Here is a 55,347-nt window from a genome sequence, read left to right on the forward strand (position 1 = left end):
GAACCCGGCCTGGAACGAGATCGGGACGCGCACCGAGGTGCAGGAGTTCCAGCGGCAGGAGTCGATCGCGCTGCTGCGCTCCCGGCAGCCCGGCCTCGTGGACGCCGAAGCCGACCGGCTCGCCGACGAGCTCGGCGACCTGCCACTCGCGTTGGCGCAGGCAGGCGGCACTCTCGCTGAAACCGGCCTGTCGGTGCCGGAGTACCTCCGGCTGCTGGCGAGCCGCACGAACGACGTGCTCAACGAGAAGCCGCCTAGCTCCTACCCGACCTCGCTGGCGGCTGCGGTGCGCGTGTCGATGGAGCGGCTGGCGGCGGACGAACCTGCTGCGGTCGCGCTGCTCCAGGTGTGCGCGATGTTCGCGCCGGAGCCGATCCCGACCGACTGGCTGAGTAAACCCGAGGAGCTGCCGGACGAGCTGGCGGAGGTCGCCGGGGATCCGCTCGCGTTCGGCAAGCTGGTCGCGAGGATCGGCCGCATTGGGCTGGCCCGCGTCGGCAACGCGACCATCCGCCTGCACCGCCTGGTGCGGTCGGTGATCCGAGACCAGCTGTCGGACGAGCGGCGAGATGAGTTGCACACCAGTGCAGAAGCCTTGCTCGCGAACGTCGACCCGGGCAGCGCGGATGATCCGGCGGCGTGGCCGGAGTGGGCACGGCTGCTGCCGCACCTGGTTGAGGCGGATCCGGCGACCACCGATAACGAACGGCTGCGTTCCCTGGCCTGCGACGCCGCCCTGTACCTGTTGCGGCGCGGGGACATCGCGTCGGCCATGCCATTCGTGCGCCGCCTCTACGAGCATTGGCGCGATCGCATCGGCCCGGATGACATGCACACGCTGACCGCTGCGAACGAGGTCGCCCACAGCCACTACCTGCTCGGGGAATACCACAAGGCACATGCGCTGATCGAGGACACGTTGCCCAGGTGGCAGGAGAATTTCGGGGACCACGTCGGAACGCTGCGCTCAATGAACGATTTTAGTGTGATCCTCGACGAACTGGGCGATTATGCGTTGGCTTGCGAAGTGCAAGAGGCCGTGTGGGTGAAGCGTCGTCGGGTGCTGGGCGAGGATGACCCGGAAACTGTATACGCGATGATGAACTTGGCAGCCGTCCTGGTCCGAATCGGTGCGGCATCACGCGCGCGTGAACTGCAGGAGGTGGCATGGGAGAAGTTGCGGCACGTAGTCGGTGATGACCATCCCTATACCTTGCGGGCGATGACCAACTTGGCGGCGATTCTGACTGAGGACGGTGAGGTTCTGCGCGCTCGCGAGCTCTGCGAACAAGCTTGGGAGAAGCGCCGGGAGATGCTCGGTGAAGAGCACCCGGACGTCTTGAATTCGATATCCAGCTCTGCGTTCGTGTACGAGCAGCTCGGTGAGCACGAAAAGGCTTTCCATCTGAGGCAGGAGGCGCGGCAGAGGTATCGCCAAGCGTTGGGTGAGAACCATCCTTACGCACTGAGCGCTGCGGCGAACTTCGGCATTGCCCTGATCAAAATGAATCGAGCGCCGCAGGCCCGGCTGTTGTTGGCCGATGTGCATGAGCGGCAACGGGCGATTCTCGGCGCTGATCATCCAAACGTTCTGTGGACCTACTCTTCGCTGGCGGGCGCCCTCTTCAGGGTGGGAAAGGTTGCTCGGGCTCGGCACGTGGCCGATAGCGTCATGGCCGGATACCGACGCAGATACGACGAGGATTCGTACCAGGTACGTCGGGCCGAGGAGCGGCTGGAAGCCATTCTCCGGACTAAACCCCGCCCCTCGAAGCGGCGCTGACCCTCACGATCAGTGCGGCGCCAGTGCTCCCGCCACCCACAGCACGCCGAGGACGGACAGGACGAGCGTGAAACCTCCTGCGTAGTGGCGGAATCGCGCTCGCCACGGCATCTGGCGGAGCACGATCATCACCGCCACCAGGGCCGTCAGGCCGACCGGCAGCAGCGCCCGCGCCGCGCGGTCGAACGACGTCAACGGCAGGTACGTCTGGGCTCCGTAGAACGACAGGATCAGCGCCGGTAGCCCCAGCCCCGCAGCCGCCGCGGCCGCGAACAGGTTGAAGTTCTGCTGCGCTTCGGCGTCCTGCGCCACCGAGATCGTCGACATGCTGTCCTGCAACGAGTGCAGGCGCGCGGTTTCCTCCTCCAGCAGGCTGCTCATCGAACGGCAGTGCCGGATCGCGTTGTAGTGCATCCGGTCCGGGACCGGGGTTTCCGGGCCCGGCGGCTCGGTGGTCCCGCCGTGCTGGGGCGCCGATTCGTCGCGTCGCCAGAGGTCGTCGCGGATCGCCGCGCGCGCTTCGTCCCGGGCGCGGTTGAACGCGATCGACAGCTCGATGACCTCCGCCAGGAGCCGCCGCATCGGCTCCTGCTTGCGGTTGGCCAGCTGGTCGGCGAGTCGCCGTTCCAGCTCGTAGCGCAGCGCGCGGACCTTCGTGACCTCGTTGTGCGAGGACTCGGCCACCGCCTTGGCGAGGATGGCGGCCACGTCCCGCGCGTCGCCGTGCACCGGATGCGCAGGCTCGGCCAGCGAAGCGCCCAACGCGTCGTCCAGCTGCGACCGCACGTCCTGCACCTGCGTCCAGCGGTCGCGCTCCGACCACAGCGCCGTCACCAGGATCGTGACCGACGGCGCCGCGTCCGGCCGCACCGCGATGCGCACCCGGCCCGTGATCAGCTTGCGCGATCCGCGTTCGCCGATGAGTCGCAGCAGGGGAGCGGCGCGGTAGGCGGCCGTGTCCGCCTGGCGGAAGGCGTCTTCTTCGTTCGGGAAGCCGTGCTCTTCGGCGTGCTCGTAGCGGACTTTCGCCGACACGCCCAACTCCGACGCGCTCGCATCGCCCGTGAACAGGCGTAATTCCGCCTCCTGAGCACTCATGATCACATCCTAAGCGGCGCCTGCCCGCCGGTGTGGGGGACGGGCGACCCGGACGAGTCGGGAGCGAGCGGACCGCGGTTCGAGGCCGGATGATGGCCCGCGGGAGTCCGGACTGGGAGGCACCACATGTTCGACATCACCAGGCAGGTCACCTCCGTGCAGCGCGTGGTCAGCCAGCACTCGGTCGTCGGTGGCGCGCAGGTCAGCGTGCTGCTGCGCCGCAACTACGCCGCCCCGATCGAGGAACTCTGGCGCGCCCTCACCGAACCGGACCGGCTGCGACGCTGGTTCCTGCCGATCACCGGCGAACTCCGGGAAGGCGGCCGCTACCAGTTCGAGGGAAACGCCGGCGGCCAGATCCTGCGCTGCGCGGCACCGCGCCTGGTGAAGATCACGTTCGGCGACGGCGTTCTGGAGCTGCGGCTCGCCGAGACTGACGACGGCACCGGGCTCGAGATGATGCATTCGGTCCCGATGGAGCCGATCAGCAGCGGCGCGGGCGCGCTGTTCGTCGGACCGGGTTGGGACGTCGACCTGCTCGGCCTGGACCGGTACCTCCGGGGTGAGTACGTGCCGGGGTGGGAGAACTCCGCTGCGGTGCAGGAATTCTCCCGGCAGGCCATCAAGGCGTGGGCCGCCGCGACCGCGGATTCCGGCACGGCCGACGGCGACCAGATCGCCGACGGGGTGGCCGCGGCGAGCGCCCGGTTCACGCCCGATCTGGACCAGACGACCGCCTGATCGCGACCGCCATCAGCGCGGCCGCGGCGCACAGCGCGGCGGCCCCGATCCAGACCGCGTCGTAGGAACCGAGCAGGTCCCGCGCCACGGCGCCGAAGTAGGCGATCAGCCCGGCGCCCACCTGGTGCGCTGCGCTCACCCAGCCGAAGACGATCGCTCCGCCCGCCCCGAAGACCTGGCGGCACAGGGCGATCGTCGGCGGAACGGTCGCGACGTCGAGCAGCCCGAACAGGACGGCGAAGCCGATCATGGCCGGCTGCACCGTCGGCCCGAACAGCGCGGGCAGCGCCAGCAGGGAGAGGCCGCGCAGCGCGTAGTAAGCGGCCAGGAGCAGTTGTGGGCTGAACCGGTCGGTGAGCCAGCCGGAACCGATCGTGCCGGCCACGTTCACCACGCCGATGACCGCGAGCAGCGAGGCCGCCATCGTGGTCGGCATGCCGTGGTCGTGCGCGGCGGGGGCGAAGTGGGTCCACATGATCCCGTTGGTGGACGCCCCGCAGATCGCGAAAGTGCCCGCCAGCAACCAGAACGGGCCGGTCCGCGCCGCGTCGAACAGCAGTCGCACCGCGCGCCGGGCCGCGCCCGGCACCGGCTCCGGCTTCGCCTCGAAAACCGTTGCGCCGTAGGGGCGCAGGCCGAGATCGGCGGGGTGGTCGCGCAGCACCGACCACGCCAGCGGCGCCGTGGCCAGCGCGATCAGCGCGAGGCCCACGGTCGCCGAGCGCCACGTGAAGTGGTCGATGACCCACGACATCACCGGCAGGAACGCGAACTGGCCGAAGACGCTGGCCGCGGTCAGCAGGCCGGTCACCAGGCCGCGCCGGGCCACGAACCAGCGGTGCGTCACGGTCGCGGCGAACGCCATCGCCAGCGCGCCGCAACCGACGCCGACGAGCAGCCCCCATCCCACGACCAGCTGCCAGGAATCGGAAACGACGGTGGTCAGCCCGGCGCCGGCGGCGATCAGCAGCAGCGCGGCAACGGCCACCCGGCGGATGCCGAAGCGGTCCATCAACGCCGCGGAGAACGGCGCGGTCAGCCCGTAGAGCGCCATGTTCACCGAGACCGCGACGCCGATGGCGGCGCGCGACCAGCCGAATTCGTGGTGCAGCGGGGTGATGAGCAGGCCGGCGGTGGTGGCGCAGGCGCCCGCGCCGACCACCACCAGCGCGGTCACCGCGGCGACCCACCACGCGCGGTGGATGCCCGTCCGGGTGGCTGTTTCGATCGTCATGCCCCGACCCTGCGCTGCCGCGCGCCGCGAAACGAGTGGCCTGATGGCCAACATGTGCAAGAATCGGGCCATGACCGGTCGAGTAGCGGTGCTGGTCCGCGACGGCGTGATGCCGATGGAGCTGGGCCTGGTGCACCAACTGTTCGGGCGGGCCCTCTCGCCCGCCGGAGAACCCCTGTACGAGGTCGTGACCTGCGCACTCGTCCCCGGGATGGTGCGTACCGACGCGGACTTCCCGATCCACGTCGCGCACGGCCCCGAAGCGCTGGCGGAGGCGGACACCGTGATCGTCCCGGCGACGCACGAGCTCGACGAGACCGAGACCGAAGGCCGGCTCAGCGCGGAGCTCGCGGCGGCGTTCGCGCTGATCCGGCCGGGTACCCGCATCGCATCGATCTGCACCGGGGTGTTCGTGCTGGCCGCGGCCGGGCTGCTCGACGGCCGCCGGGCGACGACGCACTGGCGGTCCTGCGACCAGTTCCGGCGGCTCTACCCGGCGGTCCGGCTGGACCCCGACGTCCTCTACACCGACGACGGCGACGTGCTGACCTCGGCGGGCGAGGCGTCCGGGATCGACCTGTGCCTGCACATGATCCGGTGCGACCACGGCGCGGCGGTCGCCAACGAGGTGGCGCGGGCGACGGTGGTGCCGCCGCACCGCGACGGCGGCCAGGCCCAGTACATCCGGCGGCCGATGCCCGAGCCGCAGTCCGCCTCGACCGCGCAGGCCCGGGCGTGGGCGCTGGAACACCTGGACCGGCCGCTGACGCTGCGCGAACTGGCCGCGCGGGAGTCGATGAGCGTGCGGACGTTCACCCGCCGCTTCCGCGACGAGGTCGGCGTCTCGCCGCTGCAGTGGCTCACCCAGCAGCGCATCGAGCGTGCCCGCCAGCTGCTGGAGGAGACCGATCTGTCCGTCGACCGGATCGCGGCGGACGCGGGCTTCGGCACCGCGGCCTCGCTCCGGCAGCACCTGCAGGCGACGCTCGGCGTCTCACCCAGCGCCTACCGCGGCACCTTCCGGGGAACCCTTGCCGCCGCCCTCCCGCCTGGTTGAGGATCTGATGGTCAGACCACCGGTCCACCTCGCGGGAGGAAGCATCATGACGAATCGGCTCGCCAACCTCTTCCGGCTCGACGGGCGCAAGGCGGTCGTCGTCGGCGGTGGCAGCGGCCTCGGCCGGTCCAGCGCGGTGGCGCTGGCCGAGTTCGGCGCGCAGGTGATCGTCGCGGACGTGGATCCGGACGGTGCCGAGGGGACCGTGGAGGCGATCAAGAGCCTCGGCCACGAGGCGAGCCGGCGCGAGCTCGACGTGCGCGACGGTGCGCAGATCCAGCAGCTCGCAGAGGCCGAGGCGGACGCCGAGGTGCTCGTCGTTACGCCCGGCATCAACGTCCGCAAGCGCCTGCTCGACACCGTCGACGAGGAGTTCGACCGCGTCGTGGACGTCAACTTGAAGGGCACCTACCGGCTGGTGCGGGACTTCGGCGCGCGGATGGCCGAGCGCGGCCGCGGCAGCATCATCACCTTCGCCAGCTTCCGCGCCGAGGTGGTCGAACCGGGCCAGGGCATCTACGCCGCGACCAAGGCGGGCGTCGTGCAGCTCTCCCGCGCGCTGGCCGCGGAGCTGGGGCCGAAGGGCGTGCGGGTCAACGCGATCGCGCCCGGCCCGTTCGAGACGCCGCTGACCGAGCAGATCAAGTCCGACCAGACCTGGTACGGCGCGTACGCGGAGAAGACCGCGCTGAAGCGGTGGGCCAACGCCGACGAGATCGCCGGAGCCGTGGTGTACCTGGCCTCGGACGCCGCGTCGTACGTCACGGGCAGCCTCCAGCTGGTGGAAGGCGGCTGGACGGCGATCGACGGCCGCTTCGAGCCCAACGTCTGATCCGCCGGGCTCGCCTTGCGTCGCGAAATGGCGATTTCGCGCGAAATCGCCATTCGCCACGCCTGGCCGGCGACGATTTCGCGCGAAATCGCCCCGATCGGCAACTCTCAGACCTTCTCGACCTCGGCGACCAGGCCGCCGGTGATCCGCACCAGCTCGTCGAACGACGTCGGGAACATCGCGTGCTTCGCGCCCGCGCCCGCCCACACCTCCGGGAAGTCGGCCAGCATCCGGTCCACCACGGTCCGGATCGGCCGCGGGTGCCCGACCGGGCCGACGCCGCCGACCGGCTGCCCGGTCACCTCCAGCACGAACTCCGGGGTCGCGCGGCGGATCTTGCGCACCCCGAGAAGCCGCGCGACGTGCTTGGTGTCCACCCGGTGCGCGCCGCTGGCGATGATCAGCAGCGGCGCGTCGTCGGCGGTGAAGATCAGGCTGTTCGCGATCGCGCCGAGCTCGCAACCCAGCCGCTCCGCGGCCGCCGCCGCGGTCGGCAGCTCCGCTTCGAACTCGACGACGGAACCCGCGGCGCCGAGATCGCGCAGGCAGGCGGTGAAGGTGTCGGTGGCATTGCTCATGCCGCGCAGAATTCCCCAGTCCGCCCGGCCGGAACAAGTTGTTTTGCCCGGACGGGTGCCGGCGCCGGCACCCGTCCGGGCCTCCGTCAGCCCACCAGCAGCGGGAGCTTGCTGACGCCGGTCATGTTGGGGCTGGGCAGGAACTCCGGGCCCTCGGCCGGATCGGTGCGCAGGTTCGGGAACCGGTCCAGCATGATGTTCAGCGCGACCCGGCCCTCCAGGCGGGCCAGCGGCGCGCCCAGGCAGAAGTGGATGCCGCGGCCGAAGCCGATCTGCGGGTTCGGGTCCCGGCGGACGTCGAAGGCGTCCGGGTCGGTGAACTGCCGGGGGTCGCGGTTGGCGGCCGCGATCCACAGCAGCAGCAGCTGGTCGGCCGGGATCACCGTGCCGCCGAGCTCGACCTCACGGTTGGTCGCCCGGGACACCGCTGCGAACGGGCTGAAGTAGCGCAGCGACTCCTCGATCGCGGAGGGCACCAGCGACCGGTCCGCCCGCACCGCCGCGAGCTGGTCGGGGTGTGCGTCCAGGCACAGCACGGTGTTGCCCAGCAGCATCGTCGTGGTGATGTGCCCGGCGATCAGCAACACCAGCCCGAAGTTGACCACCTCGGTGTCGGTGAGCTGGACGCCGTCCACCTCGGCCGCGACGAGCTTGCCCAGGAGGTCCTCGCGGGGCGCGCGCCGCCGCTCCTGCACGTGCCCGAGCAGGTACTCGGACAGCTGCTCGACCTGCTCCATGGCCCTCGCCATGTACTCCTCCTGCTCCTTCGAGCGCTCCTTGAGGGAGAACTTGTTGGAGCTGGCGAGCATCGCGTCGACCCACTTCTTGAACAGGCCCCGGTCGCTGCTCGGCACGCCCAGCAGCTCCGCGATCACGGTGACCGGCAACGGGTAGGCCAGGTCCCGGACCAGCTCGGTCCGGTCGGACACGGCGTCGAGGAGCTCGTTGGTCAGCGCGGCGATCCGCGGCTCCAGGTCGGCGACGACCTTGGGCGTGAAGGCGTGGCTGACCAGCTTGCGGAGCTTGTGGTGCTCCGGCGGGTCCATCTGGACGAGGTTGCCCTCGTCGTTCCCGGCCAGCTCGGGCACCAGCCGCCGGGTGTCGGACGAGAAGGTTGCGGGGTCGCTGAGGGCTTGCAGGATTTCGGGGTATCCGTAGACGTTCCAGATCCCGGCCGCCGAATCATGTTCGACCGGCTGCTCCGGTCGGACGCCGCGCAGCCAGAACTGCGCTTCGTTGATCCCCCAGGTGTCGGCGAGGGTCGTCATGTGTTGCCCCTTCCTGATGGACGAGCGCCGCCGGTCAGGCGCGCTCGCTGGTTATCCCGGAGATGTAGATCCACTTCCGGTAGTTCGCGGTGATCTCGTCGAAGAGCGCACTGATCTCGGCCGCCGCCGCGGTCAGCGAGGAGCGGTCGGGTGCGTCGTCGGGTTCGAAGGCGCGGTGGATGGTCTGCGCCAGCGCCTCCGCCTTGGCCCGGTCGTCCAGTGCCGCCAGGTCCGGGTTGATGTTGTCCAGCAGGAAGAACCCGGTGATCGTGGCGTACAGCGAGAAGACGAGGTGCGGCACGTCGTCGCGGACCAGGCCGTACTTGGTGATCAGCTCGACGTAGCGGTCGGTGAACTCCTGGCCGCGGCTCTGCGCATCGCTCTGCTTGAGGTTGCCGAGCAGTTCCGCGTCCTGGGTGACCAGCGCTCGCATCAGCGGTCTGCGCTGGGTGGCCAGGAACGAGGTCTGCATGAACCGGTGCGGCCGGACCTCTTCGGGATCGCGGCGCACCCGGTCGATGAGCTCGGCCGTCAGGTCTGCGGATTCGCGCAGGAACAGCGACTCGAACAGCCGCTCCTTGGTGCGCCAGTGCAGGTAGACGGTGCCCTTGCCGATGCCGGCCTGCCTGGCGATGTCCTCGATGGTCACCTTCCGGTAGCCCAGCCGAATCATCAGTTCCCCGGCCGCGTCGAGGATGCGGTCGGCACGTTCGGTGGGCTGCGTCATGGGACTTCTCCTGCCTTCGATCTCGATCTGTTGACCAGATTTGAAATCTGGTCAACCAGTCATGGGTCACCATAGACCTCGCGGGGAAGATCGGGCAATGGCTCCCGGGGCTGCTTTGACGCGGTCTTGACGCATCACCCGGAAGCACCAACCCGCGCCTCCGCCGGGCGAACTCCGGCGCGCGCCGGAGCCGGGGTGGCTTTAGGTTCGGCGGGCAGCGCGCAGCCGAAAGGGCTTTTCCAGCCGCCCCGAAGGGAGCACCATGGGATTCGGAGAGTTCAAGGACCACCTGCAAGATCTGGGCAAGGAGCACGGCGACAAGATCGAGCAGGGCTTGGACAAGGCGGCCGAAGCGGCGAAGGAGAAGTTCGGCCACGAGGACCAGATCGACAACGCCGTCGAGAAGGGCAAGGAGTTCCTCGGCGGCAACGATCAGGGCCCCGGCGAACAGCGCTAACGGAACATCGCCGCCCGACCCAAGCTGCAGAGCGGGAAGAGGTGAGGGCCATCCCGCTCGCAGTGGTCGGAGCGGATCATGGAGAGGCCGCCCAACGCACAGGGCGGCCTCTCTTCGTGCCCGGCCCCGGAAGATCCGCCGGACCTGGGCGAACGGCCCGAAGTCGATCAGCAGTTTCAATTGAAACCGACGGGCAGTTGTCCACACCCCTCGGTATGTCGGGCCACGACACGCCGGATGCTGTGGATGAGTCCCGCAATTTCAATGGAAATCAGAGCTCTGATTTCCATTGAAATTGCGGGCGCACGACGCCGGGAGCGCGACGGCCGGGGCCGCTCGCGCGCGTACCGACCTGGCCGAGATCACCGCCCCTTGCTTCGAGGCGTCACGTCGGGGCGCAGCTTCGAGGCGTCACACCGGGATCTCTACCTCGGCGGTTGTCTCCGTGAGGGCCACGACTCGGCTGCCGCGCTCGCCGAGCTCTCGCAGGCGCTCCAGGGCCGTGTCGTTGAGTTGGACCGTCGCTCGTACTCGCTCGTTGATCGCGAGTTCGTCGAGCGTTCGGCGCGCTTCGTGGCCCGCATCCACTGTGGACTTCAGGCCTCCGGTGGAGGCGAGGGAGCCGCGGGCCGCTCCGAGCCTGCCGAGGGCGTCGTCAACGGCGTCGAGCAGCGCGATCCGGTTGCCTTCCGTCATCGCCCGCACCAGCTCGGGTTCGCTGCCCGCCACCCGGGTGCCGTCGCGGAACGAGCCGGCCGCCAGCGACAGCGCCAGTGGTCCGCCGTCGGCTCCGACCGCCGCGAGCACCGCCGCGAACACGTGCGGCAGGTGCGAGATGCGCGCGACCGCGAAGTCGTGCGAGGCCGCCGACGTCGGCACCACCTGCGCGCCGCAGTCGAGCGCGAGCCGGGCAGCCTCGCGCCACGCTTCGAGCGTGGTGCCTTCCTCGATGGTCACCGCCCAGGCCGCCCCGGCGAACAGCTCGCCGGAACCCGCCGACCAGCCGGAACTCGACACCCCGGCCATCGGGTGGCCGCCGGCGTAGCGGCCGGCGGGCAGCAGGCTGCGGACCTCGGCGTCGACCGGCTCCTTGACGCTCACCACGTCGGTCAGCCAGGCGCCGGGAGCGTGCTCGGCGACCTGCCGCAGCACCGCGCGCACGGCGGTCAGCGGCGTCGCGACGACCACGAGCGCCTCCTCCTCGGCGGCGCGGCGCAGGGCCGGTTCGACGTCGAGGACCTCGAAACCCTCGGCCCGGGCGCCGGCGGCGTCGGCTTCCGAGGTCGTGGTGCCCCAGGCGGGGCGTCCGGCGGTTTTGGCGGCTCGCAGCACCGAGCCGCCGATGAGTCCCAGTCCGATCAGGCACACGGCACGCATCGGTCCATCCTGCCCGAACTCTCCGTCGGCCACGTACCCGGTTGAGCGTGAATCGGTGCCCGGAAGGTTACGAGCGCGCAATAGTGCTTTCGGGTGGCGTTAGTACGCTCTACGGTGTCCTCATGACGGTGCAGGAGCCGGTCGCTGGCTTCGCCGTCGCCGTGGTGCGGGAGGACGGGCGGTGGCGGTGCAGCACGATGGACCAAACGGTGCTGACCGGCCTCGACGCCTCGATCACGGCGTTGCGCGAGCTGCGCTCCACCGGCGCGGTGTTCGGTATGTGCAATGTGGACGACGAGTTCTTCGTGCTGATCAGGCCGGTGCCCGGCGGCGTTGATCTGCTGCTGTCGGACGCGGCCGCGGCGCTGGACTACGACATCGCGGCGGACGTCCTCGACCTGCTGCGCATCGATCCGCCCGATGAGGACGACGAAGAGGTCTGGCCGGAGGGCAACCTCGCGATCCTCTCCGATCTCGGGCTGCCCGAGGGCGAGTTGCTGGTGATCATCGAAGAGGTCGACCTCTACCCGGACGAGCAGCTGGAGATGATCGCCCAGCGCTGCGGCTTCGGGGACGACTTCGCGAAGGTGCTGGAGAAGCTGGAGCAGTGAGCACATCCGGTGTCCGCGCCGGCGACGCCGAGCTGGTGCGCGACGCGCTGCGGGTCGCCGCCGAAGCACCATCCACAGGGGACGTTCCGATCGGCGCGGTCGTGGTCGACCAGGCCGGTCGGGTCCTCGCGCGGGCGCACAACCAGCGCGAGGCGCTGCAGGACCCCACGGCGCACGCGGAGATCCTCGCGTTGCGCGCCGCTGCCGCCGTGCACGGCGATGGCTGGCGGCTGGAGGGCTGCACGCTGGCGGTCACCGTCGAGCCCTGCACGATGTGCGCGGGCGCATTGGTGCTGGCCAGGGTGGCCAGAGTGGTGTTCGGCGTGTGGGAGCCGCGGACCGGCGCGGTCGGCTCGCTGTGGGACGTGGTGCGTGATCGCCGGCTCAACCACCGGCCGGAGGTCGTCGGCGGGGTGCTGGCGGACGAGTGCGCCGCGGTGCTCGAGGAGTTCTTCGCCTCGCATCGCGATTAGCAGCCGAGAGTTACAGCTTTCGTCATATTCCACCGATTCGGGTGACCCCGTCTTCGCCGTGATCGTCATCGCGGGCTGTGACGATTGGTCGGTCCGCCTTCAACTAGGGCGGACTGATCGCGTTGCAGAGGGGTGACGTGGAGCCGAATGATGCAGTTCTGGCCACGCGCATCGCGAATGGGGACACCGGTGCCTTCGAGCTGGTCGTGCGCCGGTACTCCGACGGGATATTCGGGATGTCGCTGCGGATGCTCGGAGACCGGGCCGAGGCCGAGGACGTGGTGCAAGACGTGTTCATGACGGCGTGGCGACGAGCCGGTGAGCTCCTGGAGCCCGCCGCGCTGCGGACCTGGCTGTTCCAGATCGCGCGCCGACATTGCTTGATCGTGCTGCGCCGCCGGCGGATACGCCGCACCGAGCCGGTCGATGCGTTACCAGAACACCGAGCCGCCGTGGGAGCCGCCACGGTGATCGCCGACCCGCAGCGAGCCGCGGAAGCGGGAGCGGGCGTGCTGGCGCTGCGGCACGCGCTCGCGGGCCTGCCGACCAAGCAGCGCGATGTCTGGGTCCTCGCGGAGGTCGACGGCCTGTCCTACTGCGAGATCGGCCAGCGCGTCGGCGCTGGTGAGCAGGCCGTTCGCGGCCGGCTGTCGCGGGCCCGGGCCAGCCTCGCCGACAGGATGCGCGCCTGGCGGTGACCCCCTGTGCCGGGTCGGATCGGGGACCGGTAGCCTAGTCGGCGGTAGCGTGTCCGAGCGGCCGAAGGAGCACGCCTCGAAAGCGTGTGAGGTTAACAGCCTCCGTGGGTTCGAATCCCACCGCTACCGCTCGACGAAGGGCCGGTCCTGCGATCCGCGGGACCGGCCCTTCGCTTCGTCCAGGGGCGGCCACCTGCGGCACCGATGTCTGGACCTGCACGGGTGGCTGCCGCGGCGGGCGAGGAGGGCTCGGAGGTTCCGCGACGCCGTCGCGTTCACCAGGTGGCACTCCATCCGGTCGCCGGAGAACAGCACGCCTGGGCTGCCCAGGACCTGGGGCAATGGCTCGAACAGGAAGCGGGACGCACCGCCCCGTCCGTCTCGCCAGCAGGCTCGGCACCAGCGTCGACTATCACCGCAGACCTGCGGGGGTCGGCCGACGCGGCCCGGGCCGAGGTCGCGTTCGGACAGGCCGGGCACGTGCCGATCGTCGTGCCCGGGATCGCCGTCAGCTCGACCCGCTCCGGCAGCACCTGCACGCCGCTGGTCAGGTCGGGGAGGAGCTCGTGGTCGCCCCTTCTCGCGCTGCGGCGTTCGGCCGGTCGCGCGGGTTCCGCTCGGCTTTGTTCACGTGATCGTGTGTCGCGCGTCGCTTCGGGCGGGTAACTTCTCGTCGATCATGTCGCTTGGCGAGGGGAAGCCGAAGTGCGCGTCACGTCACTGCTTGCCGCCACCGGGGTGCTGCTGTCCATCGCGCCCGCGGCGACCGCGGTAGCGCAGCAGCAGGTCCGGATCCACGACATCCAAGGCACCACGCGGGTTTCGCCGCTGGCCGGCCGGCAGGTGACCGGGGTGCCGGGCGTGGTCACCGGGGTGCGCGGCTTCGGCCAGGCCCGCGGTTTCTGGTTCCAGGACACCGCGCCCGACGCGGACCCGCGCACCAGCGAGGGGCTGTTCGTGTTCACCGGCGACCAGACGCCGCAGGTGGCTGTCGGCGACGTGGTCGCGGTCGACGGGCGGGTCGTGGAGTACTACCCGGTGGCCTCGGGCGAGACGCCGGAGACCACGCCGAACCAGTCGGTCACCGAGCTCACCGGCGCGACCTGGCAGGTCACCGGCAAGGGGAGCGTCCCGTCCGAGGCGGTCGGGCCGGAGACGGTCCCGGCGGAGTTCGCGCCGCAGGACGCCAACATCGACAAGCTGGACCTGGAGCCGCAGCGCTTCGCGCTGGACTACTACGAGTCGCGCGAGGGCATGGTGCTGCGCGTGGACGACGCGCGCGTGGTCGGCCCGACCGACGCGTACCGCGCGCTGTGGATCACCAGCAAGCCAGAGCAGAACGCGAACGGCCGCGGCGGCACCACCTACACCGGCTACGACGATGCGAACGCGGGCCGGCTCAAGGTCGAGTCCCTGACGGACGCGCCGTTGCCCACCGCGAACGTCGGCGACCGGCTGCGCGGCGGCACCGAAGGACCGCTGGACTACAGCCGGTTCGGCGGTTACGTGCTGGAGGCCGCGCGGCTCGGCGAGCACGTGCCGGGCGGCCTGAACCCGGAGACGACGCGGCCGCAGGGCCGCGGCGAGCTCGCGGTCGCTACGTACAACGTCGAGAACCTCGCCGCGGGCAGCGATCCGGCCAAGTTCGCCCGGCTCGCCGAAGGCGTCGTCGACCGGCTCGCGGCGCCGGACATCGTTGCGCTGGAAGAAGTCCAGGACAACTCCGGGCCGACCGACGACGGCGTGGTGGCCGCGGAGGAGACGCTGCGGGAGTTCACCGACGCGATCGAGGCGGCGGGCGGACCGCGCTACCTGTGGCGGCAGATCGACCCGCAGAACAACGCCGACGGCGGCCAGCCCGGCGGCAACATCCGGGTCGCCTTCCTGTACAACCCGGCTCGGGTGTCCTTTGTGGACCGACCGGGTGGCGATGCGACGACGCCGGTGCACCCCGTGGAGAACGGCTCGCGGCTAGCGCTGAGCGCCTCGCCGGGGCGCATCGCCCCGGCCGACGAGGCGTGGCGGGACAGCCGGAAGCCGCTGGTGGGCGAGTTCCTGTTCCGCGGTGAGCAGGTGTTCGTGGTGGCCAACCACTTCGCCTCCAAGGGCGGCGACCAGCCGCTGCACGGCCGGTTCCAGCCGCCGGCGCGGGTCTCGGAGGAGCAGCGGGTGAAGCAGGCGCAGGCGGTGCGCGGCTTCGTCGACGAGGTGCGGGCCATCGACGACGAGGCCCGGATCGTGGTGCTCGGCGACCTCAACGACTACGGCTTCTCCCCGGCCCTGGCGCCGCTGACCGGGGCGCTGGTACCGCTGGCCGACTCGCTGCCGCCGGCCGAGCGCTACAGCTACGTCTACGAGGGCAACTCCCAGCAGCTGGACCACATCCTGGTGAGCCCGGCGATCACGGCGGAGTACGACGTGGTCCACATCAACGCGGAGTTCGCCGACCAGGCCAGCGACCACGACCCCCAGGTGGCCCGCCTGCGGTTCTGAGCTTCCGGTGCTCGTGAGCGTTTTGTGCTGCCATAGCGACACAAACCGCTCACGATCTGTTCTTTCTTCTTTGAAGCGGCGCAGCCGCTCAGCCCACCCTCGCAGCTTGCGCCGCCACCTGCACCGCCACGCAAAACGAGCCCGGAAATACGCTTTTCAAGGCCGGATGTTCTGGTTCAGGTGGAAGAGGTTGTCCGGGTCGTAGGCCTTCTTCACCTGGACCAGCCGGTCGTAGTTCCCCCGGTAGTTCGCCCTGATCCGGTCCTGGTCGTCGCCGGCCATGAAGTTGACGTACCCGCCCGCCTCGGAGTGCGGTGAAGTCGCGGCGTAGTAGTCGCGCACCCAGGCGATGTTGGCCGGGTTGTCGGCCGGATCGGGCCACATCCCGGCGATCACCGTCGCGAAGTTCGCGTCCCGGTAGGCGAATGCGGTGGCATCCGGCGCGACCCGGTGGCAGGCGCCGTTGATCGGGTAGATGTGCACGGTCGAGTTCACCACCGGCACCCGCGGGCCGTGCTCGACGTGCGCGGCGATCATCTCGTCGGTCAGCTCGACGACGAAGTTCGCCTTCCAGTAGTGCTGCAGCCCGGGCGGGACGAGCACGTCGAAAGCCCCGTTGAGCAGGGGATATGGCATCGGTCCGAGGTGCTCGGCGACGATCGGGGCGATGTCGCGCAGCGGCTGGACGACGGCCGGCCCGGCATCGACGTGCCCGGCCCAGCACGCGACGATCGCGATCAGCGTGTCGCCGTGCCGCTCCTCCGGGATGAAGGGCAGCGGCGGGGCGATCTGGAAGGCGGGGAACGCGCTGAGCTGCTCCGGAGCGGCGGCGATGATCTCGCGGTAGGCCCGCAGCACGTTCGTGATCTGGTCCAGCTCGAAGAAGATCAGGCCGCCGTAGATGTCGCGCACCGGGGCGAGCCGGTACTCGAACGACGTCACGACGCCGAAGTTGCCGCCCCCACCGCGCAGCGCCCAGAACAGGTCGGCGTGCCGCTGCTCGTCGGCCACGACCAGCTCGCCGCCGGCGGTGACGACGTCGGCGGAGATCAGGTTGTCGCAGGTCAAACCCTGACCCCGGGCGAGGTGCCCGATGCCGCCGCCGAGCGTGAGCCCACCGATGCCGGTGCTGGAGATGATGCCGCCGGTGGTGGCGAGCCCGAACGCATGAGTCGCGGCATCGACGTCGCCCCAGGTCGCGCCGCCTTCGGCCCGCACGGTCCGCGCACCCGGAACGACGCGCACGCCCCGCATCGGCGCCAGGTCGATCACGACCCCGTCGTCGCAGGTCCCGAACCCGGGCACGCTGTGCCCGCCGCCGCGCACGGCGAGGTCGAGCCCGTTCTCCCGCGCGTAGTCGACGGCGGCGACGACGTCCCCGGCGTTGCGGCACCGCACAACGACCTGCGGGCGGCGGTCGATCATGGCGTTGTACACGCGGCGGGCCTCGTCGAACCCGGGATCGTCCCGGTCGATCACGGCCCCGCGAACCAGCTCCTGCAACTGCGTGACGGTCATACCCACAACCGCAACGGTGCGGCGAACTGACGAGAACGGACAGGGACGTACGACCTGTGGAACGCGAAAGAGCCCTGGCCGCGAAATCCGCGGCCAGGGCTCTGACCAGCGGAGGATACGGGATTCGAACCCGTGAGGGCTATTAACCCAACACGATTTCCAATCGTGCGCCTTAGGCCGCTCGGCCAATCCTCCGTGCGGAAGCCTAGCAGGGCGCTGTCGATCACCTGGTGCCGGGTTTGGGCAGGCGTTGCGGGCTCGCGGACCGGTCCAGGACGCAGTGCCGGGTCGATGAGGACAGGCGTGGAACCGTCGCCGGTGCTCGCCCAGATCTCCAGCCGGTAGCCGGTGGCTTCGGCGGGCTCGCCCGCGTTGGCCAGGACCTTCCGCGCTTCCTCGTCATCGACCGGTCGGGGGCGATCGCCCTGGTACGGGCCGGGTTGGGGGCGCTTTGCGACTCGCCCGAACCGTCGGGGTACACTGTCCGTGGACCTCGTGCGGCGTCCATCCTGTGAACTCCCCCAGGGCCGGAAGGCAGCAAGGGTAAGCGGGCTCTGGCGGGTGCACGGGGTCCCCTTATTTTTCCCGGTCGGCCTCCGGATCAGGCCGCGTTCGGGTTGTCGGGCTCACCGCGTAGGGTTTTGTCCGTGGCGCTCGCCCTTTACCGCAAGTACAGGCCGGCGACCTTCGCTGAGGTCGTCGGGCAGGACCACGTCACCGACCCGCTGCGGACCGCGCTGGCCGCCGGCCGTGTCAACCACGCCTACCTGTTCTCCGGGCCGCGCGGTTGCGGCAAGACCTCCAGCGCTCGCATCCTCGCCCGCTCGCTGAACTGCGCGCAGGGCCCGACCCCCGACCCGTGCGGGGAATGCGACTCGTGCGTCTCGCTCGCGCCCGAAGGCGGCGGCAGCGTCGACGTCGTCGAGCTCGACGCGGCCAGCCACGGTGGCGTCGACGACACCCGCGAACTGCGCGACCGCGCCTTCTTCGCGCCCGCCCAGTCGCGGTACCGGATCTTCATCATCGACGAGGCCCACATGGTCACCACGCAGGGCTTCAACGCCCTGCTGAAGATCGTCGAGGAACCGCCGGAACACCTGATCTTCGTCTTCGCCACGACCGAGCCGGACAAGGTGCTCACCACCATCCGGTCCCGGACCCACCACTACCCGTTCCGGCTGATGCCGCCGGGCGTGATGCGCGACCTGGTCGAGCGGATCTGCCGCGACGAGGGCGTGCAGGTCGAGCCCGCGGTGTTCCCGCTGGTGATCCGGGCCGGTGGCGGGTCCGCCCGCGACACGCTCAGCGTGCTCGACCAGCTGCTCGCCGGGGCGGGGCCCGAAGGCGTCACCTACGAGCGCGCGGTGGCGCTGCTCGGGGTCACCGACGTCGCGCTGATCGACGACATGGTCGACGCGCTCGCGGCCGGCGACGGCGCCGCCGTGTACGGCACGGTCGACCGGCTGGTCGAGGCCGGGCACGACCCGCGCCGGTTCGGCTCCGACCTGCTCGACCGGCTGCGCGACCTGGTGCTGCTCAACTCGGTGCCGGACGCCGCCCAGCGCGGACTGGTGGACGCCGCGGGCGACGAGCTCGCCCGGATGCAGACCCAGGCCGAACAGCTCGGCGCGGCAACGCTTTCCCGGTTCGCCGAGATCGTCCACACTGGACTTTCCGAGATGCGCGGAGCCACCGCGCCCCGGCTGCTGCTGGAACTGCTCTGCGCGCGGATGCTCCTGCCGACCGCATCGGACTCGGAAGTCGCGCTGCTGCAACGGCTTGAGCGCGTCGAGAGCCGCATGACCATCGCGCCGGGCGAGGGAGCCCCTGCCGCCCAGGCTGCTGCTCCTGCCGCCACCGCGCCGGTGGCGGACGGCGACGCGCGGCCGAAGCGCGTCTTCCAGCGGCCGCACGAGCGCGCAGCGCAGGAGGCAGCCGTAGCGCAGCAGCCGGAGGCGCCAGCGCGTCCGGCGCCCGCAGCGGCGGAGCAGCCCGTGTCGGCGGAGCGGCCGGTGACACCGCCGAAGGCGGCTGCCCCCGCGCCTGCGACGCCGCCTCCGGCGGCCGAGCAGGCTCCGCCACCAGCGGCGGAGCCGCGTCCGGCCGCGCCAGCGGCGGAGCCGCGTCCGGCCGCTGCGCCAGCGGCGGAGGCTGCCGCGCCGGCGCAGGCCGGGTTCGACGCGGCGAAGGTGCGGCAGGTGTGGGCCAAGGTGCTGCAGGCGGTCGCGACGCGGAATCGCCCGACGCAGGCGCTGCTGCTCAACGCCGTGGTTCAGGACCTCAGCGGCGACAACACGCTGGTGCTGTCGATGCCCACCTCCGGGCTGGTCAAGCAGCTCGCCCAGCAGCGACGGCTGGACTTCGTCCGGGACGCGCTGCGCGAGGTCGTCGGCGGCGAGTGGGAGATCCAGTGCGTCGAGGCCGGTGCCGCGCCGCCGCCTGCGGCTCGTCCCGCCGCGCCCAAGCAACCGGTGCAGCGCCGGTCGACCCAGCAGAGCGAGCCCGCCCCGACGAACGGCCAGTCGGCGAATCCTCAGGCCGGCCAGGCGGCCAACGGCCGGAATCCCGCTCGCCCGCAGGCGGGTTCGCCCGCGCGCCAGGGCTCGGTGCCGCGCCCGCCGGAACCGGACGACATCCCGCCGCCGCCCGAGCCGCCGGACGACGAGCCCCCGCCGCCGGACGACGTCCCGCCGCCTCCGGAGCCGCCCAGGCCGCCGGAGCCGGTCTCCGATGACGAGGAAGACCCGGAGAAGATGCTCGCCGAGTCCTCCCCGATGGACGCCAACGCCCAGGTGGGCCGCGACCCGGAAACGGCGGCGGTCGAGCTCTTCGAACGAGAACTCGGCGCCCGCCGGATCGACGACTGAACCACCCCGTCGAGCGGCCCCCGGCTTTCGGAGCCTTCGATTTCGCCTGAATTCGGGGGCTCCGCCCGGCTGATCCCGAAGGTTCCCGGTGCCGCTTTCGCGCGAAAACGGCGCCCTGCACACCGGACGGCCATGTCCCAGACGCGCCCGCGCACCGTTCTGAAAACGACCCCTTGGGCAAAGTCGGGAATGCGGCACACCAGCGAAGACGAACGCGGCGCGGTCAGGCCTGTTTCGCCAGGTGGCGGGCCAGGAATTCGAGGGCTCTCGGGTAGGCGTCGAGGCGGTTGGCGCGCTTGGCCAGGCCGTGGCCTTCGTCGTCGTACACCCGCAGCTCGCACTCCAGGTCGTTCGCCCGGACCGCAGTCGCGATCTGCTGGGCCTCCGACAGCGGCACCCTCGGGTCGTTCGCGCCGTGCAGCACGAACAGCGGCGCCGCGATGGACGCGACCCTGGTCAGCGGCGACGCCGAGTGCAGGAATTCCGCGTCCGCCGCGAGCGAGCCGTACTCGCGCTCGCGGTGCGCTCGCCGGTACGCGGCGGTGTTCTCCAGGAACGTGACCAGCGACGAGATCCCGACGATGTCGACCCCGGCCGCCCATCGCTCCGGCTGGAACGCCAGCCCGGCGAGCACCATGTAGCCGCCGTACGAGCCGCCCCACAGCGCCGCGCGCCCGGCGTCCAGCCCGATCGACGGCAGCCAGTCGTGCAGGTCGCCGAGGTCGGCCACGGATTCCAGCCGGTTGCGGCCGTCATCCGCCGAGTACCAGCGCTTCCCGTAGCCGGTGGAGCCGCGGACGTTCGGCACCAGCACGGTGTGCCCCTGCGCGACGAGGGCCTGGGCGATCGGGCTGAACGCCCGCAACGCCTGGCTCTCCGGGCCGCCGTGGACGATCAGCACCGCCGATCCGGCCAGCCGCGGATCGGCCTCGTGCGGGGCGAAGACGAAGCACGGCACCTGTTCGCCGTCGCGGGCCGGCACCCGGTGCGAACTCGGTTCGACCAGGCCGTCGAGCTGCGCCGCGGAACCGGTCAGCGACTCGCACTCGCCGTTCGCGGCGTGCACCAGCAGTGCGTCGCCGGGGACCGCCGGGGCGCTGAACGACAGCGCGACGAACCGCGAGTCCGGCGACCAGGTCGGGGCCGGCAGCGGGTACGAACACCAGCCGTCGGCGGGTAATCGGATCGTCCGCAGCAGGTCGCCGGTGGCGGCGTCGTGCAGCGCCAGCCTGCTGGCGCCGTCGTCGTTCGCCTGCACCAGCAGTGTCGAACCGTCCGGCGAGAGCCAGCCGGTGAGGTCGTGCTCGTCGGAGGTCACCAGCCAGCGCCGGGCGCCGGTGCGCGGGTCGATGCGCGCGATCCCGGCGCGGTCCCGGTCGGCGTCGGTGGTGACGACCAGCCCGTCGGGCAGCCAGCCGAGCTGGCCGTGTCGCGCGGGCTCGTCGCGCCCGGTCAGCGCCTGCACTTCGCGGGTTGCGGTGTCGACCAGGAGCAGCCGGTCGGACATCGCGCGGTCGGCGGGCACGGTCAGCGCCAGGTGGCGGCCGTCCGGGGAGGCCGTCGCCTCCAGGACCATGCCGCCCTGGTCGTAGGCGATCGCCTCCGCACCGGTCTCGACGTGGCGGATCACCACGTCGAAGTCCACGCCGTTGCGGCGGTTGGTCGCGTAGACGATCCGGCCGGGCAGGACGTCGAGCAGCCGGTGCACGTGCGCCGGGTCGCGGACCAGCGGCTGCAGGTCGTGCAGCCGCGCCGGGCGGAGGCGCGGTTCGTCCAGGCGCAGCAGGGAAAGCTGGCCGCGCTCGTTGCCGTCGGTGTCGTGCTGCACGACCACGGCGCGTTCGCCGGGCAGGTAGCGGCCGGTGACCGCGCCCGGCAGGGCGGTCAGCGGGGTGGGCTCGCCGTCGGCGAGCTCGACGAGCTGGGTGGATCCGGATTCGTCGGAGCCCGCCAGGACCCGGCCGGTGTCGGCCACGTCGAAGGCCCGCCAGCTGGTCAGTTCGAGCAACCGCACGATGTCCACCGCCATGCGATCACCCTGTCACGCTTCGCCCCCGCCGCCCAGGGGCGCGGACCGCCAGGCAGAGCGGGCCGCGCATTCTCTAGGCTGGTGGCGTAGCCCGAATCGGGGTACGTGCACGCGCCAGCCGGAGGAGGATCACGGTGCAGCCAGGTGGGCAGCCGAACATGCAGCAGATCATGGAACAGGCGCAGAAGATGCAGCAGCAGCTGATGACTGCGCAGCAGGAGCTCGCCGCCGCGGAGGTCACCGGGAGCGCCGGTGGCGGCCTGGTCACGGCGACCGTCAGCGGTTCGGGCGAGCTGAAGGGGCTGTCGATCGACCCGAAGGCGGCCGACCCGGAGGACACCGAGACGCTGGCCGACCTGGTGGTCGCGGCGGTGCGCGACGCCAACCGGGCCGCGCAGGAGCTGCAGGCCGAGAAGATGGGCCCGCTCACCGGTGCGCTGGGCGGCGGTGGCCTCGGCGGTCTCAGCCTGCCGGGCATGTGATCGCGGTTTCGACGGGAACCGCGCACCGTCGTCGGCGGGGAGTGCGGTTTCAATTGAAACTGCGCCGAACCCCTGGAAACGAGCGATAAGTGTACGAAGGTCCCGTTCAGGATTTGATCGATGAGCTCGGCAGGCTGCCGGGCATCGGTCCGAAGAGCGCGCAGCGCATCGCCTTCCACCTGCTCGCGGCCGAGCCCGCGGACGTGACCCGGCTGCAGGAGGTCCTGCAGAAGGTCAAGGAAGGCGTGGTGTTCTGCGACGTCTGCGGCAACGTCTCGGAGGAGACGACCTGCCGCATCTGCCGGGATGCCCGGCGCGACAAGACGTTGGTGTGCGTCGTCGAGGAGCCCAAGGACGTGCTGGCGATCGAGCGCACGCGCGAGTTCAAGGGGCGCTACCACGTGCTCGGCGGCGCGCTGGATCCGCTTTCCGGCGTGGGACCGGACCAGCTGCGGGTGCGCGAGCTGCTGGCCCGCATCGGGCAGGACGACATCGCCGAGGTGATCATCGCGACGGACCCGAACACCGAGGGCGAGGCGACCGCGACCTACCTGGTGCGGATGCTGCGCGACTTCCCCGGCCTCTCGGTCACGCGGCTGGCGTCCGGCCTGCCGATGGGTGGTGACCTGGAGTTCGCCGATGAGCTGACGCTGGGGCGGGCCCTCTCCGGCCGCCGCGCGATGTAGCCGCCACGGGACGACGCTTTTCGAGCTCGTGAGTGCTTTGGACCGCCATGGCGATCCAAAGCACTCACGAGCTTTTTGCGTCTGCCTCGGTGCGGTGAAGACTGGCCGCGAGCGGTACCGCCGGACGTGTCAGGGCATCGCCAGAATCTGTTGTCAGAGCCAGAATTTTCCGCAATTTTTACCGGTATTCACGGGTTGTCCGACTGTTCTTCCGGAGCGTCCGAGAGGCCCAGCACCCTCGCCCACCTGGGTGAATGCCCGAAATATCGGGTTTTCCTTAGGCGTCCCTAAGTAGTGGGATCGTAACCTCAGGTACCCCAATGGACTCCTAATGCGAGTTAGTCTCACGGAACTCTGAGACCTGAGACACACCGAGGTGCTTCCATGAGTAGAGCTCCATCGCCGCGCCGCGGATCCGGCACGGGTCGCCGTGTCGCCACCGCCGGCATCGCCATCGTCGCGGCGACCTCGCTGGCGGCCTGCGCGGAATCGCAGCGCGAGGCAGGTGGCGGCGGTGAAGGCGGCACGCTCACCTTCGGCGCGGCAGGCGCACCCGACCTGTTCGACCCCTTCTACGCCTCCGACGGCGAGACCTTCCGGGTCACCCGCCAGATCACCGAGGGCCTCGTCGGGTTCAAGCCGGGATCGTCGGACGTCGAACCGGAGCTCGCCGACAGCTGGGAGCACAGCCCGGACGGCAAGACCTGGACCTTCAAGCTCCGGCAGGGAGTGAAGTTCCACGACGGCACCGACTTCAACGGCGACGCGGTGTGCAAGAACTTCCAGCGCATGTTCAACCAGACCGGCGCCGGTCAGAACAACGCGCTGTCCTACTACTGGATCGAGAACTTCGGCGGGTTCGCCGACGGCAAGGCCCCGTCGCTGTACCAGTCGTGCGACGCGCCGGACGCGACCACGGCCGTGGTCCACCTGACCCGCGCCAGCTCGAAGTTCCCGGACATCCTCGGGCTGCCGTCGTTCAGCATGCAGTCGCCGACCGCGATGGACCAGTACCAGGCCAACAACGTGCAGGCGCAGGGCGACAGCTTCGTGTACCCCGAGTACGCCAAGGCGCACCCGACCGGCACCGGGCCGTTCAAGTTCGCGTCCTACGACGAGAGCAACGGCACCATCAAGCTGGTCCGCAACGAGGAGTACTGGGGCGAGAAGGCCAAGCTCAACGAGCTGATCTTCCGCATCATCCCGGACGAGACGGTGCGCAAGCAGGAGCTGGAGTCGGGGGCCATCGACGGCTACGACTACCCCAACGCCGCCGACCTCAAGGCCCTGCGCGACGCCGGCAACAACGTCCAGGTCCGCGACCCGTTCAACATCATGTACCTGGGCATCACCCAGAAGAACAACCCGGCGCTGCAGAACCTGAAGGTGCGGCAGGCGCTGGCGTACGCGGTGGACCGGGAGACGCTGGTCAAGGCCAACATGCCGGAAGGCGCCACGGTGGCCACCCAGTTCTACCCGAAGACCGTGGACGGCTACGCCGACGACGTCCAGCAGTACCCGCACGACCCGGCGAGGGCCAAGCAGCTGCTCGCCGAGGCCGGCGCCTCGAACCTCGCGATCAACTTCTACTGGCCCACCGAGGTCACCCGGCCCTACATGCCGGACCCGCAGGGCATCTACAACGCACTCGCCGAGGACCTGCGCGAGGCGGGCTTCACCGTCAACCCGGTGAGCAAGCCGTGGAACGGCGGCTACATCGACGACGTCGACAACGCCAAGGCCGACATCTTCCTGCTCGGCTGGACCGGCGACTACAACACGCCGGACAACTTCATCGGCACCTTCTTCGGCACGCCGACCAACCGCTTCTACACGGCCGGTGCGCCGTGGGGCGAGGAGCTGGCGACGCAGCTGAAGGCCGCCGACAGCGAGCCGGACGAGGTCAAGCGCAACCAGATGTACCAGGACATCAACCGGAAGCTGATGTCCGAGTACCTGCCCGCCGTGCCGCTGTCGCACTCGCCGCCGGCGATCGTGACCAGCCCGCGGGTGCACGGCCTGCAGACCTCGCCGCTGACCGCCGAGGAGTTCGCGTCGGTGAGCGTCTCGGAGAAGTGAGTTGACGATTTCGCGCGAAACCGGCGCGGCTCCCGCACGGGGACCGTCGGTTTCGCGCGAAATCGCGCGCTCGCTGCCGGACTGACCAAACGGGGGTTTCGTGCTCCGCTTCACCATCCGGCGACTCGCGCAGCTGGCGCTGGTCGTCGTCGTGCTGTCGATGCTTCTGTTCGCCTGGCTGCGGATGCTGCCCGGCGGGCCGGTGTCGGCGTTGCTGGGGGACCGCGCCACGCCCGAGGCGCGGGCCAAGCTGGAAGCCGATCTCGGCATGGACCAGCCCATCTTCGTGCAGTACTGGCGCTTCCTGGGCCGCGCCATCACCGGTGACTTCGGCACGTCGACCGGCGTGCAGCGCGGTTCGCCGGCGCTGGAGGTGTTCCTGACCCGCTTCCCGGCCACGCTGGAGCTGTCGATCCTGGCGCTGCTGCTGGCCGTCGCGGTCGGCATCCCGCTGGGCTACCTGGCGGCCCGCAAGCGCGGCAGCTGGCTGGACAACGTGAGCATCACCTGGTCGCTGATCGGTGTTGCCGTGCCGGTGTTCTTCCTGGCGTTCCTGCTGAAGTTCGTGTTCGCCATCCAGCTCGGCGCGCTGCCCGCCTCCGGCCGCCAGGACGTCGGGCTGAACGGGACGCGGGTGACCGGCTTCTACATCCTCGACGGGTTGCTGACCCGCGAGTTCGACGCCGCGTGGAACTCGTTCGTGCACCTGATCCTGCCGGCCATCGCGCTGTCCACCATCCCGTTCGCGGTGATCTTCCGGATAACCCGGGCCGCCGTGCTGGACGTGATGGACGAGGACTACGTGCGCACCGCGCGGGCGAAGGGCCTGGCGGGCATGGTGATCCGGCGCCGCCACATCCTGCACAACGCGATGCTGCCGGTGGTGACCACGATCGGCCTGCAGACCGGCGCGCTGCTGGCCGGTGCGGTGCTGACCGAGCGGGTGTTCAACATCGCCGGGGTCGGCCAGGCGGTGGCGATCGGCTTCCAGCGCAAGGACTTCCCGGTGCTGCAAGTGGTGATCCTGGCGTCCGCGATGGTCTACGTGCTGGTGAACCTGATAGTCGACCTCTCATATGCGTTGATCGACCCACGACTGCGGACACGGTGAGGTCATGGTGCTGAAAACGCAGCGCAAGGAACGGATCGACGCGCTGGCGGAGACGGCGTCGGACGCCGGGGTGAGCCTGGCCGCGTCGGCGTGGCGGCGGCTGAGGCGCAACCCGGTGTTCGTGGTCGGCGCGGTGATCATCGCCGCGTTCGTGCTGCTGGCGCTGCTCGCGCCGCTGCTGGCCCCGCACGATCCGGCGCAACGCCTGCTGGAACAGCAGGTTTCCCGCGCGGAGAACACGATTCCGCCGCCGCAGGCGGGTTTCCCGCTGGGCGGCGACCAGTACGGCCGCGACCTGTTCTCCCGGCTGCTGCTCGGTTCCCAGCAGACGCTGCTGGTCGCGGTGCTGGCCACCGTGATCGGACTCGGCGGCGGTCTGGTGCTCGGCCTGCTGGCCGGCGCGTTCGGCGGCTGGGTCGACTCGGTGGTCATGCGCGTCGCGGACGTGATGCTGTCGGTGCCGTCGCTGCTGCTGGCGGTGTCGATCGGTGCGTTGTTCGCGCAGCAGACGCAGTTCACCGTGATCCTCGCGGTCGCGATCGTGCAGGTGCCGATCTTCGGCCGACTGCTGAGAGGCACGATGCTGGCGCAACGAGCCAGCGATCACGTGCTCGCGGCGCGGGCGCTCGGGGTGAAGGAGAGCGCGATCGTGTTCCGGCACATGCTGCCGAACGCGCTCGGCCCGGTCATCGTGCAGGCCACCCTGGTGCTCGCGGTGGCGATCATCGACGCGGCGGCGCTGTCCTTCCTGGGCCTGGGCGCGGCCGACGACTCGGTGCCGGAGTGGGGCCAGATGCTCGGCGGCGCGCAGAACATCATCGATTCGCATCCGCAGCTGGCGTTCTGGCCGGCGGGCTGCATCATCCTGGTCGCGCTCGGGTTCACGCTGGTCGGTGAGTCCCTGCGAGACGCGCTCGACCCGAAGCGCCGGCGATAAGGAGTGTTTCGAAAGTGGTTTGCGTAGCGGTGCGGGTTGCGGAACCTCAGACGCCGCCTCGCTGTGGGATCCCCGACTTATGTATGCCCAATACGCGGCATCGGGGCTGTCCTCGCGAGGACGACGTCTGAGAACCCGCGGCGGTGCAAGGTGAGTCCCGCACCGCAAGCGGCTACCGCCGCTTATGAAACAGACCTAGAGGAGGTGGGGGAACGAATGGCACTGCTGGAAGTCCGCGACCTCTCGGTGGTGTTCGCCCGCAAGGGCGAGCCGCCGATGACCGCCGTGGACGGCATCTCCTTCGACGTCGAACCGGGCCGCACCGTCGGCCTGGTCGGCGAGTCCGGTTGTGGCAAGTCGGTCACCTCGCTGGCGATCATGGGCCTGCTGCCGAGCACCGGCGCCGAGGTGTCCGGGTCGATCGAATTCGACGGCACCGACCTGCTGCAGCTGTCCCGGCGCGAGCTGGACCAGCGCCGCGGCAGCGACCTGAGCATGGTGTTCCAGGACCCGCTGACCTCGCTGAACCCGGTGGTGCCGATCGGCCTGCAGGTGTCCGAAGTCATCGAGCAGCACCGCGGGCTGCCCCGCAAGGAGGCGATGCCGGAGGCCGAGGACCTGCTGCGGCGGGTGGGCATCCCGGACCCGCGGCGGCGGCTCAAGGAGTACCCGCACCAGCTCTCCGGCGGCATGCGGCAGCGCGCGCTGATCGCGATGGCGCTGGCCTGCAAGCCGCGGCTGCTCATCGCCGACGAGCCGACCACCGCGCTGGACGTGACGATCCAGGCGCAGATCCTGAGCCTGCTGGCGGAACTGGTCGCCGAGACCGACACCGCGCTGATCATGATCACGCACGACCTGGGCGTGGTGGCGGGGCTCTGCGACGAGGTGAACGTGCTCTACGCGGGCCGGGTGGTGGAGCGGGCCGCGCGGCACGAGCTGTTCGCCCGGCCGCGGCACCCGTACACGGCGGGCCTGCTGGCCTCGATCCCGCGGCTGGATTCGCCACGCGGCCAGCGGTTGTCGCCGATCAAGGGCTCGATCAGCGACAACATCCCGTGGGACGCGGGGTGCGCGTTCTGCCCGCGCTGCCCGAACGCGCAGGACGTGTGCGAGCAGCAGACGCCGGACGTGAGCATCGACGTGGGGGCGCGGCTGCTGCGCTGCCACAACCCGGTCCGCGAGACGACGTCGAGCCCGGTGGAGGCGTCATGAGCGCCCCGCTCCCGCACCCCGCTGGTTCTGCCGCAATTTCAATGGAAATCGGACCTTCGATTTCCATTGAAATTGCGTTGGAGTCACCCGGTCGGGGCGCAGCGGAGCACCACGACCGGACCATGCACCTGTTGGCCGCACCGGATGCCGGTGCCCGGCGCCGGACCCTGGAGGCGTCATGACCGAAACCCCGGAACCTGCGGGGAACCCCCGGGACGTGCTGATCGACATCGACCAGGTCCAGGTGCACTTCCCGATCAAGCGCGGCGTGGTGCTGGACCGCACGGTCGGCTACGTGTACGCCGTGGACGGCGTGTCGCTGACCATCCGGCGCGGCGAAACCTACGGCCTGGTCGGGGAATCCGGCTGCGGCAAGTCGACGCTGGGGCGCGCGGTGCTGCGGCTGGAGAAGCCCACCGGCGGCAAGGTGGTGTTCGACGGCGTCGACCTGTCCGGCATGAAGGGCGAGCCGCTGCGCCGGATGCGCCGCCGGATGCAGATGGTCTTCCAGGACCCGCTGTCCTCTTTGGACCCGCGGCAGTCGGTGCAGTCGCTGCTGGTCGAGGGCATGCGGGCGCACGGGATGGACAGCGGCCGGGCGGGCACGGACAAGCGGCTGCGCGAGCTGCTGTCGGCCGTGGGCCTGCCGTCGACGTCGCTGCGCAAGTACCCGCACGAGTTCTCCGGCGGCCAGCGGCAGCGCATCGGCATCGCCCGGGCGCTGTCGGTGGGGCCCGACCTGGTGGTGGCCGACGAGCCGGTGTCGGCGCTGGACGTCTCGGTGCAGGCGCAGGTGCTGAACCTGCTGGAGGACCTGCAGGCCGAGTTCGGGCTGACGTACCTGGTGATCGCGCACGACCTGGCGGTGGTGCGGCACATCGCCGACCGGGTCGGGGTGATGTACCTGGGCGGCATCGTGGAGGAGTCCGCATCGGACGACCTCTACGAGGAGCCGCTGCACCCGTACTCGAAGGCGCTGCTCTCGGCGGTGCCGGTGCCGGACCCGACGGTGGAGGACGAGCGGGAGCAGATCCTGCTCTCCGGCGACCTGCCCTCGCCGGCCGCGCCGCCGAGCGGCTGCCGGTTCCACACCCGGTGCCCGTGGCGGCAGGCGACCCGGTGCGACACGGAGCGGCCGGAACTGCGCGAGCTCAAGCCGGGTCACCGGGTGGCGTGCCACTACGCGGAGGAGATCCGCGACGGCAGGCTGAAGCCCCACGAGGTCGAGGCGGAGGCGGTGAACCCGGCGGACTTCGGTGACCTGGACATCACCTCGGCCCCGGCCTGACCGCCGGTCCAGTCGTGAGCGGCTGTGGCTGCTCCAGCGGCCACAGGCACTCACGACGTTGGGAACCGGCGCGCTGATTTCGCGCGTTGTCCACCGCGCCCGGCGCGCTAGGCCCTAGGTTCACAAGATCGTCGGCGGCCGGTGGAACGGAGGCAGCGAGTGAGGTACAGCAGCGCGCCGCGGTGCTCCGCGTGCGAGCACCGGGCGATCCTGGAGCGGGCGACCGCGGAGCGCCTGGTGGCGGAGTCGGGCGAGGTCCTGGTGACCTACGACTGCCCGGAGGGGAACGGGGTGCACCTCTGCAACCCGGACTTCGAGAGGGGCGAAGCCGTCCGCTGACCCGGGCGCCGGCGGCGATTTCGCGCGAAATCGCCATCCCGCCTTCACGTGGAGGGGCGATTTCGCGCGAAATCGGCGCGTCCCCCGCCGGGCCGTGACGTCAGGTGGCGCGGAGCGGGGTGCTCGGTTCGGCGGGTTCGGGTGGCGCTTCGGGGACCGGTGGCTTGCGGCGGGTCAGCTTGATGCTGCCCAGCAGCACCCCGCCCACCACCACGGCTCCCGCCGCGAGCTCGATCGGGTGCGGTCGCTCGCCCAGGACCAGCCACGCCGTAGTGAAGCCGACCACCGGCACCAGCAGCGAGAACGGCGCGACCATGCTGGCCGGGTAGCGCCCCATCAGCGTCGTCCACAGGCCCGACCCGATGATCGTCGCCAGCAGCGACGTGTACGCGAGCCCGGCGAGCGCGTACCAGCCGGTCGGCGAGTCGAACGCCGTCGCCAGCGCGTCCCAGCCCGCCGTCGGTCCCTCGACCACCGCCGACAGCGCGAACATCGGCAGCGGCGGCACGATGGCGATCCACAGCGCCAGGTGCAGCGGGTTCGACGCGTTCGCCTTCCGGCCGCACAGGTTGCCCAGCGCCCACGAGAACGCGCCGCAGAGCGTGATCAGCAGCGGCAGCAGGGTGGCGCTCTGGGCGCGGTGCCAGCCGATCGCCACCATGCCGAGCACCGCGATGAGGATGCCGACGATCTGCACCGGAGTGATCCGCTCCCGCAGCAGCAGCGCCCCGAGCACCACGGTGAACGGCGCGGACGCCTGCTGCACCAGCGAGGCCAGCCCGGTCGGCATCCCGATGTTCATCGCCGTGAACAGGAACGCGAACTGCAGGGCGCCGAAGAACAGCCCGTACCCGATGAGCCACCGCCAGGGCACTCGCGGGCGCGGCACGAACAGCAGCACCGGCAGCAGCACGGCGAAGCGGAGTCCGGCGAAGAAGAACGGTGGGAATTGGCCGAGCCCGTAGTCGAGTGCGATGAAGTTGGCGCCCCAGAGCACGACGACCACCACGGCCAGCAAGCGGTCTCGCGAGTTCACCTTGACAGCCTGCGGCCCGGCTCTGTGAAGAACAAGCAATACTATTTACAGCTAATGTGTATTATTCCTTCATGGATGTCCGCAGGTTGAGACTCCTGCGCGAACTCGCTGATCGCGGCACGGTCACCGCCGTCGCGAAGGCCCTGTCCTACACCCCGTCGGCGGTGTCGCAGCAGATCCGGGCGTTGCAGGCGCAGGTCGGCGTGCCGCTGACGGAACCGGCCGGTCGCGGGCTGCGCCTCACCGACGCCGGCCGGGCGCTCGCGGCCCGGGCCGACGAGGTGCTGGCCGCGCTGGACCGCGCCGAGGCCGAGCTGGACAGCTACCGGTCGACGCCGCGCGGCGTGGTGCGGGTCGCGATCTTCCCGTCCGGCGCGTTGCTGCTGCTGCCCGGCCTGCTCCGGCGGATGGCAGCGCACCCCAAGGTGCGGTTGGAGTGCCGCGACGTCGACATGACGCCGCCGGAGGTGCCGGCCCTGACCGCCGACTTCGACGTGGTGGTGGCGCACCGGGACGACCAGGCGCCGCCGTTCGACGGCGCGCGCGTGGAGATCACCCCGCTGCTGCGGGAACCCCTGGACGTCGCGCTGCCGCCGGGCCACCCGCTCGCCGACCGGGAGCGCATCGAGCCGGCGGAGCTGGTCGGCGAGCCGTGGCTGAGCGTGGACGTCGGCTTCCCGGTCGACGACGTGCTGCGCTCGCTGGCGGTCCGCACGGGCGTCCGGCCGGTGGTGGTGCAGCGGATCAACGACTTCCAGGTCACCAAGGCCCTGGTCGCCGACGGCCACGGCGTCGCGCTGCTGCCGAGGTACACAGTGGACTCTCCCCGGCTGGTCATGCGCCCGCTGGCCGGGGTCCGCGCGGGCCGGAACATCGAGGTGGTGTCCCGGAAGGGGGCGGCGGAACGCCCGGCGGTCCGCGTCGTGCTCGACACGCTCCTCGCCGAGGCCGCGACGGTCACCGGCGCTTAGTTCCCGGACAACGGCCCCGTTTCCGCTGCTCACGACCCGGAACGCGAGATCGCCCGGCTACTCCGGGGCGTGCTCCCGGGCCCAGCGGCAGATCGCCGCGATCTCATCGGCGTGGGCCGGGAGCGTGTCGTCGGTGATGCCGAGGACCGGGATGTGGGCCTCGCGGGCCACGTCCGGCGGCCGGTGCAGGAAGCCCTTCTCGTGCACGCCCGTGCTGCCCCGTCCCGGCGTTCCCTCGGCGAGGTGGCCGGTGGTGCGGGCATACCGGGTGAGCACGCGGGGCTTGCGAAGGTCCCGGTCCGCGCCGTACCACTGCTGGCTCAGCGGGAAGATCGCCGTCAGCGCGTCCCACCAGCCCTCGGTGGCGAGCACCAGCCCGGGGTGGCGGTGGTGCAGCTCGTCGGCGAGCCGGCGGTAGCCGTCGATCACCTCGTAGCGCGGGTCGTTGAACCAGTAGCCCAGGGTGTCGAGGAATGCCGCGTCGACGCCGAAGTCCCGCACCATCGCCGAGATCGACTCCACCAGGTGGGCGCGGAACTCCGGTTCGCCGGGGTTGAGGAAGACCTGATCGCCCTCGCCGACCCGGTCGCCGTCCCAGTCCGGCCGGTTCAGCAGTTCCACGTAGCGGTTGGTGTCGTTGCGCAGCGCCGCCCGCTCCCACCCCGGGTACTCGACCACGTTCGCGCCGTGCCCTCCGTACATCGGCATCAGCCGCACGCCGAGCTGCCGCGCGGTGTGCGCGAGCTCGGTGAAACCCCCTGCGCCGCCCAGGTCTTCGCCGGGCCGGTACCGCGGGTAGGCGTAGTAGTAGCGGCCTTCCCAGCCGGGCAGGTAGGCCAGCACGCGGCTCGGATCGATGTGCCGCGCGACGAAGCGCAGCGCCTCGGCCATCTGCGCGAACGTGTTGAACACGTAGCCCGTCCAGTGCTGGCCGTGCAGCGTCACCACCAGCGCGGTCCGCCGCAGCCAGTCCGGCACGTCCGGGCGGGAGGACCACGGCACCAGGTTCTGCGAACCCTCCACGAAGGACAGGTGCTCGTCCAGGTCGGTGTCGGAGCTGTGCCCGGTGGTGCCCAGCCGCAGCCGGATCGACGGCACCCGGCAGGTCGTCGAGCGCGCCGTCGCCGACGGCACGTGCACCAGCTCGGCGATCGGGCCCGGCGCGTACGGGGGCTGGTGGACGTGCAGGATCTTCCGCCGCACCAGCGGATCGCGGACGCTGAGCGCCAACCCGTTCGCCTCGTCCCCGGCCGCTACCCAGGGCGTCGCCCAGTCCGAGCCCGGGTATTCCAGCTGGAACCGCTGGCCGTTGACGCCGTGCGCCCAGCCGCGCCCGGTGTTCGGCGTCCACCAGCCGGCCCGCAGCTGCTCCGGCGGCAGGCCGCGCAGCAGCAGCTTCACCGCCTTGATCGGCTCGTCGTGGCGGACCGTGATGGCCCACTCCAGCACGCCGGCCGCGCGGGTCACCTCGACGTCGGCCTCGCCGGCCTCGACCCGGACCTGCTGGCCGAGCCGCGCGTACCGGTCGGCGTGCACGTGGACGCGGTCGCCTTCCCGGACGTGCGCCCGCTCGACGTCGATGCCGTAGCCGTTGGTCGTGGTGAACACCTGCACCGCCCACTCCACGCCAGCGGCGCCGGGGACGGGGAAGTAGGGGTCGCGGGGGTCGAAGCTCAGGTCGGTGTCGATGAGGGCCACGCAGGTGCCTCCGATCCCTCGGCGCCGCGCGACAGGTAGCCGGCGGCCTCGTCCAGCAGCGCTGCGAGGTCATCGGTTTCATCGGCAGTGAAGACGAGCGTCTCGCCCGGCGGCAGCACCACGGCGACCCGATCTCCGACGACCAGCACTGTCATGTTGCCCGAATCGACCGGTGTGGTGCACGGGATTCGCCAGCGGAGCTGTTCGGTCGGGTCCTCGGTCGGCCACATGTCCACCTCAACGCTGCTGCACTTCGGTGCCTGACTGAACCCCGACGGCAGCCCGACATCAAGTCCGGTAGACCGATCGAGTGGTAGAGGCGTGCGACGGCCGCGAGGGCGTTGCGCGAAAAGGAGATTTGCCCGAAATGGCCCGGCTGTTCAGGCCGACCGCGAAGTTCGCCGCGGGTTCTCGGGCGCAGAACGAAGATATGAGGAACAGGGGGAGGGGCCGGCGTCCCCGACGTTTCCCCCGTCTCCGGCCCGTCTCCCCCTGCCCCGTGTTCCCCAGGGGCGTCGCTTGGCATCCCGCGACGCCATCAATGGTGCCGACTCGGGGGAAAGCGCAATACCATCTTTGGTCGAGTGTGTTCACCGGACCGGACGCCGATTCTCGGCCCAGCGAAATGCGACTTCTGGTGTATTCAGGCTGGCGGTTCGGCCCCTCCCGGCGGTTCGGCGAAGCCGTACTCGTGCCCCGCGACCTGGTACAACTCCGCGTACCGCGCCAGCCGGTCGCGATCCAGCCGGACCCCGATGCCCGGCCGGTCCGGCAGGCGCAGCCGGCCACCCGGATAGCGCAGCGGGCCGTCCTCGACCACGTCGTCGGCGAGCAACCGGCCGTAGGACTGGTTGGCGCAGGGGAATCCCGGGGTGGCGGCGATCAGGTGGGCCGCGGCGCACGTCGCGACGCCGAGTTCGCCGAGGCTCTGCTTGACGACCGGGATGCCCGCGGCCTCGCCGATCCCGGCCGAGCGCTTCAGGTTCAGCAGGCCGCCGTCCAGCACGTTGTCCGCCGAGATCGCGTCCGCCGCGCCCTGCCTGATCACGTCCAGCTGGTCGTGCCGCGTGCGCGACGCCGCGTCGGCGAGCAGCGGCACGCCCGTGCGGGTGCGCAATCGGGCCATCTCCGGAAGGTTCCGGCCGGAGACCGGTTGCTCGGCGAACTCGATGTCGTAGGGCTCCAGCGCGCGCAGGGCGCGGAGCGCGGCGGCGGGCGACCACGCCCCGTCGGCGTCGATCCGCAGCGCGGCCCCGGTGCCGATGCCGTCGCGGACCGCGGCCACCCGTGCGACGTCGGTGGCCTGGTCGGCGGCGCCGACCTTGACGTAGAAGCTCCGGAAGCCCGCCGCGGCGCCCCGCACTGCCTGCTCCCGCATCCACTCCGGCGGGCCCGCCGGGACGTAGTGCAGGTATTCGACCTCCTCGCGCAGCGGGCCGCCGAAGAGGTTGACCAGCGGTTGGTCGCAGGCCTTGCCGACGATGTCCCAGCAGGCCATGTCGATGGCGGCCGTCGCGGGGCCGGTGGTGCCCGCGTGGTTCGAGGTGCCGGTGACGTCGATCAGCCTCGCGATGCGTTCGGTGCGGAACGGGTCCTCACCGATGGCGAACCGCTCGACCCAGCGCAGCGCGGCGAGCACGACCTCGGCCGACGGGTACGCCGGGGCCTCGCCGAGGCCGGTGATGCCTTCGTCGGTGTCGATCTCGATCAGCACGCTGACCAGGCCGCGGCGGCTGCCGGCGGCCCACCTCTCGGTGGTGTCGAACGGCACGGCGACCGGGATGCTGCGGATGCCGATGATGCGCAAAACGCCCTCCCCCAGGGCATCGCGGGCGACACCTCCCCAGGCCGCTCGCGACTGCTGTGTGGCTACCGTCACACCAACCGCTGCGCTTCGCCAAAGATGCGCACGTCTTCTGCGTCGTCGATGACACCAATCCGGCCCAGGTACGTACCCTGGCCGATGGCGACGGTCGTTTCGGCGACCGCGCGACGCGTTCTCGGACCGGAATGGACGTACATGATCGAGTGGCTGGACACGATCCCCCCCGGGGTGATCTACCTGGTGGTCGGGCTGATCATCGGGTTGGAAAGCGTGGGGATCCCGCTGCCCGGCGAGATCATGCTCGTCAGTGCCGGGGTCGCGGCGTCGCAGGGCGTGGCGAATCCGGTCGTGCTCGGCATCGTCGCCGCGAGCGGCGCGATCATCGGCGACTCGGTCGGCTACGCGGTCGGCAAGCGCTACGGCCGCACGCTGCTGGGCTGGCTCGGTCGCAAGCTGCCGAAGCACTTCGGGCCGAAACCCGTGCGCCAGGCTGAACGCGCGTTCGACCGCTACGGCGCGTGGGCGGTGTTCGGCGGCCGGTTCGTGGCGCTGCTGCGCATCCTCGCCGGTCCGCTGGCGGGCATCCTGGGCATGCCGTACCGCAAGTTCCTGATCGCGAACGCGACGGGCGGCATCGCGTGGGCGGGCACGGTGACGACCCTGGCCTACATCTTCGGCGTGGTCGCCGGGCAGTGGTTCCACCGCTTCTCGTGGGTGGCGCTGCTGGTCACGGTGGTCCTGGGCTGGCTGATCGTGCGCTTCGTCCGCCGCCGCGCGGAGCGAGAAGACGAGGCGGAGCTGGAAGCAGCCGAGATCCCGGAAGAAACCGATGACCCGGACGAAACCGGCGAATCGGCGAAGACCGAGAAGGCCGAAGGCGCCGAGCCCGAGACCGACGCTCCGGTGCGCTGACGCCGCTGGCCCGCAGTTTCAATTGAAACTGCGATCCGTCCGCGAACGAACGGCCCGTTCGCCCCGCCAGACGGGGTGAACGGGCCGTTCGCGTTGCGTCGGTCAGCGGTTGGCGCGGTTCACCGCGGATACCACCGCGCGCAGCATCGCGGTGATCGTCGAGGTGTCGACGCCGACGCCCCAGAAGATCTCGTCGCCCACCGCGCACTCCAGGTAGGCCGCGGCGCGCGCGTCGTCACCGGCGGTCAGCGCGTGCTCGTGGTAGTCCATGACCCGCACGTCGTAGCCGATGCTGCTCAGCGCGTCGACGAAGGCCGAGACCGGGCCGTTGCCGGTGCCGGTGATCTCCTGCTCCTCGCCGTCCACGACGACGGTGGCGGTGATGGACTCGTTGCCGTTCTCGCCGGCGGCGCGCTGCCGGACCAGCCTCAGCGGCGCGGTGGCCTCCAGGTATTCGCTGGAGAACGCCGTCCACATCGCCGTCGGGCTGACCTCGCCGCCCTCGGAGTCGGTGTGCGCCTGCACCACCTTGGAGAACTCGATCTGCAGCTTGCGCGGCAGCTCCAGCTGGTGCTCGGTCTTCATGATGTAGGCGACGCCGCCCTTGCCGGACTGCGAGTTGACCCGGATCACGGCCTCGTAGGTGCGGCCGACGTCCTTCGGGTCGATCGGCAGGTACGGCACCTCCCACGGGTGGTCGTCCACCAGGGTGCCGGCCTGGTTCGCCGCGTCGCGCAGCGCGTCCAGGCCCTTGTTGATGGCGTCCTGGTGGCTGCCCGAGAAGGCCGTGTAGACCAGCTCGCCGCCCCACGGGTGCCGCTCCGCCACGGGCAGCTGGTTGCAGTGCTCGACGGTGCGCTTGACGTAGTCGATGTCGGAGAAGTCGATCTGCGGGTCGATGCCCTGGCTGAACAGGTTCATGCCCAGCGCCACCAGGTCGACGTTGCCGGTGCGCTCGCCGTTGCCGAACAGGCAGCCCTCGATGCGGTCCGCGCCGGCCTGGTAGCCCAGCTCGGCGGCGGCGATGCCGGTGCCGCGGTCGTTGTGCGGGTGCAGCGACAGGATCACCGAGTCGCGCCGGGCCAGGTTCCGGTGCATCCACTCGATGGAGTCGGCGTAGACGTTCGGGGTGGCCATCTCGACGGTGGCGGGCAGGTTCAGGATCACCGGCCGCTCCGGGGTGGGCTGCCAGATCTCGGTGACCGCGTCGCACACCTCGGCGGCGTAGGACAGCTCGGTGCCGGTGTAGGACTCCGGGGAGTACTGGAAGCGGAAGTCGGTGTCGGAGTACTTGCCGGCCAGTTCCAGGGCCATCTCCGCGGCCGAGGTGGCGATCTTCTTGATGCCCTCGCGCTCCTCGCGGAACACCACGCGGCGCTGCAGGATCGACGTCGAGTTGTAGATGTGCACGATCGCCTGCGGCGCGCCTTCCAGCGACTGGAAGGTCCGCTCGATCAGCTCGGGGCGGCACTGGGTGAGCACCTGGATGCGGACGTCCTCGGGGATCGCGCCGTCTTCGATGATCTCGCGGACGAAGTCGAAGTCGGTCTGGCTGGCGGCGGGGAAGCCGACCTCGATCTCCTTGTAGCCCATCTGCACCAGCAGGTCGAACATGCGGCGCTTGCGGGCGGGCGACATCGGGTCGATCAGCGCCTGGTTGCCGTCGCGCAGGTCGACCGCGCACCACAGCGGGGCCTTGGTGATCCGCTTGTCGGGCCAGGTCCGGTCGGGCAGGGATACGTTCTCGACCAGCTCGTGGAAGGGGCGGTAGCGGTGGTGGGGCATCGAGCTGCCCTGCTGCGGGTTCCACGGCTGCTGATCGGCGGGGGCGGGCCGGGACGGCTTCCGCACCTTGCCGCCGAAGGGGGCCTGGGAGTCGGGCGTATTGGTGCTCATCCGAAAGGTTCTCCTGCTCGATTACCGGGTCTGGACCGACGACCGGCGCGTTCGAACCCCGCGACGAGGGGCCGGTCTAGGAGACCCCGTCGCGGCTTCGAAGCAGGAGAACGCGAGCCACGGAACTAGGCTAACCGCAGTAGTGGCCCGAAATGCAAGCACCCCTTCCACATCGTGGGAAGTGACACGTCACGATCTTCTCTCGCACGAGATCGGATCCGCCTGGCAGAGTGGTCGGTGGATCAAGGGGAGGGTCGATGGCGGCGAAGAAGGGGCGATCCGGGGTCGCGACGCTGATCAACGGTGCGGGCTTCCTGCTCGCCGCGATGCTGGTGCTGCACATCCTGTTCGTGGTGACCGGCTTCCCGGCGGAGAACGGGCTGGCCAGGTCCGTGGCGCAGGCGGCCGAGCCGCTGGCGTTGTTCTTCCCCGGCCTGGTTCAGGCGCCGGCCGAGGTGTTGCAGGTGCTGCTCGACTACGGCCTGGCGGCGGTGTTCTGGGTGCTGGTGGGCGGGCTGCTGGCACGAATGTTCGGCTGACCGCCCCGGTCGTGCCACACTGGAGATCGTGGCGGAAGACGTGAGCGCGGATGCGCACGAGAGCGGTGTGCGTCGCGCTGACCTGCGGCGGGCCCGAGCTCGGGTCGTCGGTGTGCTCAGCAACGTGGTCCGCTGGGTCGGCAACGCGGGCGCCGCGCTGCTGGCGATCCACGCGGTGTTCGCCATCGGCGGTGCCAACCCGGACAACGGCATCGCCAAGTTCGTGGCGTCCTGGGCGGAGCCGCTGGCGCTGGGCTTCGAGGACCTGTTCATGCCGGACGATCCGAAGCTCGCGGTGGCGATCAACTACGGGATAGCGGCCCTGTTCTGGCTGATCGCCACGGCGATGGCGGTCCGCATCCTCCGCGCCATCGCCTGATCGTCCACTTCGGACGTTTCGGTGCCGTGCGCGCTTCGTGTCGCTGTGGCGACCAAAAACGCTCACGGGTCCCTTTCCGTCCCATGCGGCCGGATGTGATCGAGCCCGCGATGTGACGCCGGTGGCGTTCGGCGGTGCGACGGCGTCCGGCGCGTGACAATCGGGTGCAACCCAATGCCGCTCGGCGTGGAGCGCGTGTCCTCAAGCACCGGAGGGATGTGCGTGTGACGACCCGAGCGCTCCCCAACACCAAGCTGGCGCCCTGGCTGTTGCGGATGTTGCGGCCGGCGCCGATTCCGGCGGACTGGACCCGGGCGTGCGCCGCGAGCATCGGCGTGGGGCTTCCGCAGGTCGCGGGCCTGCTGACCGGCCGGATCGACGAGGCCGTGCTCGCCTCGGTCGGCGCGCTGTGCGCGAGCTTCTCCGACCTGACCGGCTCCTACGGGTACCGGCTGCGCCGGGTGGGGTTGGCCGCGATCCTCGGCGCGCTCGGGTTCGCGGCCGGGGCCGCCGCGCCGGGCCCGTGGTGGGCGGCGGCGATCGTGCTCGTGGTCGCGGTGCCGTCGGTGCTTTCCAGCCGGATGGGCGATCTCTGGTCGTCCGGCGGCGCGCACATGCTGACGTTCTGCGTGGTCGCGACCGGTCAGCACTCGGCGCTGCCGCTCGGCGCGCAGGTCTGGTGGTTCTTCGTCGGTGAGCTGCTGGTGCTCGCGATCATCGCCGCCACCTGGCCGTTGCGAGGCACGGCCCCGGCGCGCGGAGCGGTCGCGGCGGTCTTCGACGCGACGCTGCGCATGTTCGACGCCGAGTCGACGATCACCGCGCGGCAGAACCTGACGAAGGCGCTGGACAACGCGCACGACGTGCTCGTGAGCGGAGGATCGATGTCGCGCAGCCGCGTGCGCGACCGCCTCTACCTCGTCTACACCTACGCCACGCCGATCGTCGAAGCATCGGTTTCCCTTGCGCACAGCGGAAAGCAGCCGCCGGAGCGGGCTCGCGAAGCGCTGCGCGAGCTGGCGCGCTGCATGCGAACCGGCGACCTCCCGCCGTCCTACCGGCCCGCCTCCGACGAATCACCGCTGGTACGCGCCCTGGACCGGGGCATCGCGGACCTGGTCGCCGCGTTCCGGCGTGCGAAGCTCCCGCCGGTTTCCGGCGATCACCGCGAGCGCTTCCGGCTGTCCTTCGGCCGCTCCACCTGGGCGCAGGTGTGCCGGATGCTGCTGTGCCTGGCGCTCGCGGAGGGGATCGGGCTGGCGGCGGGCATGGACGAGCCGTACTGGATCGCGCTGACGGTCGCGCTGGTGCTGAAGCCGAACTCGGGCTCGGTCTTCGCCCGCACCGTGCTGCGCGCGGTCGGCACCGTGATCGGCGTGCTCGTCGCATCGGCGCTGATCGCGCTCGTGCCGACCGGCTGGTGGCTGCTGCCGTTCATCGTCGCGCTGGCCGCGAAGGTGCCCGAGGCGCTCAGCAGGCATTACGGCCTGTTCACCGCGGTCATGACGGCGCTGGTGCTGCTGCAGATGAGCCAGAACGCGCAGTTCTTCCCGGCGGCCCGGCTGGTGGACACGGTCGCCGGCTGCGCGATCGTCCTGGCCGGCGGTTTCCTGCTGCGGCCGTTGCACCGGGGACCGGCGCTGCCGAGCCGGTTCGCCGACGCGGTGGAGGCGGTCTCGGAGTACGTGTCCCAGTCGCTCGCGGGGGTCCGCCACGGCCGCCCGGCTCTCCGCCGCCGCACCTACCGCCAGCTGGCGGACCTCAGGTCGGCGCTCCAGCAGGAGCTGATGAACCCGGCGACGGCGGCCGAAGCCGAGCGCTGGTGGCCTGCGGTGATCGTCCTGGAACGAGTGGTGGACGCGGCCACGGAGAAGGCGGTCCGCAACGACCCCCAGGACCTCCAGGAGGCTCAACTGCTGGTGTCGACGATGCGGTCGACGACCCGCCAACTCCGCGCGGCCCCGGGATCCCCGGCGGACTTCCGCGACGACCTGGACCGGATCTACGCGCGGATCGCCGAACCGACCCCCTGACCCCACCCCCGGCGCACGACGACAACCGACGCACAGTCCGGTCGATGTCCAGCCGCGACCCATGTCCAGTTTCAATTGAAACCGTTAGAAACAGTTTCAATTGAAACTGATGGGTACCGGTGTGTCGGGCCACGACACGCCGGTGCCTGTGGACAACTTCCGCAATTTCAATGGAAATCGGACCTCTGATTTCCATTGAAATTGCGGGACAACGGAACCACGGACGGTGTCGTCATCGCGGACCGTGTCGTCAGCGGCGGTGACCTTGTCGTCGGGTGACGTTGTTGATCACGTGGTCAGGGCTGTATCGGGCACCGCCGGGTTGTGCCGAGGTTGCCATCCGGGCCGCGACTGCGTCGGCGGTCGGCCGGTGCAGGGGTCCACCACGCGGCCGTCGGCGATGAACATCACGGCATCGGCGGCCGGGCCGGGGGCGCATCTTCGAGTTCGGCCTGCAGCGGCTCCGGGGCGGGGTCGCCCAGCTGATGCCGCAGTAGCCGATTCCCGTTCGCCGGCAACGATGTTCTCCGCCGCGGCCGACCGCGATCGCGAAATCGGTCGCCGGGTGGGGTGGGCGCTGATAGCTTGCGGCCGTGGATCTCTTCTCGCGCTCTTGGGCTGCGTTGCGGACGGCGGTCGCCGAACTTTCCGACGAAGACTTCGCGCAGCCGTCCGGCTGCGCCGGCTGGCTCGTGCGAGACCTGGTGTGCCACCTGGTCATCGACGCCCAGGACGTCCTGATCACCCTCGTGACCCCCGCCGACGCGGAGCCGACCCACGACGCGGTGACCTACTGGGCCGTCTCCGACACGCCGCCGACCGGCGACGACCCGCTGGACGCGCTGATCGTCCGGCTGGCCGCCGCGTACGAGCGGCCGGAGCTGCTGAAGTTCCACCTCGACGACGTCGGCTCCGCCGCCGGGCGCGCCGCCGAACTCGCCGATCCGAAGCTGGCGGTGAGCACCCAGGACATGGTGCTCACCGCGGGCGACTACCTCTCCGCGTACGTCCTGGAATGGACCCTGCACCACCTCGACCTGATCGCACATCTCCCGGACGCCGCGGGCCCGCCCGCCGAGGGCCTCGCCCGGACCCGCGAGATGCTGGAGGAGATCGCCGGGACGGCGTTCCCCGCGTCGTTCTCCGACGAGGACGCGCTGCTGATCGGCACGGGCCGCCGGGTTCCCACCGGCGCGGAGCGGGCCGAACTGGGCGACGTGGCCGCGAAACTGCCGCTCGTCCTCGGCTGATCAGTCCACTGTAGATGTTTTGAAGTGCGGTCTCGGTGAGACCGGTTGTTGCATTGACGGGAGTATCGGGTGTCGGTGAGTGATGTGCGGGATGCGTATGGCCAGCGGGCGGAGGAGTACGCCGATCTGGCCGTTCTGGCGGAGTGGATGCCCGAGCCGGACCGGAAGTTGATCTCCAGGTGGGCCGGCGAGGTGTCCGGGCCCATGATCGACGCGGGGTGCGGCCCGGGGCAGTGGACCGACTTCCTGCGCGGCCAGGGCTGCGACGTCGAGGGTGTGGACCTCGTGCCGAGCTTCATCGAGATCGCCCGGTCGCGGTTTCCCGGCGTCCCGTACCGCGTCGGCGAGCTGGACCAGCTCGGCGTACCGGATCGCTCGGTGGCCGGGATCCTGTCGTGGTACTCGATCATCCACACCGACCCCGAGAACGTGCCCCGCATCCTCGACGAGTTCGCGCGATGCCTGCGCGACGGCGGCAGCCTGTTGCTCGGCATGTTCGAGGGCGCGCAGGTCGAACCGTTCCCGCACGCCGTGACGACCGCCTACTTCTGGACGATCGAGGAGATGTCGCAGCGTCTCGTGGAATCGGGTTTCCAGGTGGAGGAGACCGAAAGCCGCGTTGATCCGGGCAGGCGACCGCACGCCGCCATCATCGCGCGGCGCGTGCGCGCCGACCAGTAGTCCCGCGTGTGGGTGCCCGGCGCCGTCGATCTGGTTGATCCGCACCGGAACGACGGCGCCGAGCCCCCGCATGCCTGAATTGGGAAGCTAACCGACCTCGTGGAGCGTCGCGTGGAGCTGTTCCGCCGCTTCCCACGCGTCCACGTAGCGCAGCCACGACGGGGCGAAGCTCAGCTTGAGCAGATCGTCCTCGGCGTAGTCCACCAGCACGTCGCGGTCGTACAGCGCCTCCGCGATCCGCTGAGCCCTGTCGTGGCGCAGGCTGATCTGCGCGCCGCGCTGCAGCCCTTCGAGCACCGGCACGACTTCGATCTGCGCGTCGGCGCAGAAGTCGTCCAGCCGCGTGAGGAAGACCTCCGCCAGCCGCGCCGCCTTCGCGGCGAGCGCCGCCGGCGCCACCCCGTCCAAGATGGACAGTCCCGATCGCAGCTCGGCGACCGACAGGGAGCCCGCGAACCCGTCGCCCAGCGAAGGCAGCGCGCCCGTCGCGGTGCAGGAGGACTTCGGCGCCTCGTGGCGGTGCCGGTCGGCGACGAAGCAGTAGGCGGGCGCCCCCGATCCGCCGCCGAGGTAGCGGTCGCCGCTGCCGATGGCGAAATCAACGTTCCAGCCGTGCAAGTCCACGTCCAGCGCGCCCGCCGAGCCGCTGAGCTCCCACAGCGCCAGCGCGCCCGCCCGGTGGATCTCGGCCGTGATGGCGGCCGCGTCGCGCACGCCTCCGGTCCGCGCGTCGGTGTGCGACACGGCGACCACCGCGACCTGGCCCGCCGGGAGCTCGGCCAGGTCCGCGCTGCTGCGGATCAGGTGCAGGCGGCCGCCGATGAAGTCGGCTGCGGACCGGGCCAGCAGGCAGTCGGCGGGGAAGCAGTCCCGGCCCACCGCGAGGATCGGCCGCCCCGGGCGCAGCCGCGCCGCCGCGAGCAGCGTGTTGAACAGGCTGATCGATGCCGTTTCGGCGACGGTGATCTCGCCGGCCTCGGCGCCGATCAGCGGCGCGAGCGACGCCGCCGCGAGCCGAGCTTCGCCGCGCCATTCGGATTCGCCGCACACGCGGCCGGTGTAGGGCTGCCGACGGTGCTCGACGAACCGGCGCAGCCGGTCGGGCGTGGTGCGCGGCAGCGGGCCGCCGCTGCTGCCGTCGAGGTGGATCAGGCCGGGCGGTAGGTCGTAGCGGGCACGTAGATCGGCGAGCGGGTCGGTCCGATCGAGCGCCTCTGCCGTCGGCCGGGTGGTGGTCCACACGAGTGAAGTCTTACCGCATGACCCAACGGTCCGTAACGGGTGAAGCGCTCAGGAGCCGAACATCAGTGGAAGTCGTGGTGCCCACGGCCCAGTGGCCTGCGCCGTTCAGGCGGGTGCGGCCGTGGTCGCGCCGATCACGAGCTCGACCGGCACCGATCGGTGCCGCGGCTCCGGCGGCCGGCCGTCGACCACGCCGAGCAGCGTGCGCACCGCCGACGCACCGGCGTCCTCGGTCGGGACGTGCAGCGTGGTCGCTTCCGGCACGGCGAGGCCGAACTCCGCGAGATCGTCGGCGCAGCACACGCTGAGCTGCTCCGGGACCTTCACGCCGAGCGTGGCCAGCCGGTACATCAGCCCCATGAACAGCGCGCTGTTGTAGGCGACGGCGGCGGTGCACCCGCTCGCCACCAGCTCGTCGGCGATCCGGTTGCCCGCCTCGAAGGTCGGTGGCAGCGGGCCGAACGCGACGACCTCGTGCCCGGAGCCGTTGCGCAGGCCGTCGAGCCGGCGCGGGTCCGCCCACGAGCCGCGCGGTCCGCCGAGGTAGGCGATGCGGCGGTGGCCGAGCCCGGCGAGGTGCGCGCCCATCTCGTGCAGCCCGCCGGGGGTGTCGATGACGACCGACGGCACGCCGCGCGTCCGCCGGTCGACCAGCACCATCGGCACGTCCGGGAGGGTGAACAGCGAGGCCGGGCCGCGCGGGGCGATGGCCACGAAGCCGTCGACCCGGTCGCGCAGCCGGTCGATCAGGGTTCGTTCCCGCTCCGGCGATTCGTCGCTGACCACGACCAGCAGGTCGTTGCCGGCCTCTTCGGCGGCGCGCTGCGCGCCGGCGATGATCGTCGCGTAGAACGGGTTCGTCAGGTCCGGGACGATCATGGCCAGCAGCCTGCTGCGGCCGGTGGCCAGCGCCTGGGCCGACGGGTGGTAGCGGAAGCCGAGCTCGATCGCCGCGTCGCGAACCCGCTGCCGGGTCCGCTCCGCGACCATCTCCGGCCGCACCAGCGCGCGCGACGCGGTCGCCACCGACACGCCGGCCTTGCGGGCCACGTCGGCCAGCCGCGCCATCGCGTCCTCCCTCACGTCTCTTTGACACCTTCATACCGTGCCGCTTATCGTCCCTGCAATCGCTTGCAATGCAAGCGCTTGCATCTTTCACCAGGGGAGATACCGCTGATGACCGACGTGAGATCGGGATCGAAGCTGGACGGCTGGTTCCGGTTGTCCGAACGCGGCAGCTCGGTGCGCACCGAACTGCTGGCCGGGCTGAGCATGTTCTTCGCGTCGGCCTACGCCGTGGTGGTGATCCCCGGCATGCTCGCCAAGGCCGGCGTGCCGCACGCCGCGGCCACCACCGGCACGATCCTGACGATCGTGCTGGCCACCGCCGCGGTCGGCTTCTTCGCCAACATGCCGTTCGTGCTCGCGCCGGGGCTCGGCGGAACCGCGCTGGTCGCGGCGACGCTGGTGCAGCAGCAGCACGTGCCGTACCCGGTCGCGATGGGCATGGTCTTCTGGTCCGGCGTGGCGATCCTCGTGCTGTCGCTGCTCGGACTGCGCGGGCTGCTCGCCAAGGTCATCCCGCAGAACATCCGGGTGGCCATCGGCACCGCCATCGGGCTGTTCATCGTCTACATCGGCTTCAAGCTCTCCGGCATGCTCGAACCGGGCAAGAGCGGGCTGGAGATCGGCGACCTCAGCTCGCCGGAACCGCTGCTGGCGCTCGGCGGCATGGTGCTGGTCGCCGCGCTGCAGGCGCGCAAGGTGCCGGGCGCGTTCGTCATCGGCATCGTGGTGCTGACCCTGATCGGCATCCCGCTGGGCGTCACGGAGCTGCCGGACCACTGGTTCCAGGCGCCGGCCGGCGTCGGCCCGGTCGCGTTCCACATCGACCTCTGGAGCGCCCTGCGGCCGGAGTACCTGCAGTACCTGTTCGCGTTCTTCGCCTCGGAGCTGTTCTCCGCGACCGGCGTCGTCCTGGCGGTGACCGAGCGGATCGGGCTGACCGAGCGCGAGGGCCAGAAGTCGAACATCAACCGGACGTTCCTGGTCGACTCGGTCGCGATCACCGGCGGCTCGATGTTCGGCGCCCCGTCGGTGACCACCTACGCGGAGTCCGCGGCCGGATCCGACGCCGGTGGCCGCACCGGGCTGACGTCGCTGACCACCGCGGGCCTGTTCCTGGTGCTGCTGCTGTTCACGCCGTTCGCCACGATGATCCCGTCGGCGGCGACCGCGCCGGTGCTGGTCGTGGTCGGGCTGAGCATGATGCGCGGCTTCAAGAAGGTCGACATGACCGACCTGACCGAGGCGATCCCGGCCGGGCTGCTGGTGGCGTGCACGATCTTCTGGGGCAACTTCGGCAACGGCATCGCGGCCGCCCTGACGGCGTACGTGCTGATCAAGGTGGTGGCGGGCAAGTTCCGCGACATCCACCTCGGCATGTGGATCATGCTGCCGTTCCTGGTGTTCTTCTTCATCACCTCCGCCCACTAGCGGATCCCCGGTGGTGTCGACTTCCCGCAATTTCCATTGAAATCGAAGGTCCAGTTTCAATTGAAACTGCGGACCATCGGCGTGTCGCACCCCGACACGCCGATGCCTGTGGACAACTTCCGCAACTTCAATGGAAATCGTCCCTTCGATTTCAATGGAAATTGCGGTGGGGCCGGACCACGACGGCGGCCGAGAAGACCTCGTCGGCCGACCTGCCCGCGACGAATCCTGAGGAGCCTTGCCTTGACCGACCTGCGGATCAGCGGTGGACGCGTGGTTTCCACGTTCACCGGCGAGATCTTCGACGCCGACGTGCTGGTGACCGGCGAGGTGATCAGCGGCGTCGTGCCGCCCGGCGCCGGGCCGGAAGCGGCCGAGGTGATCGAGGCCGGCGGCAGGCTGGTCGTCCCGGGTTTCATCGACGCCCACATGCACGTCGAGAGCTCGTTCGCGACGCCCGCGGCCTTCGCCCGGCTGACGCTCCCGCGCGGCACCACGACGGTGCTCGCCGACCCGCACGAGATCGTCAACGTCGCGGGCAAGGCCGCGATGCGCTGGATGATCGAGGACGGCAAGCGCAGCCCGCAGACCCAGCTCTGGGGCGTGCCGTCGTGCGTGCCCGCGCTGGCGGGCATGGAGTACTCGGGCGCGCACCTCGACCCCGAGGACATCGACGAACTCCTCGGCTGGGACGGCGTTTCCGCCCTCGCCGAGGTGATGGACTACCGCGCCGTGGTGGCCGGTGATCAGCGGATGCACGACATCGTCCGGGTCGCGCGCGAGCGCGGCACCATCCTCGACGGGCACTGCCCGAACCTCTCCGGCGAGGAGCTCAGCAAGTACCTGGCCACCGGCATCGACTCCGACCACACCAAGAACGCCCCGGCGGTCGCGGTCGAGAAGGCGCGCCTGGGCATGACGGTGATGCTGCAGGAGAAGTGCCTGCTCCCGGAGGTCGTGTCGGCGCTGACGTCGCTGCCGCAGCTGCCGCCGCTGTGCCTGGTGACCGATGACCTGGCGGCCGACCACATCGCCGCGAAGGGCCATCTGGACCACATTGGACGGACGGCGGTCGCGGCCGGCCTGGCGCCGCTGGACGCCCTGCGCGCGCTGACCTGGAACCCGGCCCAGCGCCTCCGCAAGTACGACCGCGGCGTCGTGGCGCCGTCGAAGCGCGCGGACCTGCTGCTGCTGGACGGAGAATTGGCCGACTTCGCGGTGCACACGGTGATCGCCGGCGGAGCTGTGGTGGCCCGCGGCGGCGAGCCGACCTACCCGGCGCCGGACGCCACCGACCACCCCTTCGCCGGTTCCGTGCACATCGACGAGATCGCGCCGGACGAGTTCCGCTGGCGGCTCGACCTGCCGGATGGCCGGCACGAGTTCCGCGCCCTGCGGGTGAACCCGGTCGACACCTACACCGAAGCGGCCGAGGTGCAGCTCGACGTGGTCGACGGCGAAGTGCAGTGGGAGGGCCACGTCGCGCTGCTCCGGGTGCGCAACCGCCACGGCCGCACCAACACGTCGTGCGTCCCGGTCATCGGCATGTCCCTCGGCGACGGAGCCCTGACCACCACGTACGCCCACGACAGCCACAACTTCGTCACCCTCGGAACGACTCGGCGAGCCATGCGAGCCACCGCGGAAGCGGTGCTGGCCGACGACGGCGGCGTCGCGGTCGCCCACGCCGGAGGCGTGGCGGCGCGGCTGCCGCTGGCCGTCGGAGGCGTCATGTCGGCGGAGCCGACGGCGGAGATCGTGGCGGGCAGCCGCCGAGTGCGCGAAGCGCTCGAGGCTTGGGGTTGGCGGCACGCGAACCCGTTCATGAGCGTCTCGACGCTGACGCTCGCGGTCTCGCCGAGCGTCAAGATCACCGACCTCGGCCTGGTCGACGTCCTGGCCCGCGACTGGACCCCGCAGGTCCTCGACTGCTGCCACTGACGCGCGAGCCCCGCCGGGTGCACCGCGACTTCGCGGCCAGCGATGGGCCCGTCAGTCGTCGCCGGATCACGCCGTCGCGTTGGCCCGGTCGATCTCGGCCATGTGCTCCTCCGCCCATTCCCGGAGCGCCGCCAGCGGCACTTCGAGCGAGCGGCCCAGCTCGGTGAGCCGGTAGTGGACCTTCGGCGGCACGGTCGGTTCCACGCGGCGGGCGACCAGGCCGTCGCGGGTGAGGCTCTGCAGCGTCGCGGACAGCATCTTCTGCGAGACGCCGGGCATTCGCCGCTGCAGCTCGGCGAAGCGCACTTCCTCGGGATCGGCGTCGGCGAGGACCTTGACCGCCATCGACGTCCACTTCGTGCCGATCCGGTCCAGCAGCTTGCGGGTGGGGCAGTCGGGATCGAAGAGATCGCCGCGGCTGCCCTTCGGGGCGGTCACCTGGAGCTCACCACCTGTCGTGGAAGTGCCGTCTTGGCACCTCATCGGCCGTTACCTACAGTTTTGTAGTAACCAATGGTAACTGCAGAGCGAGGTATCGTGCCCGACATCGCCCGGGTCCGGGCCAACGGCATCGACATCAACGTGGCGGTCGCCGGCGCGGGCCCCGCCGTCCTGCTGCTGCACGGCTTTCCGCACACCTGGCGGCTCTGGGCCGAGGTGATCCCGCAGCTGGCACCCCACCACCGCGTCATCGCCCCGGATCTGCGGGGCCTCGGTGCCAGCACGAGAGCGGCCGACGGCTACGACGCGGGCACGCTCGCCGCCGACGCCGAGGCGCTGCTCGATGCGCTGGGGGAGAAGACGGCGGCAGTGGTCGGCATCGACGCGGGGACGCCGCCCGCTTTCCTGCTGGCCATGCGGCGACCCGAGCGGATTCGGCGGCTCGTGCTCATGGAGTCGCTGCTGGGCACGCTGCCCGGAGCCGAGGACTTCCTCGCGGGCGGTGCGCCGTGGTGGTTCGGTTTCCACTCGGTCCCCGGGCTCGCGGAAACCGTCCTGGCCGGGCACGAGGCGGAGTACGTCGACTGGTTCCTCACGACGGGCACCCGCGGCCGCGGCATCCCCGGGGCGATCCGCGACGAGTTCGTCGCCGCCTACGGGGGAAGCGAAGCCCTGCGCTGTGCGTTCTCGATCTACCGCGAAATGCCCACCAGCGCGCGCCAGATCCGCGAAGCGGTCGCGGCGGCCAGGCTCACCATGCCGACCATGGCGATCGGCGCGCACCCGGTCGGCAGCGCCCTCGAACGCCAGCTGCGCCCGATCGCCGACGACCTCGTGGCGCACCTCGTCGAGGACTGCGGGCACATCATCCCGCTCGACCGTCCCCAAGCCCTGGCGTCGCTGCTGATCCCCTTCCTGGCGGTCGTTTAGGCTGGTCAGCGGCTCGTTCAGAAAAGTTGGCGCCCGGATGTCGAGGATCCGCCGCGTGCTCCGACCAGAGGGTGACAGCGTGCCGACGGGGCGCGCGGGATGGGAAGGACACCCGAGATGAAGTACGTCGCGATGATCTACGGCAACCAGGCCAAGTGGGACTCCTACCCGGCCGAGAAGTGGCCCGAGGCGATCGCGAAGCAGGACGCGTTCAACAAGAGGTACCGCGAGACCGGCGAGCTGATCGGCGCCTACGGCCTCGCCGACGCGGCCAACGCCCAGCTCATCCGCCGCAAGGACGGCGCCCCGGTGGTCACCGACGGCCCGTACCTGGAGACCAAGGAGTACCTCGCCAGCTTCTACCTGCTCGACTGCGAATCCCTGGAGCGGGCGCAGGAGATCGCGGCCGACATGCCGTTCGCCGATGCGGAGCCGGTCGAGCTGTGGCCGGTGTTGCACGAGGCCGCGGGGGACATGTGAGCCACGGCGTTGAGGACCTGCTGCGCGAACTGGCGCCGCAGGTCCTCGGCTCGCTCGTCCGCCGGTACGGCGTCTTCGACTCGTGCGAGGACGCCGTGCAGGAGGCGCTGATCGCGGCGGCCCTGCAGTGGCCGGACGCGGGCGTGCCGGAGAACCCGCGGGGCTGGCTGATCACCGTCGCCTCGCGGAAGCTGGTGGACCAGGTCCGCAGCGAGGCGGCCCGCCGTCGCCGCGAGGAAGCCTTGGCCACCCCGCAGGCCGCGCTGCTCAGCCACGCGGCGGACAGCACGCCGGAGACCGACCGGGACGATTCCCTGGCCCTGCTGTTCCTGTGCTGCCACCCCGCGCTGTCCTCGGCGAGCCGGGTCGCGCTGACGTTGCGCGCGGTCGGCGGCTTGACGACGTCGCAGATCGCCGCCGCGTTCCTGGTGCCGGAGCCGACCATGGCGCAGCGCATCAGCCGGGCCAAGCAGGGCATCAAGGCCGTCGGCTCGACCCTCGCCATGCCCGAGGAAGCCGACCGCGCCGAGCGTTTGGACGAGGTCCGGCACGTGCTGTACCTGATCTTCAACGAGGGCTACACCGCGACGGACGGTGCGGACCTGACGGCGCCGGAGCTGTCGACGGAGGCGATCCGCCTCGCCCGCCTGCTGCACCGCCTGGTGCCCGAAGACACCGAAACGACGGGACTTCTCGCCCTGATGCTGCTCACCGACGCCCGCCGTCCGGCGCGAACCGATGAGCACGGAGAACTGGTCCCGCTGGCGGAACAGGACCGCGGCCGCTGGAACCACCGGCTCATCGCCGAAGGCATCGAGCTGATCAGCCGAACCCTGCCGCGCGGCCAGGTCGGCCCGTACCAGCTCCAAGCGGCCATCGCGGCGGTGCACGACGAGGCGGAGAGCTCGGAGGACACGGACTGGCCGCAAATCCTGGTCCTGTACGAACTCCTGGAGCGAACCGGGCCGAACCCGGTGGTGACGCTCAACCGAGCGGTCGCGGTAGCAATGGTCCACGGCCCGGCGGCAGGCCTCGAACTCCTGGCGACGCTGGCGGAGGACAAGCGGATCGCCCGCCACCACCGCCTTTTCTCCACCCGAGCCCACCTGCAGGAACTCCTCGGCGACCACGCTGCCGCAGTAGAGGCGTACCGCGAAGCGGCCCGCCGCACCACGAGCGCACCCGAACGCCGACACCTCACGTCGCGCGCCCACCGATTGGAAGGCCAGGCATAACCCAAGGAACCTGGGTGGCCCGTGAGTGCTTTGGGGCGCTATGACACCCCAAACCACTCACGGGTCCAGCCTCGCCGGGTGCACCGACGGCTTTGATCAGCCCCTCAGCGCTCGAACCGCCCAGCCTTAACAGCAGCGACGAAGCTGGACCACTGCGACGCGTTCGCGACGAAGTACCCGGCTGACCGATCCTTCGTGTCCCGCACCGCAGCGCCACCAGGGAACGCGCCGACCTCGACGCAATCGCCGGTGTTCTGGCTATAGCTCGACTTCCGCCAGTTGATCACTCTCGTCATCGCGCGGCCTCCAAGTCGTTGCGGATTTCGGCGATGAGCTTCCTGGATCCCGCGTAGCTCAGCGCCGCCTTGAACACCATATCCGCTGCTTGGCGATAAATTTCTACGTCATCCGGCTCATGCAGGTATAGCCCCGATCGGCGGTTTTCCAGCTGGACGACAGGTGGGGCGTCCTCCGATTCGATCAGGATGAACAGGCCCTCCAGTGCGGGATGCCAGCCGCTTGCGAAGGGCACAACCCGCAGGTCCACGTTCTCCTGCTCCGACATGAGCAGCAAATGGTCCATCTGATCGGCCATTACGTTCGGCCCGCCAAGGACTTGCCGCAGAGCAGCTTCGCCGATGGCGACGGCGAGGCGGACCGGATTTTCCTGGCGCGTGATCGCCTCACGTCGTCCGGCACGAACGGCGATTCTGGTTTCGATCTCATCCAGCGGGACGCCGCCGCCGGTCATGATCGCTCGAACGTAGGCCGTGGTTTGGAGCAATCCAGGAATGAGCAGAGGCGCGGCTTGCGTGATGGCCGTTGCAGTTCGCTCGAATTCCAGGAGTGCGGCGAGTTGTTGACGTTGCTCGGGGAGACTGACGGCTAGCCAATGCGGAGCACTGGTATTCCGCGTCATGTCGACGACCTCGTCGTACCGTTCGCCTGTCACGCCAAGGGTTGTCAGAATCCGCGCTACATCAGCTGGTTTCGGGCAACGGTCGCCGGTTTCCCATCGGGAGAGAGTTCCGGGCGCGCACTCGATCTGGCTCGCTAGATGCCGCAGCTTCCAGCCGTGCTCTTCGCGTGCAGCGCGGAGCGCGGCGCCTAGGGCGCGCGCCTTGGGTGTCCGAGTGTTTCCAGGCATGCAACGAAGAATATGCCTCGCAGTAGCGGTTGAGCATCACTCGAAGAGGTAGTTGCCGATCAAAGTTTCCATTGGTTTTCTTGATTCCGGAAACAAAAAGTCAACGGCGTGGGGGTGCTGGATGTATCCGTTCCACTGGGTTCCTGCTGATGGTCAGCGGCACGCGAGCCTGGATTCCCGGCCTGGCGGCGGCTATCCGACCGGCATGCCTGTGTCGACGTTGTGCGAGCGGGAGTTGCCGGCCGACAACTCGGATTTCGGCTGGCTGTGGTCCACCTGCGGTGACTGCAACACCAAGGCGCACCGCATCGCCGGAACCCACCCCGGCGCCAACGGTTCCCAGTCGACGGCACCGGGCCGTGGGCGCTGAGAACGCGGCCCTGGCGGTCCTGCTGCGGCGAGCCCAATGGCTCCTCGACGACCTGGCCTTCCAAGTCGGCGCAGGTCACCGCGATGCCGACGACTTCAAAGCCGTCGCCGACCTCCTCGCCGAAATTGCCCAACTACTCAGGGAAAAGTCCCCGACCAACGCGGAAGGACCCGCCGAATGCTCGTAATGCTCCCGACCATCGCCGTGATCGTCGCCGCCCCGGCGCTCTTCCTCCTCGCCATGCACTGGAAGGCCGACCGCCCGCAGCACGCCGGAGGCGGCGAAGGCGCCTTGACGGTCTGGCAGCTGATCGCCCACGTCGAAGCCGAACGACAACAACGTTCCCAACCCGGCCGCCACCGCCTCCGCGAGCCAGCACCCGACGACGAGGATCAACACTCCACATCGGACACCGAGATCGTGGCTCCACCGCAGGAGATCCAGCGAAGAATCCTCGAAGCCCTCCACCGCCTCTGAAACCCCGAGACCACGGGCCCGGAAGCCGACGCGCCCCCGACCTCCGGCGCCGGGCCCCTGCGGGCCGGTCGGTGCGCCCCCTCCCCACGCGCCGACCGGCCACCCCCGCCCTGGAGGGTGAGGTGGCGGTTTCGCGCGAAACCGCCATTCTCCAGGCGTGCGCGCGCCGTTTTCGCGCGAAACCGCCGCCCAGCGCGGCGGGTCAGCCGATCGGCAGGCGGGCGCACTCGCGGCAGGCCCGGGCCGACGCCGCCAGCACCGCGTGCGATGCGACGGTGAACGCGCCCGCGAGCAGGATCAGCGGCCACGCGGTCGCCAGCGGCAAGGCGATGGCGAGCGCGATCCCGGCGAACGGCATGGCCACGCTGGCGGTGGTGCCCGCCCAGCCGACCAGCAGCGGAAGCCGGTCCGGCACGGGCAGCCAGCGGGTGAGCGGCCCGGTCGCGGCCAGGGTCGCCGCCGCGAGCACTCCGGCGGCCGCCGCGACCGCGGTCAGCACCTGGACCGCGTGCGGCAGCTGCCAGCCCTGGATGTGGCTGGCCGTCCAGATCGCGTACCAGCAGACGATCAGGAACCCGACGGTGACGATGAGCGCCCGGGCGGTGCGCCGGGTCTGGGCGATGGTCAGCTCCTGCTGGCAGCTCGGCGCGAGCTCGCCGGGCGTCCCGAACTCCCGCACCGCCTGCTCGACGGCCTCCCGGTACGGCAGCCCTTCGGCGGTCTGCGCCGCCACCGCGTCCACCAGGCCATCGCGGATCTCCCCGACCAGCCGGGATTTCGCCCGCGCCGGGCCGTGCAGGGTGTTCGTCAACTCGGCCGCGAAGTCCTCGATCGGATCGGCGCTCATGCGGTACCCCGCGACGGGTTGAGGACCGCGCCGATGGTGGCCGTGAACTCGTCCCAGGCCTGGCGCGCCTTGGTCAGGTTGCCCCGCCCGGCGTCGGTGAGCCGGTAGCAGCGGCGGCGCCGTTCCCCGACGGATTCCCAGCTGCTGCGCAGCAATCCGAGCCGCTCCAGCCGGTTCAGGGCCGGGTAGATAGTCCCGGTGCGCAGCTCCAGCGCGCCGCCGCTGCGCTGCTGGACCTCGGTGATGATCGCGTAGCCGTGCAGCGGCCCGTGCTCCAGCACGGCCAGCAGCAGCCCGTCCAGATGCCCTCGCACCGCATCGACCCTCATGGGTTGGCAGCCTACACAAGCGGGTATATATTGCTACTCAACATGTCGACAGGCTACATATCCGGGAGTCTGCGGTGACCAAGCTGCTGCTGTCCATCCACGTCCTCGCGGCGATGCTGGTGATCGGCCCGATCACCGTGGCCGCCTCGATGTTCCCGCGATACGCCAAGCAAGTGCCCGAATCTGACCGGGCCGCCGGAATCGCCAAGCTGCT

Annotated in this window: 55 protein-coding genes, 2 tRNA genes and 1 other RNA gene (2 of these 58 running past the window's edge); 36 read left to right on the forward strand and 22 right to left on the reverse strand. The window is 70.5% G+C overall.

Going from position 1 to position 55,347, the window contains the following annotated elements; genetic code table 11:
- Positions 1-1,783, forward strand: the 3' portion of a protein-coding gene (fxsT, locus tag ACWEV3_RS10445; RefSeq protein ID WP_452613579.1) for an FxSxx-COOH system tetratricopeptide repeat protein. 896 nt of this gene lie to the left of the window's left edge; the window shows 1,783 of its 2,679 coding nt (coding positions 897-2,679); its start codon lies off the left edge, out of view; the stop codon is at positions 1,781-1,783.
- Positions 1,784-1,792: 9 nt separating this feature from the next.
- On the opposite strand, the gene ACWEV3_RS10450 is transcribed toward fxsT, so the two are convergent.
- Positions 1,793-2,881 (reverse strand): hypothetical protein, encoded by a 1,089-nt coding sequence (locus tag ACWEV3_RS10450; RefSeq protein ID WP_452613580.1) that lies wholly within the window; start codon positions 2,879-2,881, stop codon positions 1,793-1,795.
- Between the two features lie 126 nt (positions 2,882-3,007).
- On the opposite strand from ACWEV3_RS10450, the gene ACWEV3_RS10455 reads away from it, so the two are divergent.
- Positions 3,008-3,622: an SRPBCC family protein gene (locus tag ACWEV3_RS10455; RefSeq protein ID WP_452613581.1), complete on the forward strand. Its 615-nt coding sequence runs from the start codon at positions 3,008-3,010 to the stop codon at positions 3,620-3,622.
- Here ACWEV3_RS10455 and ACWEV3_RS10460 read toward each other — a convergent pair.
- Positions 3,591-4,856: an MFS transporter gene (locus ACWEV3_RS10460; protein ID WP_452613582.1), complete on the reverse strand. Its 1,266-nt coding sequence runs from the start codon at positions 4,854-4,856 to the stop codon at positions 3,591-3,593. The genes ACWEV3_RS10455 and ACWEV3_RS10460 overlap by 32 nt on opposite strands.
- Positions 4,857-4,899: 43 nt before the next feature.
- On the opposite strand from ACWEV3_RS10460, the gene ACWEV3_RS10465 reads away from it, so the two are divergent.
- Together ACWEV3_RS10465 and ACWEV3_RS10470 are read left to right on the forward strand one after the other, a co-directional pair.
- Entirely contained in the window at positions 4,900-5,913 is a 1,014-nt protein-coding gene (locus ACWEV3_RS10465; protein ID WP_452613583.1) for a GlxA family transcriptional regulator, read from the forward strand.
- Positions 5,914-5,959: 46 nt separating this feature from the next.
- Positions 5,960-6,745, forward strand: coding sequence for an SDR family NAD(P)-dependent oxidoreductase (locus ACWEV3_RS10470; protein WP_452613584.1), 786 nt, complete (start codon positions 5,960-5,962; stop codon positions 6,743-6,745).
- A gap of 107 nt (positions 6,746-6,852) precedes the next feature.
- On the opposite strand, the gene ACWEV3_RS10475 is transcribed toward ACWEV3_RS10470, so the two are convergent.
- The 3 genes from ACWEV3_RS10475 to ACWEV3_RS10485 all read right to left on the reverse strand — a co-directional run bounded on the left by ACWEV3_RS10475 (position 6,853) and on the right by ACWEV3_RS10485 (position 9,318).
- Positions 6,853-7,323 carry a YbaK/EbsC family protein gene (locus ACWEV3_RS10475; protein ID WP_452613585.1) on the reverse strand — a complete coding sequence of 157 codons (471 nt, stop codon included), beginning with the start codon at positions 7,321-7,323 and terminating at the stop codon, positions 6,853-6,855.
- A gap of 86 nt (positions 7,324-7,409) precedes the next feature.
- A complete protein-coding gene (locus ACWEV3_RS10480) occupies positions 7,410-8,591 on the reverse strand; it encodes a cytochrome P450 (protein WP_452613586.1) in 1,182 nt (393 codons plus the stop codon).
- A gap of 34 nt (positions 8,592-8,625) precedes the next feature.
- A complete protein-coding gene (locus ACWEV3_RS10485) occupies positions 8,626-9,318 on the reverse strand; it encodes a TetR/AcrR family transcriptional regulator (RefSeq protein ID WP_452613587.1) in 693 nt (230 codons plus the stop codon).
- 262 nt (positions 9,319-9,580) lie between these two features.
- Here ACWEV3_RS10485 and ACWEV3_RS10490 point away from each other — a divergent pair, with 262 nt between their 5' ends.
- The gene (locus tag ACWEV3_RS10490; RefSeq protein WP_452613588.1) at positions 9,581-9,775 is read left to right on the forward strand and encodes an antitoxin; all 195 of its coding nucleotides are present in this window, start codon (positions 9,581-9,583) and stop codon (positions 9,773-9,775) included.
- 411 nt (positions 9,776-10,186) lie between these two features.
- Here the strand turns inward: ACWEV3_RS10490 and ACWEV3_RS10495 are convergent, their stop codons facing one another.
- The gene (locus ACWEV3_RS10495) at positions 10,187-11,152 is read right to left on the reverse strand and encodes a prephenate dehydrogenase (RefSeq protein ID WP_452613589.1); all 966 of its coding nucleotides are present in this window, start codon (positions 11,150-11,152) and stop codon (positions 10,187-10,189) included.
- A gap of 122 nt (positions 11,153-11,274) precedes the next feature.
- Between ACWEV3_RS10495 and ACWEV3_RS10500 the strand changes: the two genes are divergently transcribed.
- The 5 genes from ACWEV3_RS10500 to ACWEV3_RS10520 all read left to right on the forward strand — a co-directional run bounded on the left by ACWEV3_RS10500 (position 11,275) and on the right by ACWEV3_RS10520 (position 15,427).
- Entirely contained in the window at positions 11,275-11,763 is a 489-nt protein-coding gene (locus tag ACWEV3_RS10500; protein WP_452613590.1) for a tRNA adenosine deaminase-associated protein, read from the forward strand.
- Positions 11,760-12,236, forward strand: coding sequence for a nucleoside deaminase (locus ACWEV3_RS10505; protein ID WP_452613591.1), 477 nt, complete (start codon positions 11,760-11,762; stop codon positions 12,234-12,236). The genes ACWEV3_RS10500 and ACWEV3_RS10505 overlap by 4 nt, the downstream gene beginning before the upstream one ends.
- A gap of 137 nt (positions 12,237-12,373) precedes the next feature.
- Positions 12,374-12,934 carry an RNA polymerase sigma factor gene (locus tag ACWEV3_RS10510; RefSeq protein WP_452613592.1) on the forward strand — a complete coding sequence of 187 codons (561 nt, stop codon included), beginning with the start codon at positions 12,374-12,376 and terminating at the stop codon, positions 12,932-12,934.
- Between the two features lie 43 nt (positions 12,935-12,977).
- Positions 12,978-13,063: transfer RNA gene (locus ACWEV3_RS10515), tRNA-Ser, on the forward strand.
- Positions 13,064-13,639: 576 nt separating this feature from the next.
- On the forward strand, positions 13,640-15,427 hold the full coding sequence (locus ACWEV3_RS10520) for an endonuclease/exonuclease/phosphatase family protein (protein WP_452613593.1): 1,788 nt from the start codon (positions 13,640-13,642) through the stop codon (positions 15,425-15,427).
- A gap of 156 nt (positions 15,428-15,583) precedes the next feature.
- Here ACWEV3_RS10520 and ACWEV3_RS10525 read toward each other — a convergent pair whose 3' ends face one another.
- Positions 15,584-16,945 (reverse strand): FAD-binding oxidoreductase, encoded by a 1,362-nt coding sequence (locus tag ACWEV3_RS10525; RefSeq protein WP_452613594.1) that lies wholly within the window; start codon positions 16,943-16,945, stop codon positions 15,584-15,586.
- A 109-nt stretch (positions 16,946-17,054) separates the two neighbouring features.
- Positions 17,055-17,140: transfer RNA gene (locus tag ACWEV3_RS10530), tRNA-Ser, on the reverse strand.
- A 290-nt stretch (positions 17,141-17,430) separates the two neighbouring features.
- Here ACWEV3_RS10530 and ffs point away from each other — a divergent pair.
- Positions 17,431-17,525: signal recognition particle sRNA small type (ffs, locus tag ACWEV3_RS10535), an RNA gene on the forward strand.
- A gap of 67 nt (positions 17,526-17,592) precedes the next feature.
- A complete protein-coding gene (locus tag ACWEV3_RS10540; RefSeq protein ID WP_452613595.1) occupies positions 17,593-19,812 on the forward strand; it encodes a DNA polymerase III subunit gamma and tau in 2,220 nt (739 codons plus the stop codon).
- A 223-nt stretch (positions 19,813-20,035) separates the two neighbouring features.
- Here ACWEV3_RS10540 and ACWEV3_RS10545 read toward each other — a convergent pair whose 3' ends face one another.
- Entirely contained in the window at positions 20,036-21,841 is a 1,806-nt protein-coding gene (locus tag ACWEV3_RS10545; protein WP_452613596.1) for an alpha/beta fold hydrolase, read from the reverse strand.
- Between the two features lie 158 nt (positions 21,842-21,999).
- On the opposite strand from ACWEV3_RS10545, the gene ACWEV3_RS10550 reads away from it, so the two are divergent.
- The 8 genes from ACWEV3_RS10550 (at position 22,000) to ACWEV3_RS10585 (ending at position 29,978) form a co-directional block, all read left to right on the forward strand.
- Positions 22,000-22,323: a YbaB/EbfC family nucleoid-associated protein gene (locus tag ACWEV3_RS10550; RefSeq protein WP_452613714.1), complete on the forward strand. Its 324-nt coding sequence runs from the start codon at positions 22,000-22,002 to the stop codon at positions 22,321-22,323.
- A gap of 89 nt (positions 22,324-22,412) precedes the next feature.
- A complete protein-coding gene (recR, locus tag ACWEV3_RS10555; RefSeq protein WP_132479088.1) occupies positions 22,413-23,009 on the forward strand; it encodes a recombination mediator RecR in 597 nt (198 codons plus the stop codon).
- A 384-nt stretch (positions 23,010-23,393) separates the two neighbouring features.
- Entirely contained in the window at positions 23,394-25,088 is a 1,695-nt protein-coding gene (locus tag ACWEV3_RS10560; RefSeq protein WP_452613597.1) for an ABC transporter substrate-binding protein, read from the forward strand.
- A gap of 100 nt (positions 25,089-25,188) precedes the next feature.
- Positions 25,189-26,199, forward strand: a complete 1,011-nt coding sequence (locus ACWEV3_RS10565) for an ABC transporter permease (protein WP_452613598.1) — start codon at positions 25,189-25,191, stop codon at positions 26,197-26,199.
- A 4-nt stretch (positions 26,200-26,203) separates the two neighbouring features.
- The gene (locus tag ACWEV3_RS10570; RefSeq protein ID WP_132479082.1) at positions 26,204-27,136 is read left to right on the forward strand and encodes an ABC transporter permease; all 933 of its coding nucleotides are present in this window, start codon (positions 26,204-26,206) and stop codon (positions 27,134-27,136) included.
- Positions 27,137-27,352: 216 nt separating this feature from the next.
- Positions 27,353-28,351: an ABC transporter ATP-binding protein gene (locus ACWEV3_RS10575; RefSeq protein ID WP_452613599.1), complete on the forward strand. Its 999-nt coding sequence runs from the start codon at positions 27,353-27,355 to the stop codon at positions 28,349-28,351.
- Between the two features lie 178 nt (positions 28,352-28,529).
- A complete protein-coding gene (locus ACWEV3_RS10580) occupies positions 28,530-29,639 on the forward strand; it encodes an ABC transporter ATP-binding protein (RefSeq protein WP_452613600.1) in 1,110 nt (369 codons plus the stop codon).
- Between the two features lie 159 nt (positions 29,640-29,798).
- Positions 29,799-29,978 carry a hypothetical protein gene (locus ACWEV3_RS10585; RefSeq protein WP_132479076.1) on the forward strand — a complete coding sequence of 60 codons (180 nt, stop codon included), beginning with the start codon at positions 29,799-29,801 and terminating at the stop codon, positions 29,976-29,978.
- 100 nt (positions 29,979-30,078) lie between these two features.
- Here ACWEV3_RS10585 and ACWEV3_RS10590 read toward each other — a convergent pair whose 3' ends face one another.
- The gene (locus ACWEV3_RS10590) at positions 30,079-31,014 is read right to left on the reverse strand and encodes an EamA family transporter (RefSeq protein ID WP_452613601.1); all 936 of its coding nucleotides are present in this window, start codon (positions 31,012-31,014) and stop codon (positions 30,079-30,081) included.
- Between the two features lie 71 nt (positions 31,015-31,085).
- Here ACWEV3_RS10590 and ACWEV3_RS10595 point away from each other — a divergent pair, with 71 nt between their 5' ends.
- Entirely contained in the window at positions 31,086-31,985 is a 900-nt protein-coding gene (locus tag ACWEV3_RS10595) for a LysR family transcriptional regulator (protein ID WP_452613602.1), read from the forward strand.
- 57 nt (positions 31,986-32,042) lie between these two features.
- Here ACWEV3_RS10595 and ACWEV3_RS10600 read toward each other — a convergent pair whose 3' ends face one another.
- The 4 genes from ACWEV3_RS10600 to ACWEV3_RS10615 all read right to left on the reverse strand — a co-directional run bounded on the left by ACWEV3_RS10600 (position 32,043) and on the right by ACWEV3_RS10615 (position 35,705).
- Positions 32,043-33,683: a hypothetical protein gene (locus ACWEV3_RS10600; protein WP_452613603.1), complete on the reverse strand. Its 1,641-nt coding sequence runs from the start codon at positions 33,681-33,683 to the stop codon at positions 32,043-32,045.
- Entirely contained in the window at positions 33,659-33,913 is a 255-nt protein-coding gene (locus tag ACWEV3_RS10605) for a hypothetical protein (RefSeq protein ID WP_235883238.1), read from the reverse strand. The genes ACWEV3_RS10600 and ACWEV3_RS10605 overlap by 25 nt, the downstream gene beginning before the upstream one ends.
- Before the next feature lie 413 nt (positions 33,914-34,326).
- Positions 34,327-35,490, reverse strand: coding sequence for a mandelate racemase/muconate lactonizing enzyme family protein (locus tag ACWEV3_RS10610; RefSeq protein ID WP_452613604.1), 1,164 nt, complete (start codon positions 35,488-35,490; stop codon positions 34,327-34,329).
- Between the two features lie 68 nt (positions 35,491-35,558).
- A complete protein-coding gene (locus ACWEV3_RS10615) occupies positions 35,559-35,705 on the reverse strand; it encodes a hypothetical protein (RefSeq protein ID WP_452613605.1) in 147 nt (48 codons plus the stop codon).
- On the opposite strand from ACWEV3_RS10615, the gene ACWEV3_RS10620 reads away from it, so the two are divergent.
- Positions 35,704-36,420: a DedA family protein gene (locus tag ACWEV3_RS10620; RefSeq protein ID WP_452613606.1), complete on the forward strand. Its 717-nt coding sequence runs from the start codon at positions 35,704-35,706 to the stop codon at positions 36,418-36,420. The two genes, ACWEV3_RS10615 and ACWEV3_RS10620, sit on opposite strands and share 2 nt — an antisense overlap.
- Before the next feature lie 102 nt (positions 36,421-36,522).
- Here ACWEV3_RS10620 and leuA read toward each other — a convergent pair whose 3' ends face one another.
- On the reverse strand, positions 36,523-38,316 hold the full coding sequence (gene leuA, locus ACWEV3_RS10625) for a 2-isopropylmalate synthase (protein WP_452613607.1): 1,794 nt from the start codon (positions 38,314-38,316) through the stop codon (positions 36,523-36,525).
- A 257-nt stretch (positions 38,317-38,573) separates the two neighbouring features.
- Between leuA and ACWEV3_RS10630 the strand changes: the two genes are divergently transcribed.
- The 5 genes from ACWEV3_RS10630 to ACWEV3_RS10650 all read left to right on the forward strand — a co-directional run bounded on the left by ACWEV3_RS10630 (position 38,574) and on the right by ACWEV3_RS10650 (position 43,198).
- Positions 38,574-38,855 carry a hypothetical protein gene (locus ACWEV3_RS10630; RefSeq protein ID WP_132479048.1) on the forward strand — a complete coding sequence of 94 codons (282 nt, stop codon included), beginning with the start codon at positions 38,574-38,576 and terminating at the stop codon, positions 38,853-38,855.
- A gap of 28 nt (positions 38,856-38,883) precedes the next feature.
- The gene (locus ACWEV3_RS10635) at positions 38,884-39,234 is read left to right on the forward strand and encodes a hypothetical protein (RefSeq protein WP_452613608.1); all 351 of its coding nucleotides are present in this window, start codon (positions 38,884-38,886) and stop codon (positions 39,232-39,234) included.
- 224 nt (positions 39,235-39,458) lie between these two features.
- The gene (locus ACWEV3_RS10640; protein WP_452613609.1) at positions 39,459-41,267 is read left to right on the forward strand and encodes an FUSC family protein; all 1,809 of its coding nucleotides are present in this window, start codon (positions 39,459-39,461) and stop codon (positions 41,265-41,267) included.
- 593 nt (positions 41,268-41,860) lie between these two features.
- Complete coding sequence (locus ACWEV3_RS10645; protein ID WP_452613610.1) at positions 41,861-42,517, forward strand: maleylpyruvate isomerase N-terminal domain-containing protein; 657 nt, start codon at positions 41,861-41,863, stop codon at positions 42,515-42,517.
- A gap of 69 nt (positions 42,518-42,586) precedes the next feature.
- Positions 42,587-43,198: a class I SAM-dependent DNA methyltransferase gene (locus ACWEV3_RS10650; RefSeq protein ID WP_452613611.1), complete on the forward strand. Its 612-nt coding sequence runs from the start codon at positions 42,587-42,589 to the stop codon at positions 43,196-43,198.
- An 87-nt stretch (positions 43,199-43,285) separates the two neighbouring features.
- On the opposite strand, the gene ACWEV3_RS10655 is transcribed toward ACWEV3_RS10650, so the two are convergent.
- Together ACWEV3_RS10655 and ACWEV3_RS10660 are read right to left on the reverse strand one after the other, a co-directional pair.
- The gene (locus ACWEV3_RS10655) at positions 43,286-44,440 is read right to left on the reverse strand and encodes an aminotransferase class V-fold PLP-dependent enzyme (protein ID WP_452613612.1); all 1,155 of its coding nucleotides are present in this window, start codon (positions 44,438-44,440) and stop codon (positions 43,286-43,288) included.
- A gap of 105 nt (positions 44,441-44,545) precedes the next feature.
- Positions 44,546-45,523 (reverse strand): LacI family DNA-binding transcriptional regulator, encoded by a 978-nt coding sequence (locus ACWEV3_RS10660; protein ID WP_452613613.1) that lies wholly within the window; start codon positions 45,521-45,523, stop codon positions 44,546-44,548.
- Between the two features lie 93 nt (positions 45,524-45,616).
- On the opposite strand from ACWEV3_RS10660, the gene ACWEV3_RS10665 reads away from it, so the two are divergent.
- Positions 45,617-46,936 carry an NCS2 family permease gene (locus tag ACWEV3_RS10665; RefSeq protein ID WP_452613614.1) on the forward strand — a complete coding sequence of 440 codons (1,320 nt, stop codon included), beginning with the start codon at positions 45,617-45,619 and terminating at the stop codon, positions 46,934-46,936.
- A 243-nt stretch (positions 46,937-47,179) separates the two neighbouring features.
- Entirely contained in the window at positions 47,180-48,877 is a 1,698-nt protein-coding gene (locus ACWEV3_RS10670) for an adenine deaminase C-terminal domain-containing protein (protein WP_452613615.1), read from the forward strand.
- A gap of 66 nt (positions 48,878-48,943) precedes the next feature.
- On the opposite strand, the gene ACWEV3_RS10675 is transcribed toward ACWEV3_RS10670, so the two are convergent.
- On the reverse strand, positions 48,944-49,315 hold the full coding sequence (locus ACWEV3_RS10675) for a winged helix-turn-helix transcriptional regulator (protein ID WP_452613616.1): 372 nt from the start codon (positions 49,313-49,315) through the stop codon (positions 48,944-48,946).
- A gap of 99 nt (positions 49,316-49,414) precedes the next feature.
- On the opposite strand from ACWEV3_RS10675, the gene ACWEV3_RS10680 reads away from it, so the two are divergent.
- From ACWEV3_RS10680 to ACWEV3_RS10690, 3 genes are all read left to right on the forward strand, one after another.
- Positions 49,415-50,248: an alpha/beta fold hydrolase gene (locus ACWEV3_RS10680; RefSeq protein WP_452613617.1), complete on the forward strand. Its 834-nt coding sequence runs from the start codon at positions 49,415-49,417 to the stop codon at positions 50,246-50,248.
- A 117-nt stretch (positions 50,249-50,365) separates the two neighbouring features.
- Entirely contained in the window at positions 50,366-50,728 is a 363-nt protein-coding gene (locus ACWEV3_RS10685; protein WP_093267318.1) for a YciI family protein, read from the forward strand.
- Positions 50,725-51,963: an RNA polymerase sigma factor gene (locus ACWEV3_RS10690; RefSeq protein WP_452613618.1), complete on the forward strand. Its 1,239-nt coding sequence runs from the start codon at positions 50,725-50,727 to the stop codon at positions 51,961-51,963. Before ACWEV3_RS10685 ends, ACWEV3_RS10690 begins: the two co-directional genes overlap by 4 nt.
- A gap of 104 nt (positions 51,964-52,067) precedes the next feature.
- Here ACWEV3_RS10690 and ACWEV3_RS10695 read toward each other — a convergent pair whose 3' ends face one another.
- Both ACWEV3_RS10695 and ACWEV3_RS10700 read right to left on the reverse strand, forming a co-directional pair.
- Positions 52,068-52,259 carry a DUF397 domain-containing protein gene (locus ACWEV3_RS10695; RefSeq protein WP_452613619.1) on the reverse strand — a complete coding sequence of 64 codons (192 nt, stop codon included), beginning with the start codon at positions 52,257-52,259 and terminating at the stop codon, positions 52,068-52,070.
- Positions 52,256-53,110, reverse strand: a complete 855-nt coding sequence (locus ACWEV3_RS10700; RefSeq protein WP_452613620.1) for a helix-turn-helix domain-containing protein — start codon at positions 53,108-53,110, stop codon at positions 52,256-52,258. The genes ACWEV3_RS10695 and ACWEV3_RS10700 overlap by 4 nt, the downstream gene beginning before the upstream one ends.
- Before the next feature lie 52 nt (positions 53,111-53,162).
- Here ACWEV3_RS10700 and ACWEV3_RS10705 point away from each other — a divergent pair, with 52 nt between their 5' ends.
- Genes ACWEV3_RS10705 through ACWEV3_RS10715 form a run of 3 tightly spaced genes read left to right on the forward strand, consistent with a single transcriptional unit; the run spans position 53,163 to position 53,957 of the window.
- Entirely contained in the window at positions 53,163-53,480 is a 318-nt protein-coding gene (locus tag ACWEV3_RS10705; protein WP_452613621.1) for a zinc finger protein, read from the forward strand.
- Positions 53,470-53,667 (forward strand): hypothetical protein, encoded by a 198-nt coding sequence (locus tag ACWEV3_RS10710; RefSeq protein WP_452613622.1) that lies wholly within the window; start codon positions 53,470-53,472, stop codon positions 53,665-53,667. The genes ACWEV3_RS10705 and ACWEV3_RS10710 overlap by 11 nt, the downstream gene beginning before the upstream one ends.
- Positions 53,658-53,957, forward strand: a complete 300-nt coding sequence (locus ACWEV3_RS10715) for a hypothetical protein (protein ID WP_452613623.1) — start codon at positions 53,658-53,660, stop codon at positions 53,955-53,957. Before ACWEV3_RS10710 ends, ACWEV3_RS10715 begins: the two co-directional genes overlap by 10 nt.
- 202 nt (positions 53,958-54,159) lie before the next feature.
- Here ACWEV3_RS10715 and ACWEV3_RS10720 read toward each other — a convergent pair whose 3' ends face one another.
- Positions 54,160-54,804 (reverse strand): permease prefix domain 1-containing protein, encoded by a 645-nt coding sequence (locus ACWEV3_RS10720; protein WP_452613624.1) that lies wholly within the window; start codon positions 54,802-54,804, stop codon positions 54,160-54,162.
- Positions 54,801-55,133, reverse strand: a complete 333-nt coding sequence (locus ACWEV3_RS10725; protein ID WP_452613625.1) for a PadR family transcriptional regulator — start codon at positions 55,131-55,133, stop codon at positions 54,801-54,803. Before ACWEV3_RS10725 ends, ACWEV3_RS10720 begins: the two co-directional genes overlap by 4 nt.
- A 74-nt stretch (positions 55,134-55,207) precedes the next feature.
- On the opposite strand from ACWEV3_RS10725, the gene ACWEV3_RS10730 reads away from it, so the two are divergent.
- Positions 55,208-55,347, forward strand: the 5' portion of a protein-coding gene (locus ACWEV3_RS10730) for a hypothetical protein (protein ID WP_452613626.1). The gene runs 304 nt beyond the window's last position; 140 of the gene's 444 nt are visible here — the first part of the coding sequence; its start codon is at positions 55,208-55,210; its stop codon lies off the right edge, out of view.

The organism is Saccharopolyspora sp. NPDC003752, from assembly GCF_053605825.1.

Excerpts from the sequence above, each read along its gene's own strand:
- ACWEV3_RS10450 (WP_452613580.1), bottom strand. The coding sequence starts at position 2,881 with ATGAGTGCTCAGGAGGCGGAATTACGCCTGTTCACGGGCGATGCGAGC.
- ACWEV3_RS10455 (WP_452613581.1), top strand. The coding sequence starts at position 3,008 with ATGTTCGACATCACCAGGCAGGTCACCTCCGTGCAGCGCGTGGTCAGC.
- ACWEV3_RS10460 (WP_452613582.1), bottom strand. The coding sequence starts at position 4,856 with ATGACGATCGAAACAGCCACCCGGACGGGCATCCACCGCGCGTGGTGG.
- ACWEV3_RS10465 (WP_452613583.1), top strand. The coding sequence starts at position 4,900 with ATGGCCAACATGTGCAAGAATCGGGCCATGACCGGTCGAGTAGCGGTG.
- ACWEV3_RS10470 (WP_452613584.1), top strand. The coding sequence starts at position 5,960 with ATGACGAATCGGCTCGCCAACCTCTTCCGGCTCGACGGGCGCAAGGCG.
- ACWEV3_RS10475 (WP_452613585.1), bottom strand. The coding sequence starts at position 7,323 with ATGAGCAATGCCACCGACACCTTCACCGCCTGCCTGCGCGATCTCGGC.
- ACWEV3_RS10480 (WP_452613586.1), bottom strand. The coding sequence starts at position 8,591 with ATGACGACCCTCGCCGACACCTGGGGGATCAACGAAGCGCAGTTCTGG.
- ACWEV3_RS10485 (WP_452613587.1), bottom strand. The coding sequence starts at position 9,318 with ATGACGCAGCCCACCGAACGTGCCGACCGCATCCTCGACGCGGCCGGG.
- ACWEV3_RS10490 (WP_452613588.1), top strand. The coding sequence starts at position 9,581 with ATGGGATTCGGAGAGTTCAAGGACCACCTGCAAGATCTGGGCAAGGAG.
- ACWEV3_RS10495 (WP_452613589.1), bottom strand. The coding sequence starts at position 11,152 with ATGCGTGCCGTGTGCCTGATCGGACTGGGACTCATCGGCGGCTCGGTG.
- ACWEV3_RS10500 (WP_452613590.1), top strand. The coding sequence starts at position 11,275 with ATGACGGTGCAGGAGCCGGTCGCTGGCTTCGCCGTCGCCGTGGTGCGG.
- ACWEV3_RS10525 (WP_452613594.1), bottom strand. The coding sequence starts at position 16,945 with ATGACCGTCACGCAGTTGCAGGAGCTGGTTCGCGGGGCCGTGATCGAC.
- ACWEV3_RS10545 (WP_452613596.1), bottom strand. The coding sequence starts at position 21,841 with ATGGCGGTGGACATCGTGCGGTTGCTCGAACTGACCAGCTGGCGGGCC.
- ACWEV3_RS10550 (WP_452613714.1), top strand. The coding sequence starts at position 22,000 with ATGCAGCAGATCATGGAACAGGCGCAGAAGATGCAGCAGCAGCTGATG.
- ACWEV3_RS10560 (WP_452613597.1), top strand. The coding sequence starts at position 23,394 with ATGAGTAGAGCTCCATCGCCGCGCCGCGGATCCGGCACGGGTCGCCGT.
- ACWEV3_RS10570 (WP_132479082.1), top strand. The coding sequence starts at position 26,204 with ATGGTGCTGAAAACGCAGCGCAAGGAACGGATCGACGCGCTGGCGGAG.
- ACWEV3_RS10575 (WP_452613599.1), top strand. The coding sequence starts at position 27,353 with ATGGCACTGCTGGAAGTCCGCGACCTCTCGGTGGTGTTCGCCCGCAAG.
- ACWEV3_RS10580 (WP_452613600.1), top strand. The coding sequence starts at position 28,530 with ATGACCGAAACCCCGGAACCTGCGGGGAACCCCCGGGACGTGCTGATC.
- ACWEV3_RS10595 (WP_452613602.1), top strand. The coding sequence starts at position 31,086 with ATGGATGTCCGCAGGTTGAGACTCCTGCGCGAACTCGCTGATCGCGGC.
- ACWEV3_RS10605 (WP_235883238.1), bottom strand. The coding sequence starts at position 33,913 with ATGTGGCCGACCGAGGACCCGACCGAACAGCTCCGCTGGCGAATCCCG.
- ACWEV3_RS10620 (WP_452613606.1), top strand. The coding sequence starts at position 35,704 with ATGATCGAGTGGCTGGACACGATCCCCCCCGGGGTGATCTACCTGGTG.
- ACWEV3_RS10615 (WP_452613605.1), bottom strand. The coding sequence starts at position 35,705 with ATGTACGTCCATTCCGGTCCGAGAACGCGTCGCGCGGTCGCCGAAACG.
- leuA (WP_452613607.1), bottom strand. The coding sequence starts at position 38,316 with ATGAGCACCAATACGCCCGACTCCCAGGCCCCCTTCGGCGGCAAGGTG.
- ACWEV3_RS10630 (WP_132479048.1), top strand. The coding sequence starts at position 38,574 with ATGGCGGCGAAGAAGGGGCGATCCGGGGTCGCGACGCTGATCAACGGT.
- ACWEV3_RS10665 (WP_452613614.1), top strand. The coding sequence starts at position 45,617 with ATGACCGACGTGAGATCGGGATCGAAGCTGGACGGCTGGTTCCGGTTG.
- ACWEV3_RS10685 (WP_093267318.1), top strand. The coding sequence starts at position 50,366 with ATGAAGTACGTCGCGATGATCTACGGCAACCAGGCCAAGTGGGACTCC.
- ACWEV3_RS10695 (WP_452613619.1), bottom strand. The coding sequence starts at position 52,259 with ATGACGAGAGTGATCAACTGGCGGAAGTCGAGCTATAGCCAGAACACC.
- ACWEV3_RS10700 (WP_452613620.1), bottom strand. The coding sequence starts at position 53,110 with ATGCCTGGAAACACTCGGACACCCAAGGCGCGCGCCCTAGGCGCCGCG.
- ACWEV3_RS10715 (WP_452613623.1), top strand. The coding sequence starts at position 53,658 with ATGCTCGTAATGCTCCCGACCATCGCCGTGATCGTCGCCGCCCCGGCG.
- ACWEV3_RS10720 (WP_452613624.1), bottom strand. The coding sequence starts at position 54,804 with ATGAGCGCCGATCCGATCGAGGACTTCGCGGCCGAGTTGACGAACACC.
- ACWEV3_RS10725 (WP_452613625.1), bottom strand. The coding sequence starts at position 55,133 with ATGAGGGTCGATGCGGTGCGAGGGCATCTGGACGGGCTGCTGCTGGCC.